Annotated in this window: 47 protein-coding genes and 1 pseudogene; 26 read left to right on the top strand and 22 right to left on the bottom strand. The window is 68.1% G+C overall.

Annotation, left to right across the window (positions count from 1 at the left end; genetic code table 11):
- The coding region (locus tag GQS65_RS16200) for a transcription initiation factor IIB (protein WP_158205676.1) at positions 1–773 on the top strand (773 nt) is incomplete at its 5' end.
- Positions 773–1,024: a hypothetical protein gene (locus GQS65_RS16195; RefSeq protein ID WP_158205675.1), complete on the top strand. Its 252-nt coding sequence runs from the start codon at positions 773–775 to the stop codon at positions 1,022–1,024. The genes GQS65_RS16200 and GQS65_RS16195, both read left to right, overlap by 1 nt.
- A 28-nt stretch (positions 1,025–1,052) precedes the next feature.
- On the opposite strand, the gene GQS65_RS16190 is transcribed toward GQS65_RS16195, so the two are convergent.
- Positions 1,053–1,736 carry a CehA/McbA family metallohydrolase gene (locus GQS65_RS16190; RefSeq protein ID WP_368280284.1) on the bottom strand — a complete coding sequence of 228 codons (684 nt, stop codon included), beginning with the start codon at positions 1,734–1,736 and terminating at the stop codon, positions 1,053–1,055.
- A gap of 242 nt (positions 1,737–1,978) precedes the next feature.
- Here GQS65_RS16190 and purL point away from each other — a divergent pair, with 242 nt between their 5' ends.
- Complete coding sequence (gene purL / locus GQS65_RS16185) at positions 1,979–4,150, top strand: phosphoribosylformylglycinamidine synthase subunit PurL (protein ID WP_158205674.1); 2,172 nt, start codon at positions 1,979–1,981, stop codon at positions 4,148–4,150.
- 60 nt (positions 4,151–4,210) lie between these two features.
- Positions 4,211–4,768 carry a sugar O-acetyltransferase gene (locus GQS65_RS16180; RefSeq protein ID WP_158205673.1) on the top strand — a complete coding sequence of 186 codons (558 nt, stop codon included), beginning with the start codon at positions 4,211–4,213 and terminating at the stop codon, positions 4,766–4,768.
- Between the two features lie 36 nt (positions 4,769–4,804).
- Here GQS65_RS16180 and GQS65_RS16175 read toward each other — a convergent pair whose 3' ends face one another.
- Complete coding sequence (locus GQS65_RS16175; RefSeq protein WP_158205672.1) at positions 4,805–5,002, bottom strand: DUF7550 family protein; 198 nt, start codon at positions 5,000–5,002, stop codon at positions 4,805–4,807.
- Between the two features lie 108 nt (positions 5,003–5,110).
- Here GQS65_RS16175 and GQS65_RS16170 point away from each other — a divergent pair, with 108 nt between their 5' ends.
- From GQS65_RS16170 to hisF, 3 genes are all read left to right on the top strand, one after another.
- Positions 5,111–5,545 carry a DUF5684 domain-containing protein gene (locus GQS65_RS16170; RefSeq protein WP_158205671.1) on the top strand — a complete coding sequence of 145 codons (435 nt, stop codon included), beginning with the start codon at positions 5,111–5,113 and terminating at the stop codon, positions 5,543–5,545.
- A gap of 102 nt (positions 5,546–5,647) precedes the next feature.
- Positions 5,648–5,833: a hypothetical protein gene (locus tag GQS65_RS16165; RefSeq protein WP_158205670.1), complete on the top strand. Its 186-nt coding sequence runs from the start codon at positions 5,648–5,650 to the stop codon at positions 5,831–5,833.
- A gap of 26 nt (positions 5,834–5,859) precedes the next feature.
- A complete protein-coding gene (hisF, locus tag GQS65_RS16160) occupies positions 5,860–6,669 on the top strand; it encodes an imidazole glycerol phosphate synthase subunit HisF (RefSeq protein WP_368280283.1) in 810 nt (269 codons plus the stop codon).
- 403 nt (positions 6,670–7,072) lie between these two features.
- Here the strand turns inward: hisF and GQS65_RS16155 are convergent, their stop codons facing one another.
- Positions 7,073–8,872, bottom strand: coding sequence for a tail fiber domain-containing protein (locus GQS65_RS16155; protein ID WP_158205669.1), 1,800 nt, complete (start codon positions 8,870–8,872; stop codon positions 7,073–7,075).
- 444 nt (positions 8,873–9,316) lie between these two features.
- Here GQS65_RS16155 and GQS65_RS16150 point away from each other — a divergent pair, with 444 nt between their 5' ends.
- The gene (locus GQS65_RS16150; protein ID WP_158205668.1) at positions 9,317–9,544 is read left to right on the top strand and encodes a hypothetical protein; all 228 of its coding nucleotides are present in this window, start codon (positions 9,317–9,319) and stop codon (positions 9,542–9,544) included.
- Positions 9,541–9,723 (top strand): hypothetical protein, encoded by a 183-nt coding sequence (locus GQS65_RS16145; RefSeq protein WP_158205667.1) that lies wholly within the window; start codon positions 9,541–9,543, stop codon positions 9,721–9,723. The genes GQS65_RS16150 and GQS65_RS16145 overlap by 4 nt, the downstream gene beginning before the upstream one ends.
- 31 nt (positions 9,724–9,754) lie before the next feature.
- Here the strand turns inward: GQS65_RS16145 and GQS65_RS16140 are convergent, their stop codons facing one another.
- Together GQS65_RS16140 and GQS65_RS16135 are read right to left on the bottom strand one after the other, a co-directional pair.
- A complete protein-coding gene (locus GQS65_RS16140; protein WP_158205666.1) occupies positions 9,755–11,380 on the bottom strand; it encodes a hypothetical protein in 1,626 nt (541 codons plus the stop codon).
- Between the two features lie 111 nt (positions 11,381–11,491).
- The gene (locus GQS65_RS16135; protein ID WP_158205665.1) at positions 11,492–11,776 is read right to left on the bottom strand and encodes a DNA-directed RNA polymerase subunit L; all 285 of its coding nucleotides are present in this window, start codon (positions 11,774–11,776) and stop codon (positions 11,492–11,494) included.
- Between the two features lie 101 nt (positions 11,777–11,877).
- On the opposite strand from GQS65_RS16135, the gene GQS65_RS16130 reads away from it, so the two are divergent.
- Positions 11,878–13,449: a long-chain-fatty-acid--CoA ligase gene (locus tag GQS65_RS16130; RefSeq protein WP_158205664.1), complete on the top strand. Its 1,572-nt coding sequence runs from the start codon at positions 11,878–11,880 to the stop codon at positions 13,447–13,449.
- Between the two features lie 203 nt (positions 13,450–13,652).
- On the opposite strand, the gene GQS65_RS16125 is transcribed toward GQS65_RS16130, so the two are convergent.
- Positions 13,653–14,378 carry a class I SAM-dependent methyltransferase gene (locus GQS65_RS16125; RefSeq protein ID WP_158205663.1) on the bottom strand — a complete coding sequence of 242 codons (726 nt, stop codon included), beginning with the start codon at positions 14,376–14,378 and terminating at the stop codon, positions 13,653–13,655.
- 274 nt (positions 14,379–14,652) lie between these two features.
- Between GQS65_RS16125 and GQS65_RS16120 the strand changes: the two genes are divergently transcribed.
- A complete protein-coding gene (locus GQS65_RS16120) occupies positions 14,653–15,444 on the top strand; it encodes an enoyl-CoA hydratase-related protein (RefSeq protein ID WP_158205662.1) in 792 nt (263 codons plus the stop codon).
- Positions 15,445–15,536: 92 nt separating this feature from the next.
- On the top strand, positions 15,537–16,172 hold the full coding sequence (locus GQS65_RS16115) for a DsbA family oxidoreductase (protein ID WP_158205661.1): 636 nt from the start codon (positions 15,537–15,539) through the stop codon (positions 16,170–16,172).
- Between the two features lie 31 nt (positions 16,173–16,203).
- On the opposite strand, the gene GQS65_RS16110 is transcribed toward GQS65_RS16115, so the two are convergent.
- The gene (locus tag GQS65_RS16110; protein WP_158205660.1) at positions 16,204–17,424 is read right to left on the bottom strand and encodes a hypothetical protein; all 1,221 of its coding nucleotides are present in this window, start codon (positions 17,422–17,424) and stop codon (positions 16,204–16,206) included.
- A 66-nt stretch (positions 17,425–17,490) separates the two neighbouring features.
- Complete coding sequence (locus GQS65_RS16105) at positions 17,491–18,156, bottom strand: 2'-5' RNA ligase family protein (RefSeq protein WP_158205659.1); 666 nt, start codon at positions 18,154–18,156, stop codon at positions 17,491–17,493.
- A gap of 77 nt (positions 18,157–18,233) precedes the next feature.
- Between GQS65_RS16105 and GQS65_RS16100 the strand changes: the two genes are divergently transcribed.
- The 7 genes from GQS65_RS16100 to GQS65_RS16070 all read left to right on the top strand — a co-directional run bounded on the left by GQS65_RS16100 (position 18,234) and on the right by GQS65_RS16070 (position 23,939).
- On the top strand, positions 18,234–19,136 hold the full coding sequence (locus tag GQS65_RS16100; protein ID WP_158205658.1) for a ribonucleotide-diphosphate reductase subunit beta: 903 nt from the start codon (positions 18,234–18,236) through the stop codon (positions 19,134–19,136).
- 83 nt (positions 19,137–19,219) lie between these two features.
- On the top strand, positions 19,220–20,365 hold the full coding sequence (locus GQS65_RS16095; RefSeq protein WP_158205657.1) for an acyl-CoA dehydrogenase family protein: 1,146 nt from the start codon (positions 19,220–19,222) through the stop codon (positions 20,363–20,365).
- A 69-nt stretch (positions 20,366–20,434) separates the two neighbouring features.
- Positions 20,435–20,956, top strand: coding sequence for an Lrp/AsnC family transcriptional regulator (locus GQS65_RS16090; protein ID WP_158205656.1), 522 nt, complete (start codon positions 20,435–20,437; stop codon positions 20,954–20,956).
- Positions 20,957–21,034: 78 nt separating this feature from the next.
- On the top strand, positions 21,035–21,859 hold the full coding sequence (locus tag GQS65_RS16085; RefSeq protein ID WP_158205655.1) for a CPBP family intramembrane glutamic endopeptidase: 825 nt from the start codon (positions 21,035–21,037) through the stop codon (positions 21,857–21,859).
- Positions 21,860–21,914: 55 nt separating this feature from the next.
- Positions 21,915–22,505 carry an NAD(P)/FAD-dependent oxidoreductase gene (locus GQS65_RS16080; RefSeq protein WP_158205654.1) on the top strand — a complete coding sequence of 197 codons (591 nt, stop codon included), beginning with the start codon at positions 21,915–21,917 and terminating at the stop codon, positions 22,503–22,505.
- A gap of 54 nt (positions 22,506–22,559) precedes the next feature.
- Complete coding sequence (locus GQS65_RS16075; protein ID WP_158205653.1) at positions 22,560–23,393, top strand: alpha/beta fold hydrolase; 834 nt, start codon at positions 22,560–22,562, stop codon at positions 23,391–23,393.
- Positions 23,394–23,420: 27 nt separating this feature from the next.
- Complete coding sequence (locus GQS65_RS16070; RefSeq protein WP_158205652.1) at positions 23,421–23,939, top strand: hypothetical protein; 519 nt, start codon at positions 23,421–23,423, stop codon at positions 23,937–23,939.
- Here the strand turns inward: GQS65_RS16070 and GQS65_RS16065 are convergent.
- From GQS65_RS16065 to GQS65_RS16055, 3 genes are read right to left on the bottom strand one after another with little or no spacing between them, the layout of a single operon-like run.
- A complete protein-coding gene (locus GQS65_RS16065; protein WP_368280282.1) occupies positions 23,888–24,361 on the bottom strand; it encodes a MaoC/PaaZ C-terminal domain-containing protein in 474 nt (157 codons plus the stop codon). The genes GQS65_RS16070 and GQS65_RS16065 overlap by 52 nt on opposite strands.
- Entirely contained in the window at positions 24,358–24,834 is a 477-nt protein-coding gene (locus GQS65_RS16060) for a PaaI family thioesterase (RefSeq protein ID WP_158205651.1), read from the bottom strand. The genes GQS65_RS16065 and GQS65_RS16060 overlap by 4 nt, the downstream gene beginning before the upstream one ends.
- Positions 24,835–26,790, bottom strand: coding sequence for a 3-hydroxyacyl-CoA dehydrogenase/enoyl-CoA hydratase family protein (locus GQS65_RS16055; protein ID WP_158205650.1), 1,956 nt, complete (start codon positions 26,788–26,790; stop codon positions 24,835–24,837).
- A 146-nt stretch (positions 26,791–26,936) separates the two neighbouring features.
- Between GQS65_RS16055 and GQS65_RS16050 the strand changes: the two genes are divergently transcribed.
- Positions 26,937–27,278 carry a hypothetical protein gene (locus GQS65_RS16050; RefSeq protein ID WP_158205649.1) on the top strand — a complete coding sequence of 114 codons (342 nt, stop codon included), beginning with the start codon at positions 26,937–26,939 and terminating at the stop codon, positions 27,276–27,278.
- A gap of 114 nt (positions 27,279–27,392) precedes the next feature.
- Here GQS65_RS16050 and GQS65_RS16045 read toward each other — a convergent pair whose 3' ends face one another.
- The 6 genes from GQS65_RS16045 to GQS65_RS16020 form a co-directional block, all read right to left on the bottom strand.
- Positions 27,393–28,967, bottom strand: coding sequence for a long-chain-fatty-acid--CoA ligase (locus tag GQS65_RS16045; protein ID WP_158205648.1), 1,575 nt, complete (start codon positions 28,965–28,967; stop codon positions 27,393–27,395).
- Between the two features lie 251 nt (positions 28,968–29,218).
- Entirely contained in the window at positions 29,219–30,025 is an 807-nt protein-coding gene (locus GQS65_RS16040; protein ID WP_233265162.1) for an ABC transporter ATP-binding protein, read from the bottom strand.
- Positions 30,025–30,825, bottom strand: coding sequence for an ABC transporter ATP-binding protein (locus GQS65_RS16035; protein WP_158205647.1), 801 nt, complete (start codon positions 30,823–30,825; stop codon positions 30,025–30,027). Before GQS65_RS16035 ends, GQS65_RS16040 begins: the two co-directional genes overlap by 1 nt.
- Complete coding sequence (locus tag GQS65_RS16030) at positions 30,818–32,014, bottom strand: branched-chain amino acid ABC transporter permease (RefSeq protein WP_158205646.1); 1,197 nt, start codon at positions 32,012–32,014, stop codon at positions 30,818–30,820. The genes GQS65_RS16035 and GQS65_RS16030 overlap by 8 nt, the downstream gene beginning before the upstream one ends.
- Positions 32,015–32,048: 34 nt before the next feature.
- Entirely contained in the window at positions 32,049–32,936 is an 888-nt protein-coding gene (locus tag GQS65_RS16025) for a branched-chain amino acid ABC transporter permease (RefSeq protein WP_158205645.1), read from the bottom strand.
- On the bottom strand, positions 32,937–34,286 hold the full coding sequence (locus GQS65_RS16020) for an ABC transporter substrate-binding protein (RefSeq protein WP_158205644.1): 1,350 nt from the start codon (positions 34,284–34,286) through the stop codon (positions 32,937–32,939).
- Positions 34,287–34,412: 126 nt separating this feature from the next.
- On the opposite strand from GQS65_RS16020, the gene GQS65_RS16015 reads away from it, so the two are divergent.
- The 5 genes from GQS65_RS16015 (at position 34,413) to GQS65_RS15995 (ending at position 40,018) form a co-directional block, all read left to right on the top strand.
- Positions 34,413–35,819 carry a cryptochrome/photolyase family protein gene (locus GQS65_RS16015; protein WP_158205643.1) on the top strand — a complete coding sequence of 469 codons (1,407 nt, stop codon included), beginning with the start codon at positions 34,413–34,415 and terminating at the stop codon, positions 35,817–35,819.
- A gap of 225 nt (positions 35,820–36,044) precedes the next feature.
- A complete protein-coding gene (gene sod / locus GQS65_RS16010) occupies positions 36,045–36,656 on the top strand; it encodes a superoxide dismutase (protein WP_158205642.1) in 612 nt (203 codons plus the stop codon).
- A 134-nt stretch (positions 36,657–36,790) separates the two neighbouring features.
- On the top strand, positions 36,791–37,054 hold the full coding sequence (locus tag GQS65_RS16005) for a DUF5827 family protein (RefSeq protein ID WP_158205641.1): 264 nt from the start codon (positions 36,791–36,793) through the stop codon (positions 37,052–37,054).
- Entirely contained in the window at positions 37,055–37,864 is an 810-nt protein-coding gene (locus GQS65_RS16000) for an ATPase (RefSeq protein WP_158205640.1), read from the top strand.
- Positions 37,865–37,906: 42 nt separating this feature from the next.
- A complete protein-coding gene (locus GQS65_RS15995) occupies positions 37,907–40,018 on the top strand; it encodes a S9 family peptidase (protein ID WP_158205639.1) in 2,112 nt (703 codons plus the stop codon).
- A 197-nt stretch (positions 40,019–40,215) separates the two neighbouring features.
- On the opposite strand, the gene GQS65_RS15990 is transcribed toward GQS65_RS15995, so the two are convergent.
- From GQS65_RS15990 to GQS65_RS15970, 5 genes are all read right to left on the bottom strand, one after another.
- Positions 40,216–40,791 (bottom strand): MBL fold metallo-hydrolase, encoded by a 576-nt coding sequence (locus GQS65_RS15990; protein WP_158205638.1) that lies wholly within the window; start codon positions 40,789–40,791, stop codon positions 40,216–40,218.
- Positions 40,792–40,896: 105 nt separating this feature from the next.
- Positions 40,897–41,562 (bottom strand): helix-turn-helix domain-containing protein, encoded by a 666-nt coding sequence (locus tag GQS65_RS15985; protein ID WP_158205637.1) that lies wholly within the window; start codon positions 41,560–41,562, stop codon positions 40,897–40,899.
- Between the two features lie 119 nt (positions 41,563–41,681).
- Complete coding sequence (locus GQS65_RS15980) at positions 41,682–42,458, bottom strand: creatininase family protein (protein ID WP_158205636.1); 777 nt, start codon at positions 42,456–42,458, stop codon at positions 41,682–41,684.
- Between the two features lie 43 nt (positions 42,459–42,501).
- Positions 42,502–43,821, bottom strand: a complete 1,320-nt coding sequence (locus tag GQS65_RS15975) for a hypothetical protein (RefSeq protein ID WP_158205635.1) — start codon at positions 43,819–43,821, stop codon at positions 42,502–42,504.
- A gap of 55 nt (positions 43,822–43,876) precedes the next feature.
- A complete protein-coding gene (locus tag GQS65_RS15970) occupies positions 43,877–44,227 on the bottom strand; it encodes a cupin domain-containing protein (RefSeq protein WP_158205634.1) in 351 nt (116 codons plus the stop codon).
- Positions 44,228–44,349: 122 nt separating this feature from the next.
- Here GQS65_RS15970 and thyA point away from each other — a divergent pair.
- A pseudogene (gene thyA / locus GQS65_RS15965) lies at positions 44,350–45,035 on the top strand (thymidylate synthase); the annotation flags it as partial.

Below are 45,035 nucleotides of genomic sequence, written 5' to 3'. Positions count from 1 at the left end.
TCGACTCCGCGGAGAAAGACCAGAAGTCCCGCGTCGGTGCGCCGACGACGAACATGATGCACGACAAGGGGCTCTCGACGAACATCGGCTGGCAGGACAAGGACGCCTACGGCAACTCCCTGTCCAGCCGCCAGCGCGAGAAGATGCAACGGCTCCGCACGTGGAACGAGCGCTTCCGCACGCGTGATTCCAAGGAACGTAACCTCAAACAGGCGCTCGGGGAGATCGACCGCATGGCGAGCGCACTCGGCCTGCCCGAGAACGTTCGGGAGACCGCGAGCGTCATCTACCGCCGGGCGCTCGACGAGGACCTCCTCCCCGGCCGGTCCATCGAGGGCGTCGCCACCTCCGCGCTCTACGCCGCCGCGCGACAGGCCGGCACGCCACGGAGCCTCGACGAAATCACCGACGTGAGCCGCGTCGAGAAGGACGAGATCGCCCGTACCTACCGCTACGTGGTGCGCGAACTCAACCTGGAGATTCAGCCGGCGGACCCCGAGAGCTACGTGCCGCGGTTCGCCAGCGACCTCGACCTCTCCGACGAGTCCGAGCGTCGCGCCCGTGAACTGCTCCGGAACGCCAAGGATGCCGGCATCCACTCCGGGAAGTCCCCCGTGGGACTCGCCGCGGCCGCCGTCTACGCCGCCTCGTTGCTCACCAACGAGAAGGTGACGCAGTCGCAGGTCAGCGACGTGGCAAATATCTCGGAGGTCACCATCCGCAACCGCTACCACGAACTCCTCGAAGCCGAGAGCGGCACCCCGTCGCTCTGATGGGGCGAACCCACGAGTACGTCTGTCCGACCTGTGGTGCGGTGGTCGAACGACCCTTCCGCGCGCCCTCCGTCGTTCGCCAGTGTGACAACGGCTGTTCGTTCGGTCACTTCCTCAGAGCCGACATCCTCGCCCGTGTCGAGGAGGTTCCGGAGGAGGCACGCCCCGACGACTGGAACGAGATGGAAGTCGAGAACCGGTTGCTCGTCGCGATGCGCGAGGGCGTCGTCTCGATGCCCGACCTCCGCTGAGCGGGCGGTCGTCGCTCACGACTCGCAGTCAGAACAGCGAGAGCGCCGCCATCCGCGCCCGTCGCTTCACACCGCCCCCGAACTGCCGGACACTGACCCGCCACGGCGTTCGACTGCCGACGACGGTGGTTCGTCCCTCCGTGACGGCGTCGAGGATGCCCTCCGCGGAGCGGTCGTCGGTAGCGACCTGTGTGACCGCCTGCCCGACCATCTCGGCGATGTGTGCGTCGCTACCCGCGGTCATCGGGAGGCCGCGACGCTCGGCGAACCGTTTGGCGCGTCGGTTCGACCGGCCGGTGAACAGCCGGGAGTTGTACACCTCGATGGCGTCGGCGGCCGCGAGTTGTTCGTTCGAGATGTGTGGGGCGACGCCGTGACGGGAGCGCTGGAACGGGTGGGGGACGACGGCGATGCCGTCTTGCTCCCGGATACGGTCGAGCGTCTCGTCGAACGGCAGACCCGCGGGGACACGCTCCTCGAGGCCGAACCCGAGGACGTGCCCTGCGGCGCTGGTTATCTCCATGCCCGTGATACCGACGAGGCCGTACTCCGGAGCGAGGTCGGCCATCCGGAGTGAGGCGTCTATCTCGTCGTGGTCGGTGACGGCGAGGGCGTCGAGGCCGACGGCCGCCGCCTGCTCCAGGAGGAGTTCGACGGGGTCACGACCGTCGTACGAGAGGTCGGAGTGGCTGTGAAGCTCGACGCTGAGCACGGTTCGAGTAGACCCGGCGAGAGCAAAAACAGTCCGGTCGGAGGCATGAATGCGTCGTGACAACACGAATCAGCCCACCAAGCGTGGTCCGAAGGGTGGCTGCCGCACTACTGTAAAATACACTTAGTTGGTCAGAACTGCGGTGCTCTCCGCCCCGACACCACACGTTCATGGATACAATTGGGGCTCCGACCACCCTCCGATGGAAACCCCTATTGTCCCCCTTCGCGCACCACCTGCCAATGAGCCTCGTCCCGTCCGACCGTGACCTCGTCGTCGCGGAACTGGGCCGTGACCCGACCCCGACCGAGGAGGCGCTCTTCGAGAACCTCTGGAGCGAACACTGTGCCTACCGCTCTTCACGACCGCTGCTGTCGGCGTTCGAGAGCGACGGCGACCAGGTCGTCGTCGGGCCGGGCGACGACGCGGCCGTCGTCGCACTCCCCGACGCGTCGGGGGAGGGCTACTCCGAGGAGTGGTACGTCACGCTCGGTATCGAGAGCCACAACCACCCCTCCTACGTCGACCCGTTCGACGGCGCGGCGACGGGCGTCGGCGGCATCGTCCGCGACACGCTCTCGATGGGCGCGTACCCCATCGCCCTCGCGGACTCGCTGTACTTCGGCCCGTTCGAGCGCGAACACTCCCAGTATCTCATGGACGGCGTCGTCGAGGGCATCGGCCACTACGGTAACTGCATCGGCGTTCCGACGGTGACGGGCAGCGTCGCGTTCCACGAGGACTACGTCGGGAACCCGCTCGTCAACGTCGCCTGCGTCGGCCTGCTGCACGACGACCGCCTCGTCACCGCCGTCGCCGAGGAACCGGGGAACGCCCTCGTCCTCGTCGGCAACGCGACGGGGCGTGACGGCCTCGGCGGGGCCTCCTTCGCCAGCGAGGACCTGGCGGAGGACGCCGAGACGGAGGACCGTCCCGCGGTGCAGGTCGGCGACCCCTACGCCGAGAAGCGCCTCGTGGAGTGCAACGAGGCGCTCGTCGACGATGACCTGCTTCGGTCGGCCCGTGACCTCGGAGCGGCGGGTCTCGGTGGAGCCTCCTCCGAACTCGTCGCCAAGGGTGGTCTCGGTGCGGACATCGCGCTCGAACGCGTCCACCAGCGCGAACCGGAGATGCACCCCCTCGAAATCCTCCTCGCCGAATCGCAAGAACGGATGGTCTACGAGGTCCGCCCCGAGGACGTCGACCGGGTACGGGAACTCGCCGACCGCTTCCACCTCGGCTGTTCGGTCATCGGCGAGGTCACCGACGGCGACTACACCTGCACGTTCACCGACGGCGGCGAGACGGAGACGGTCGTCGACGTCCCCGCCGAGTTCCTCGCCGACGGCGCGCCGATGAACGACCTCGACCACGTCGACCCGGACCCGCAGTCCCGCGACCTGCCCGACGTCGACCTCTCGGATGCGTTCGAGGCCGTCGTCGGTGCCCCCTCGACGGCGAGCAAGTCGTGGGTCTACCGCCAGTACGACCACGAGGTCGGCACCCGGACGGCGGTCGGACCCGGCGGTGACGCCGCGCTGGTCGCCGTCCGCGAGGCCGACACCGGACTCGCGTTCTCCTCGGGTGCTGACCCGAACTGGACGACCGCGAATCCCTACGAGGGCGCACGTGCGGTGGCACTGGAGAACGCGACGAACCTCGCCGTGACCGGTGCACGACCGCTCGCCGCCGTCGACTGTCTGAACGGCGGCAATCCCGAGAACCCCGACGTCTACGGCGGGTTCCGGGCCATCGTCGACGGTCTCGCCGAGATGTGTGCGGCCCTCTCGGTGCCCGTCGTCGGCGGGAACGTCTCGCTGTACAACGACTCGGTCTCGGGGCCGATTCCGCCGACGCCGACGCTGGCGATGGTCGGGACGAAGACCGGGTACGATGCACCGTCGAGTGCGTTCGTGGGCGAGGGGACGCTGCTCGTCGTCGGCGACGACGTGCTGGCGGGTGGCGAGGCCGGCCTCGGTGGGTCGGAACTCCTCGCGCAGTTCGGTGGGAGCGACCGCTTCCCGACGCTGCCCGAGACTCCGGCGAGCGTGGTCGACGCGCTGGCGGCCGTGGCGAACGACGAGTCCACCCTCGCGGTCCACGACGCCAGCCACGGCGGCCTCGCAGTGACGCTCGCCGAGATGGTGACCGACGACGCGGGCGCGACGGTGACGCTCGACGCCGACGCGCCCGCGGTCGAGTGTCTCTTCCACGAGCAGGTCGGCCGCGCCGTCGTCGAGACGACCGACCCCGACGCCGTCCGTGGGGCGTTCGACGGCGTCGCCTCCGTGACCGAGGTCGGTCGGGCCGACGGTTCCGGGACGCTCTCGGTGACCGTGGACGGGGAGACGCTCGACGACGACGCGGCGGCGATCCGTGACCTTCGGTCGGTCGTCGAACGCGAACTGGAGTGACCGTCGCCCGGAGGGAGTGACGGACGGGGCTTTTTGTCGCCGACGTGCCTCCAGCGACCGATGGACTCCGAGAGAGAGAAGATGCTCGCTGGCGAACCGTACGACCCGAGCGACGCCGAACTCGTCGCCGACCGACGTCGGGCGGAGTCGACGGCGGCCGAATACAACCGGACCGACCCGGACGAGAGCGACGAACGCCAGCGCCTGCTCGACGGTCTGTTCGGGTCGGTCGGCGAGCACGTCAGCGTCGAGCCACCGGTTCGCTGTGACTACGGCTCCAACGTCCACGTCGGCGACCGCTTTTTCGCCAACGTCGACTGTGTCTTCCTCGATGTCTGCCGAATCGAGTTCGGCGACGACTGCATGCTCGGGCCGGGGGTCCACGTCTACACCGCGACCCACCCGCTGAACCCCGAGGAGCGCGCGGCGGGACTGGAGTACGGCAAACCGGTCACGGTCGGCGACGACGTCTGGGTCGGCGGGCGAGCGGTGCTCAACCCCGGCGTGACGGTCGGTGACGGGGCGATGGTCGCATCTGGGGCCGTCGTCACCGAGGACGTGCCGCCGCGGGTCGTGGTGCAGGGGAACCCGGCGGACGTGGTCCGAGAAATCGAGTGAGCGGTCGGTGGGTGCTTCGACTGGGTGGCCGACGGCTCAGAGCGTGAGGAGGATGGGGACGCCGAACACGACGAGGAGGCCGACCAGCGCGACGAGTGCACCGATGCCGACCATGCGGTTCGTGTACGGTCCCTGCGGTGCGGTCTGGCGATGGTCGGGTCGTGGCTCGGGGTGGTCGTTCCCCTCGACGGCGTGGTCCTCGTGGTGGTCCGGGTCGTCGGCGTGGTCGCTCATACCCTGTGCTCCCGCCGGTGACTACTTTGACCTGTCGGACTCACCCGCGGGGTCGGTGGTGAGGTCGAACGGGAACGTTCATGTAGCACGACCCGAACAGTGTTAAAGATGTTACAGTCAGCAATACAGACAGTACTGCCGCTTCAGGGAGAGGCCGCGGGGATGGTGGTCGTCTTCGTCGTCCTGGCACTGTTCCTCGCCGCCATCGTCGGTATCGTCGCCGGTCGGTGGTACGCCTTCGAGAAGGCGGACCGGCCGGGGTGGACGTCGCTGATTCCCATCTACCGAGTCTACGTCAAACTTCAGGTCGCCGATAAGTCAGGGTGGTGGGTTCTTCCCGCGATGGTTCCCCTGGTCAACGTCGTCGTCCTGCCGAAGATCAACTACGACTTCGCCAAGACGTTCGGGATGGACGGCGCGACGGCGGCGATCTACGGTCTGGGACTGTTCTTCCTGCCGTTCGTCTTCTGGCCGCTGTTGGCGTTCGGCGACTACTCGTACGAGCCACCGGCACAGAACACCGTCCACGAGGACTGGGCCTGAGCGGGAGGCGGGTCACACGACGAACCGGCGCGTCGTGGGAGTCGAACCGGTCGGAATCCCGACGCGAGAAACGACTATTGCTGTCACGCGTCAAGGTCGACCATGTCGATTCCCGGCTACGACCCGGCGGACCTGGACCGGATGTTGCTCGCACGTCTCGACGAGGAGGACCTGGGGACGGTGCTGGACACCGAACAGCTCCGACGCTACGAGGCGGGCGCTGACCTCGTGGACGTGTTGAGCGAGGCGGAGATACGCGAGGTTCTCGGGGACGGGTCGAAATCGTGAACAGAGCGGGCCGCGAAGGCCCGCACGTGCTGACCAAACGCATCATCCCGTGTATCGACGTGGACGTGGACGACGACGGCGAACCGGCGGTCTACACCGGCGTCCACTTCGAGAACCTCCAGTACACGGGTGACCCGGTCGAACTCGCCCGCGAGTACAACGCGGCCGGGGCCGACGAGTTCGTCTTCCTCGACATCACCGCGAGCGCCGACGGCCGCGAGACGATGCTCGGGGTCGTCTCGGCGGTGGCCGACGAGTGTTTCATCCCGCTGACCGTCGGCGGCGGCATCCGGACCCGCGAGGACATCAAGGAGACGCTGCGGGCCGGTGCGGACAAGGTCTCCATCACGACGGGGGCGCTCGAACGCCCCGAACTCATCACCGAGGGCGCACGAGCGTTCGGCAACCAGTGTATCGTCATCAGCGTCGACGCCCGGCGGCGCTACGACGAGGCCGGCGAGCACTACGAGCAGGTCGACGGCGAGTCCTGCTGGTTCGAGTGTACGAAGAAGGGCGGCCGCGAGGGGACGGGCATCGACGTCGTCTCGTGGGCGGCCGAGGCCGAAGAACGCGGCGCGGGCGAACTGTTCGTCAACTCCATCGACGCCGACGGGACGAAAGACGGCTACGACCTGCCGCTCACGGGCGCGGTCTGTGACGCCGTCTCGACGCCGGTCATCGCCTCCTCCGGTGCGGGCAGTCCAGAGCACATGCGCGAGGCGTTCGACGCTGGCGCGGACGCCGCGCTCGCCGCCTCCATCTTCCACTTCGGCGAGTACACCATCGACGAGACGAAGGCGTACCTCGCGGACCACGGCGTTCCCGTCCGGCGCTGAGTCCACGAACCACCCGCCGTAACCCCGCTCTGAGTTCGCCAGGCGCTCGCGGGAAGTTCACCGGGCGGTCGCCGGTGTGCGAACGCTCGAACGCGACCAACGGGCGAGAGGTCGGGCCGTACACCGCGTTTGCGGCCACGTCCGTCGGGGCCGTCCCGAACGGCGCGACAGCGAGGGACACGCCGGCCACCGGGAGGTACTCTCCGAGGCCGTGTGCGAGTTCGGCGACGGCGACGAACACGAGGTCGAAGGGCGATTCGCGCCACGTCCCGTGTCGTTCTGACTCCGGTTCCGTGTCGTGGAGGTTCGGCGGGACGGCCGTGGCAGCGACCGGGTGAGGTGTCGCCGGCACGTCGTGAGGCGTCGCGTGGGAGAGCGCGCCCCCGACTGGCGTGCCGGCGTCTCAGGCCCCGCCGTCGTCCGGCGTGGCGTCCTCGACGGCCCGGAGTCGTTCGCGCAGTCGGTCGTTCTCGGCGGCCAGTGTCTCCACGTGCTCGTCACGGGCGGCCAGTTCCGAGCGGAGTTCCTCGGCCGTCTCGTCGAGTCGGGCGGCCAGACCCTGAATCGCGGCGAGTGCGACCCCGTCGGCGTCGACACTGTTGATGTGAGCGTCGCTGTCGCCGACGTCGACGATGCGGTGGAACGTCTCGGCCATCGGCCCGATGTGCCGGACTCCTCGGCCCTCGCCGTTCTCGTCGACGTACTCCCAGGTGGAGACCGGTGCGTCGAGGACGCCGTCGAGGACCGCCCGCGGGTCGACGGGGGTGACGTCGGTCTTCGCCGCGACGGTCGACGTCGTCGACCACCCCGTCGACCCGCCGGGGACGTACGTGACGCTGTTCGGCCCGGTGACGAACCGGACGCCGCCGCTCGCGCTCACGTTGAACGTCTCCTCGCCGGTGACCCCCGACCCCGCGACGTCCTGAGCCGAGGAGAACCCGTCCGGCGTACCGTCGCCGTCGACGTCGTGGTACTGTGACCCGTCGTTCCAGACGAAGGCGTTGTCGTCGGCCGCGTTCGCGGTGAGTCCCGCCGCGAACGAGTAGTTCCCGGCGGCGGTGTTGCGCTCGCCGCCGGGAATCGTCGCGTGGTCGCCGGTGGCGCTGTGGAGGACACCGCCGCCGACGGCCGCCCCCGACCCGCCAGCGGTGTTGCTGTTCCCGCCGGCCACCGTCGCGTTCCCACCCGACGCCTCGTTGTTCTGCCCGCCGGCGACGGTGTCGTGGCCGGACTCGGCGCGGTTGCTCTGCCCGCCGCCCACCGTCGCGTGCTGGTCGGTGGCGGTGTTGTTCTCGCCACCCGCGACGGTCGGCCCCCTGGCGGACGAGGAGGCGGTGTTCCCGCTCCCACCGCCGACGGTGGCGAACCGAGCGGTGGCGACGTTTCCCCGTCCACCACCGACCGTCCCGAACGGTCCGGCCCGGTTCGGGTCGAACTGGGTGCCGCCGCCACCGACGGTGCTTCCGCCGTCGTCGAACGCCGTGTTGCTCGCGGAGCCCGCGACCACGTTCGGACTGTCTTCGTCCCGCCCGCGTTCGACGAGCAGGACCCGTTCGTCCTCGACGACCACCTCGAACGGTGTGGCCGTCCGCGTCCCGACCAGCGGCGTCTCGACGGCGTCCGCGACGACGGTGTCGACGTCGACACCGTCGAACGCGGCGAGTTCGAGGAGCGTGTCGCCGTCGGCGTCCGTCCACGGCGACGCACCGACGGCGTCGACACGGACCTGCCCGTTCCCGTTGTCCGTCACCGAGAGGTTCGTGCCGAAGGTGACGTCACTCGCCTCCACGTCGTCCGGCGACCCGTCGCTGTCCGAGACGAGCGTCCGCGTGTCGGCCACGGTCACCGAGAGAACCCCCCGAGAGTCGATACGCAACCCCGGTCCCTCGAAGTCCGTAATCCTCGCCGGGTTGCGCGCCATCGCCAGACAGCCGAGGTTCAGGAGACAGTTCCCGCGAGCGTCCACGTCCCCGTTCCAGGGTCGGCCGGTCGGCCTGGACTGCCGAGCGCCCGTCCTGCCGATGCCGAGGGCTCCGACCCCGCCTACGCCGAGCACGGCGAGCGCCGCACGGCGTGACAGCGGGCGCACGCCGCGTCGCTCCCTGGCGGCGGCCCCCCCGCTTTCACCCTCCTCTCCCCGTTCCCTACTCGACTCGATTCCGTCTCCACTCGACTCCCGGTCGTTGGTGTCCATGAGTTCCATCCTGCCGTGGTCTCCCGACACCGACACGGTCACGCCGCCGACGGGTAGGACCACGAGCGGTTCCTCTGGGCGTCCCCTGACGATAGTTAACATTCACCTATGTAGGCGGGTCCGGGCTGCTCGCCCACCGTCGGCGCCGAGAGCGACACCGGTCGCCGGGCGGACTCCCGTAGCGGTGCGGTCGGGGAAGCCGAGTGAAACTGTTCAGCGAGCCGCCCAGTACCGCGAGAACGCCCTCCAGTACGTTCACGACGGTTCACTTTCACCGAGCTAGCCGCCCCCTTTTGCGCGTCGGTCCCCTGTCTCCAGTCGTCTCCCACCAGTCAGCAGGACCCCACGCTCCGGGCAGTCCTGCCGGGGGACACCGGCGACAGTGCATCGGCGACGCGCGCGACCCGCGCCGGGTGTTCCAGCACCCGACCGCCGAGTCCACGGAGAGTACGCATGGCAGGTAACCAGACCCACCGACAGCCTCGAATCCCGACGGGCCACGACGACCACGGCACCAGCGACCGGTCACCGTCGGTGGTGACCGGCCCGCACGCCGGCTACGACCGGTACGGTCACCTCGACCACTACTACTACCGGTGTGAGCGGTGCGGCCTCGAATCGACCGACGCGACGCTCGTCGAGGGCTGTCCCCGGTGTCGAGAGACGGAGGCCCGGCGATGACCGACGACCGACGGTCGCCGAGTGGCGGGTGGCGCGAGGTGTACGCCGAGATGGGCGTCTCGGCCGACCACGAACCGGACTCGCTGGACTGTCCGACCTGCGGTGACGACTGCCCGCGACTCCACACCGCGACGTACTGGTGTCCGACCCACGGGACGTGGCGCGTCGCGGTCGGGTAGTCTCGACGTGGTCGGCCGACGAGCGTACCGCTCAGGCCGGCGTGCGCTGACTTCCGGTCGCGTTCGTCGCCGTCGTGTCGCCCGTCCCGTTCGTGCCGTTCTGTGGCCGGATGACGACGGTGTCGTTCGGCCCGACGGTGAGGCGTTCCGTCGACCCGTCGCCCCGTTCCACGACGATGACGAGGCCGTTCGACCCGCTGGCATCGCCCCCGCCGGACTCGTTCTCGCCCGGTCGGACCGCCGCTCCGCGCAGGAACGCCTTCGCCTCTCGGCCGGTGCCGACGGTGTAGACGTCACCCGTGCGGGCGTCGACGAACGCGACGTACGAGACGCCGGCCGAGGAGTTCGGCACGATGTGGACCTGCCAGTAGAGTCGCTCGTCGCGGACCACGGGGAGGGGTTCGGCGGCCGAGACGTCGTTCAGTCGGGCGACGTCGGGTGTCTGACGGGCGTAGTTCGTCGCCTTCGACGGCCCGATGAGGGCTTCCGACTGCGAGAACGTCAGTCGCTCGGGCGCGCCGCTCCGCCCGTCGACGGTCCACAACTGGTAGATGCCCGCCGCGTCACCCCACGGTTCGGCCGCGAGGACGTACTCCGGCCCGTCCTCGGAGAAGACGGTGAACGGCTGGTCGTTCTCGCCCGGGACCGGCGCGAGTTCGAGCTGGTCCTCGTGGGTGACCCACGTGTTGACGATACCGTTCTGGTAGGCACGCGAGGCCACCTCGTAACGTGCGAGTTCGTACGGGTAGAAGTTCTGCCCCTCCAGAACCGCGCTCTCACGAGCCGCCTCGGGGGAGAGGTCCGTTATCGAGCCGTCGGGAGCGACGAGCGAGACGCCGCCGAACGTCGGCGTCGAGTGGAGCTGTGGCAGCGGTGACGCCCGGAACTCCCAGTCGTGGGTGACGTACGGGACGGCGATGTACATCGTGCCGTCGTGCGGGACGACGAACGGGTCGCGGTAGTCCCGCCAGAAGGCGTGTTTCGACAGCCGCCACTCCAGACCGTCGGTGACGGCCATCCCCTGACCGACCGCGAACGACTGGTCGCGCACCTCGACGCTCGACTGCGTGGTGGTCATGTCGACGAACACCGCACCGCGCTGCTGGAGGCGAAGCGAGTTCAGACCGCCGTCGGGCGCGAGGGCGTACGACCATCGTGGCGTCCCGTCCACGACCGAGATGTCACCGCCGACGAGACGGTACTGTGGCGACTGGAGGGAGTTCTGCGCGTACTCGCGGGCGACCGTCTGGGGGAGGACGCGGGCGTTCCGGGCGTCCGTCTCCGGGAGCGTGTCGGTCTCGGTGACGGCCGCGCCGACACGGTCGGAGGTGGCCGTCGCCGAGTAGAGGCCGCCGACGAACGACCCCACGAACACCGCGAGGACGACGAGTGCGACGAACGCCACGACCACCACCGGGACCTGCCCGGCGTCGGTCCGAACGTGCGTGTCGGTGCCGACCCACCCCACGCGAAACCCGTAGCCGACGTAGCCGACGACCAGGAGTCCCACGACGGCGAGCCACTGGAGGACGCCGGGTGACTGGACGACGAGACGGTACGCCAGCGGCTGAATCCACGGGCGGACGAACCAAGCGACGGCGAGCACGACCAGCGACAGGAGGACTGTCACGAGGAGCCGACGGGAGACCGAGACCATATCTCCGGAGTCCGAACGGACCCTGATAAATCCCGGTGACGCGGTCGGACGCCGAGCGTCGTCACCGGGCGGAGAAGGGAAACGGAGAGGAGAGAACGCGACCGAGCGAGTTCAGTGAGCGGCTTCGAACGTCTCGCGGAACGAGGTCGACTTGGCCTTGACGTTACCGGCGGCGTCGGCGAGCGCGTCGAGCGGGTCGGTGCCCTCCTCGGTCTTGACGGTGAGGACGGGGTCGGTCTGTCCCCCGGACTGCTCGGGGTTCACGTCGTACGTCGCCGCCGCGACGCCCTCGGTCTCCAGCAGCGCCCCCTTCAGCACGTTCATGAACGTGTGGTCCTCGCCGGCGATCTCTATCGACAGCTCCGTCGGCTCGTTCTCGATGACCCGGAGTTCCATGTCCCCACGGAGGCCCAACGGCCGTTTCAACGTTTCGAAGGTACGAGCAGACGCCGTCGAGACGGCGATAGAACTACGGTACGCCTTGTCGTGTCACGACCATGCATCCCACGATAGCCGACACGCTGGAGTTGAGCGCCGGAAAGTACCCCGAACGCGACGCGCTGGTCTACCCCCGGAAGGACCAGCGCTGGACCTACGGCGAGTTCGACGAGCGAGCGAACCGACTGGCGAACGCGCTCGCCGACCGCGGCGTCGAGCACGGCGACCGCGTCTCGACGCTGCTGTTCAACGGGACCGAAATCGTCCTGACCGTCTACGCCTGCGCGAAACTGGGTGCGGTGTTCAACCCGCTGAACTACCGGCTGAAAGCCGGCGAGGTGGCGTTCATCCTGAACGACGCCGAGTCCTCGCTGGTCGTCTTCGAGGACGCCACCCGCGAGGCCCTCGAAGGCGCACGCGAGTCGCTGGACACCGTCGAGACGTCCCTCACCGTCGACGGCCCCGCCTCGGGTGGCGACGTCTCGGGTGACCTCCCCGAGTACGCCGAGGACTTCTACGCCGTGCTGGACGAGGCGGACGCGGGCCGACCGGAGACGGACGTGGCGGAAGACGACGTCTACGCGTTCATCTACACCTCGGGGACGACGGGTCGCCCGAAAGGCGTCGTCCACGAACACCGAAGCATGGTCGAACACAGCGTCATCTGCGTCGCCGAGAGCGGCCTCACGAAGAGCGACGTCGGTCTCTCCTGTCTCCCGTTGTATCACTGTGCGGAACTGCACGCCAACCTCTTCCCGCGGGTCCACGTCGGTGCGACGAGCGTCGTCCACCACGACTTCGACCCCGTGGCCGTCCTCGGCGCTATCGAGGACCACGGCGTGACCCAACTGTTCGCCGCACCGACCGCCTGGAACGCGCTGGCCCAGACCGCTCCCGAGGTGGACGCGGACGTCTCGACGCTCGACATCGGCTTCTACGGTGCGGCCCCGATGCCCGAACGCGTCCTCGACGCCTGCCGCGAGCAGTTCACGGAGAACTACCTGCAGGCGTACGGGATGACCGAAATCGGTCCGTGTGGCACCTTCCAGCACCCCGACGAACAGGTTCCCAAGCAGGGGTCGGCGGGCCTGCCCGCACTCAACCACGACCTGCGTGTCGTCACGCCGGACGGCCACCCCAGCGAGACGGTCGAACGGGGCGACGTCGGCGAGGTGCTGTTCGCCGGGCCGTGTACGATGCGCGAGTACTGGAACCGTCCCGAGGCGACCGAGCGCTCGCTCCGCGAGGCCGACGGCAAGACGTGGTACTACTCCGGCGATTTGGGCTACCGCGACGAGGACGGCTACCTCTACGTCGTCGACCGGAAGGACGACATGATCGTCTCCGGCGGCGAGAACATCTACCCGACGGAGGTCGAGGACGTGCTGTTCGGCCACGACGAGGTGGTCGAGGCGGCCGTCGTCGGCCAACCCGACGAGGAGTGGGGCGAACTCGTCACCGCCTACGTCGTCGCCGACGGCGACGTGACCGCCGAAGAGTTGGACGCGTTCTGCAAGACCAGCGACGACCTGGCGGAGTTCAAGCGACCGCGAGCGTACGAGTTCGTCGAGGAACTGCCCAAGAACCCGAGTGGGAAGGTGCAGAAGTTCAAGCTGCGCGACTCGGAGTGACCGAAGGGAACGAGAGTCGCGGGGAGACGAGCGGGGAGCGCTAGCGACCCGCGAGTTGCGAGACGGCGAGTGAGAACCACGTTCTGACGAACGGCGACCGCGCGGGACCTCCGGTTCCGCTGGCAATCAGCGGCTTCGCCGCCGATGACGCAGGGAGCCGTGAGGTGCGAAACTCGGAGGGAGGGCGCAGGTCGCTCCGACGACTACTTCGGCACGAACACGAACGGGTTGTGTCGCCACGCGCGGTAGCGGTGGTCCGCACCGACGACCGACCAGACGCTCCGCGGTCGGGTTCCCAGCACCTCCTCGATGCGGTCGTGTGAGAGCACGTTCTCACCCTCGATGAGCAACTGGAACCGTTCGGCGAACGTCTCGGGGTCGAACGGCGAGTCCTCCCCGAGGTGCTCGTGGGGGTCCTCGGCGACCCCCCGGTAGTGGGCCCGTCCCATCCGGTTGTGGTAGGTGAACACGAGGTGACCGCCGGGTTCGACGGCGGCGTAGAGGGTCCGGAGCGCCCGTTCCACGTCCGCGACGTAGACGAGCGTGTAGAACGCGGAGACCACCTCAAACTGCCGGTCGGGGTCGAATCGGGGGAGTTCGGCGTGCTCGAACGCGACGTTCCCGTCGCCCTCCTCGTGGGCGTGTTCGCGGTTCGATTCGAGTAGCGGGTCGGCGACGTCGTAGCCCACCACCTCGGTCGCGGGGTGGCGCTCGGCCACGTCGAAGACGGTCGTCCCGGTGCCACAGCCGACGTCGGCGTAGGTGTCGGGAGCGCCCCACTCGTCGAGGAGTTCGCGGAACGGTTCGAGGAGGAGGTGAGCGCTCGGACTCGCCGCCGCGCGGTCGGCCTCGCTCGGGTCGGTCCAGTAGTCGTCCCAGTCGATAGTGTCGCGGTACTGCGTCGTCGGGTCGTCGTTGGTGCCTGGCATAGCGGAGTCGTCACTGTTCGGTGAGCGGTTCGTGACTCGGGCGCGTCGACCGAGAGCGTCTCTCGCTCCCGACCTCTGGAGAGAGCAGGCGCTACCGACTTAATTCTGACGTTATAAAAGACTGTTTTTCCTGCTGACTACTTCTCGTGTCCGGCACTTAGTCGTTTCGACGGTCGGCGAGCGGTCGAACCCCGGCGAGCGGCCCCGAGTATTCCGACGACGAGCGGTCGTGTGGTGTGCGAACTTATTTGCCATCCCGCTCGGTGGGTGGGCCATGAGCGAGGACGCGGTACGACTCGACATCGAGGAGTCGGTTGCGACGTTGACGCTGAACCGACCGGACATGCGCAACGCCATCACCCACGAGGTGTCGAACGCGATGCTCGAGAAGTTGGAGGAGGTGGAGGCGTCGGACGCCCGTGCGCTGGTCGTCACTGGCTCCGGTGGCAGTTTCTCCGCGGGGGGCGACGTCAACGCGATGGCCGCTCGACTGTCCGGGCAGGCGACGCTCGCCGAGTCCGTCCGACGCATCCACCAGGACACGAGTCGCGCCATCGAGCGTGTGGCGAAGTTCCACCTGCCGACCGTCGCCAAGATAGACGGCGTCGCGTTCGGAGCGGGGGCGAACCTCGCGCTGGCGTGTGATATCCAGCTCGCCAGCGCCGAGGCCCGGATGAGCTTCGGGTTCCGGCAGGTCGGCCTCGCCGTCGACACCGGCACGTCGTACTTCCTGCCGCGCATCGTGGGGCTGAACAAGGCGAAGGAGCTGGTGTTCACGGGCGAACTCCTCGACGCCGAGGCCGCCCACGACCTGGGCCTGTTCAACCACGTCTACACCGACGACTTCGAGAGCGAAGTCGAGTCGTTCGTCGACCAGATTGCACAGGGACCGACCGTCGCGCTCGAAACCTCGAAGCGGGCGCTCAACCAGGGGCTCGAACAGTCGCTCGACCAGGCGATGACCCGCGAGGCGGCCCACCAGGCGGCCGTCTTCGAGACCCACGACCACGAGGAGGGCGCGGAGGCGTTCATGGGCAAGCGCGACCCCGAGTTCAGGGGCGAGTAGGCCGACGTAGCCACCGGGGGAGTCGAACGGTCGTGTACGGCCACCTCACAGCCACGAGCGTATTTTTCACGGGCGAGACCGAACCGTGGACGATGAGTCAGCAATCCGCAGCCGGGAGTATCACCGTCTACTCCGACTACGTCTGTCCGTTCTGTTACCTCGGTCGTGCGTCCCTCTCCGAGTACCAGGAGACGCGCGACGAGGCCCTCGAAATCGACTGGCACCCGTTCGACCTGCGCTCCCAGAAGCGCAACCCGGACGGAACCATCGACCACTCGGTGGACGACGGGAAGGACGACGAGTACTTCGAGCAGGCGAAACAGAACGTCCGGCGGCTCGCCGAGGAGTACGACGTGGAGATGGACCTCGACATCGCCCGCGACGTCGACTCGCTGCCCGCACAGGTCGTCTCGTACTACCTGAAGGGACACGCCGACTACGAGACGTGGCTCGCGTTCGACGAGGCCGTCTTCGAGGCGCTCTGGACCGAAGGGAAGGACATCGGTGACGAGGAGTTGCTCGTCGAACTGGCGACCGCCGCAGGTGTCGACGAGGGTGAGGTCCGGTCGGCACTCGACGACGACGCCCTGCACGAGGAGGTCCGCGAGCAGTTCAACGACGCCCAGCGTGACGGCGTGACGGGCGTGCCGACGTTCGCCTACGACGGCTACGCTGCCCGTGGGGCCGTCCCCCCCGAACAACTGGAGCGACTCGTCGAAGGCACGTAATCGAGCGACGGTCGACCGACGAGTCCTCTCCTCAGGAGTGTAGCGGCGTCTCGCCGTTCAGCGGTCCCTGTAGCAGGTCGAGCACGTGGAGTCGGAACGGCCGAATCGGCGTGTCGGGTCGCTCGACGGTCGTCTCGCCGTAGCGTTCGAAGCTGATACGCTCGACAGCCACTCGCCCGTCCGGTTCGACACGGACCGTCTCGATGGCGACGAGTCGCCCAGTTTCGCGGTCGATGGTCACCGTCCGGTTACCGGGGTACGGGTGCGGTTCGCCGGTCCTGCTCGCGGGGGTCGGATACCGAACCGTGACGTTCGACGCGGTTCGGTCGACGACTCGTGCCGGCGCGTCCGTCACCGCCACGACACCGAACCGTTCGCTCGGCAACAGTGTCCGTCGGTCGACACGCAACTCGTTCGGGTCGGGCGTCGTGTCGTTTCCTCGCCAGTGCCAGATGCCGTCCTCGGTCCAGAGCGACGAGGAGGACCCGAACGCACCGCTCGTGACCACGCGGACGCGGTCGTTTTGCCGGTCGTGTTCGAAGACGAACGACTGGGGAGTTCCTTCTCGACTCCCGTTCGGCCCGTAGGCGGCCTGCGTCACCGTCGCGGTGTACGAGACGCTCCGGGTCCGTGCTTGGGCCTGTGCGACCTGCTCGGCGGCCGGTGCGTCGGCCCCCGCGTCGGTCGGCGCGTCGCCCACGGTCGGTGTCGTCACGTCGGCGTACTGGACGACACCACACCCGAGACACGCCAGCGTGAGGACACAGACGACCGCCCCGAGTTGTCGGTACGTCGTCGCCGGTGGTGAGAGCCGAACCACCCACCGGACCGGTCGAGTCGACCGCGGGAGGCCGAGACTGGGTCGGGTCGCGACGACCACACCGAGCACAGCCGCAAACGGGGCCGTCGCCAGCCCCGCGAGCCCCGTCGCCATGGTCACCAGTGCGAGGGCTTCGAGGACCGCCCCCGGAGCGGCAGCCCCGTCGGTCACGACGACGGGGACGGCGAGCACGGGACCGGCGAGCAGGCCTCCCGTGAGCGTGGCGAGCGCACCGACGAGCGCCCCACGCTGTCGTGTGGGCGTTGGGCCTGCTGCTCCCGCCCAGACGGCCGTCCCACAGAGCGCGGCGAGACACGACGTCGACACGACACCGAGGACGAACAGGTACCGGTCGAACGCGAGCAGTACGAGGGCGGGGACCACGCCGAGCAGTCCGAAACCGACGGGGAGGGTGAACTGGCGGAGCCGCATCGTCCACGGTTACGAGAACGTCGTTTTCAACCTACCGGTCGGAGGTGGAGCGAACCACCGGTTCGGTCAGTCGTCGAGGGCGTACCGACGAACGCACTCGAACCGTGGATAGCGCTCGCGGTGGTCGACGCTGACCAGAGTGAGTTCGTCGACGGTGACCGACGACACGTCGAGCGTCCGGTCGCGTTCGAGGTCGGTGACGACGGCCCCGACGTCCTCGTCCCGGAACGTCCCCAGTGCGGCGTGTGGGACGAACTGTCGGTCCCGGTCGTGTGTGGGGACGGCGTCGAGCGAACAGACCCGGTCGTTGAGTTCGGCGAACCGGCCTTCGTCGGCCAGTTCGCTGTAGACGACGGTCGGAAAGAGGTTGAGTCGGGGGAACTCGACCGTGAAGGGGTCGACCCCTCGCAACGCGGTGCCGACGTCGTCGGCGAGCGTCTGGAGGGCACCGGGAGCGACGTCGCCCGGACCGTCGGGGCCGTCGACGACGGTTCCGACCGCCGTGACCGTCACGTGGAGATAGCGTGGTGGCGCGACGGCGAGACAGTCGAACGAGGAGAGACGGTCGAGCGTCGGGATGAACTGCTCGCTGACGCGTCGGGGGACGTCGAACAGCAAGACGAGATGACCGGCATCGCTCCGTCGGGCGACGTCCTCGTCCGTCGTCGGGTCCACCGAGAGGTCGTGTCGTCGCTCCCAGAACGCCGCCGGGTCGCTGGCGAGGTCCGTCATCGAGCGGTCGCTCCGTGCATACGACCGGCGACGGTCCGCGCAACCTTCATACTCACTGACGGCTGAGCTTCGATATCATGTACCGCGACACCAGCAAGCGTCTCCAGTTCGACCGTGGGCAGCGAGCGTTTCGCTACTACCGCAACGCCGTCGAACGGCACTGGGACCCGTCTGCGGTCGACCTCTCGGCCGACGTCGACGGACTGGTGGCGATGGTCGAAACGGACCCGGAGTACTTCGACCAGTTCAGGGCGGCCGTCGCCAAGTTCGGCGCAGGTGAGCAGGCCGTCACCGAGGACCTCGCACCGCTCGCCGTCGTCCTCGAAGAGTCCGAGGCCCAGATGTTCGTCACGACGCAACTGTACGAGGAGGCGAAACACGCCGACTTCTTCGACCGATACTGGCGGGAGGTGGTCCACGCCGTCGAGGACGACCGGGGCATCGAGCGCTCCTCGCCGATGGAGCCGCGCTGGTTCAACGACGGCTACGACGAACTGTTCGAGCGCAACGACGCGGCGATGGACCGACTGCTCACCGAAGACACCCCCGAGAACCGCGCGAAGGCGTTCTGTCACTACCACCTCACCGTCGAGGGCATCCTCGCACAGACGGGATACTACGGCCTCCAGCGGGCGTACGGCCCGGACAACGAGGAGCTTCCGACGCTGCCCGGTCTGGTCGAGGGACTGGACTACATCCGCCGAGACGAGGGTCGCCACGTCGGGTTCGGGATGACGATGCTGAAAGACCTCGTGGCCGGGGGCGTCGACCCACAACTGCTCCACGACACCGTCGGCGAACTGTTGCCGTTGGTCGACAGCATCACGACGGACGGACTGGAAGCGGACGGCCCCGCGGCGAGCCCCGACGAACTTCGAACCTACGCCGCTGGCAAGCACACCCAGCGGATGAAACAGATAACGGTCGCTTCGGAGGCGATTCCCGACGTCGACCAGTTGACGAGTCTGGAGAGCGACTGAGCCGTCGGCCGTCGCGTGGTTCGACCGGCCACCGCGCGTGACTCGGTGAAAGGCTACTTGGTGGTTCCACCCCTGGGTGTGCTATGGCATCGCAGTTCCGGCTGAGCGCCGAACAGGAAGCGATTCGAGACGCCGTCCGCGAGTTCGGGGAGAACGAGATCGCCCCCGTCGCACGGGAGCACGACGAGAACAAGGAGTACCCCGAAGAGCTCCGCAGGGAGGCGGCGAACTACGACCTCGTGGCCCCGGGCATCCCCGAGGAGTACGGCGGTGCGGGCATGGACCTCCTCGAGACGTGTGTCGTGACCGAAGAGCTGTGGCGCGCGGACCCCGGCATCGGGTCGGCCGTCGGGTCCGCGGGTTTCGGCTCGTCGATGATTCGGAAGTTCGGCGACGAGTGGATGAAAGAGGAGTGGCTCCCGGCTATCGCGGCCGGTGACGCCGTCTCCTGTTCGTGTATCTCCGAACCCGCCCACGGGTCGAACGTCGCGGGCATCGAGACGACCGCCGAGAAGGACGGCGACGACTACGTCATCAACGGCAACAAGATGTGGATCACGAACGGCACCGTCGCCGACATCGCCGTCGTGATGACGAAGACCACCCCAGACGCGGGGCGGAAGGGCATCTCCGCGATTCTGGTGCCGACCGACACCGAGGGGTTCGAGCCCTCGAAGATCGACAACAAACTGGGCATCCGCGCGTCGGACCTCGCCGAAATCGTCTTCGACGACGTGCGCGTCCCACAGGAGAACCTCATCGGCGCGGAGGACGAGGGGTTCTACCAGTTGATGAACTTCTTCGCCGGCGGGCGGGCGAGCGTCGCCTCACAGGCAGTGGGGGCCGCACAGGGTGCGCTCGACGCGGCCATCGACTACGCCGGCGAGCGCGAGCAGTTCGACCAGAAGATCGGCGAGTTCCAGGCGATTCGGCACAAACTCGCGGAGATGGCGACCACGGTGGAGGCCGCTCGCTCGCTCACCTACCGCGCCGCGGGCTACGCCGAGGCGGGTGACCGCGAACTCGGCATGAAGTACGCCAGCATGGCGAAGCTGTTCGCCTCCGAGAAGTCCGTCGAGGTGGCCGACGAGGCGCTCCAGGTGTTCGGTGGCGCGGGCTACGTCACCGACCACCCGGCCGAGCGCTACTACCGTGACGCCCGTATCACCAAGATATACGAGGGGACGAGTGAGATTCAGAAGAACATCATCGCCGACCGTATCCTCTGAACGTTCGGTCACCCCTCCGGCGTTGCGCTAACCGAAACATCAAGGTGACGCCGCAATGCAGGAGAGAGTATGAGCAGTCAGGACGCCCCCGACTGGGACTTCAAAGAGCGCGACACGTACATCCTCCGCGAACTGTCCGAGGACCCACAGCTCTCCTCGCGGGAGTTGGCACGCATCCTCGAAGCCGACTACGACATCGACGTGAGTCACGTCACCGTCAGCGAGTCCATCCGCGGGATGCGCGAGGCGGGCGTCTTCCGCGAGGCCATCGTCCCCCACGAGGAGTACTTCATCTTCGGCATGTTCGAGTTCAAACTCAACCCCGAACACTTCGCCGACCACTACCGCGAGGCCATCGACACCATCCGTCACTCGCCGAACACGCTGTTCATGTTCGTCTCCGACGGCGAGTACCAGTGGAAGTCCATCATGATGTTCCCCGACCGGTTCTCGGAGTCGAAGTGGATCCACGACTTCTACAAGGACCACGGTCAGGCAGTCCACAACATCCGCAACAGCGTCGTCCACAACATGCTGAAGTTCCGCACCGACCCGGAGATGTTCGAGACGCTCCGGAAAGGACAGGACTGAGTCGGCCGGTCGACGGCCGAGCGCCCCGACCGGTCGAACCAGTCGGTCTTTTTACGCTCGCCCGCCGAACCGTCGGGTATGGAAGCAGTCTCCCGCGACCCGAGACCCATCGACCAGGCGATCGCCGTCGGCACGGCGATACTGCTCGGTGCGCTCGGAATCCTCGTCGGAATCGTCGCCGTCGCCGTCTTCGCGTTCGCCCTCGCGGCGGCCGGCATCGACGTCACTGACCGTCCCCTCCTCGGCATCGTCGTCTCGCTGATATCGGTACAGGGCGTCGGTCTCTCCGTCGTCGGCCTCGCCTACCTCACGATAACGGGCCGTGGACTGGGGTTCGTCCGTGCCCGCCTCCCCACGGTCCGTGACGGCATCTGGGCGCTCGGTGGACTCATCGCCATCTTCGTCCTCCTGTTCGCCGCCGGCCTCGCCATCCAAGCCATCACGGCCGCGACAGACGTCGAAACCGCCCAGAACAGCGTTACAGAGGTCGCTCAACAGGACCCGACGGTGCTCCTGCTGTTGATTCCGGCGGCGTTCCTCATCATCGGCCCGGCCGAGGAACTGCTGTTCCGGGGCATCATCCAGGGCCGACTCCGCCAGGTGTTCGGGCCGTGGTTCGCCATCGGCATCGCCAGCCTCGTCTTCGGGTTCGCCCACGCCTCCGCGCTCACCGGCGGGTCGGGCGGTATCGGCGCACTGCTCATCCCGCTGGTCACGCTGTCGCTGCTCTCGGTGGTGTTCGGCGTCACCTACGAGTTGACCGAGAACCTCGTCGTCCCCATCTTCATCCACGGCGCGTACGACGCGGTGCTGTTCGGTCTCATCTACGTCGTGTTCGCGTACGGACCCGGACTGGAGACGGCCGCGAACAACTCCTCGGGCGTCCTCGCGGTCCTGTTCTGACCGAGTTGACCACCTGGTCAACGACCTTATGGTCCCGCCACACCTCGGGGGAGACATGACGAGTGTCATCGTCGTCGGCGGGGGTCCCGCCGGTCTGAGCGCCGCACTGTTCGCCGCGAAGAACGGACTGGACGCCCACGTCTTCGACACCGACGAGACGTGGATGCACAAGGCCCACCTGTTCAACTACCTCGGCATCGGGTCGGTCGACGGGAGCGCGTTCATGTCGACCGCTCGCCAGCAGGTCGACGACTTCGGGGCCGAGCGACACCAGGGCGAGGAGGTGACGGGCGTCGAAGCGACCGACGACGGGTTCTCGGTCAGCACCGACGACGGCGAGTACGACGGCGAGTACCTGATTCTCGCCACCGGCGCGAACCGTGCCCTCGCCGAGGAACTCGGCTGTGAGACGACCGACGACGGCATCGTCGACGTGGACGTGACGATGGAGACGAGCGTCGAGAACTGCTACGCCACGGGCGGGATGGTCCGCGCCGAGGAGTGGCAGGCGGTCATCTCGGCGGGCGACGGCGCGGCCGCCGCGCTCAACGTCCTCACGAAGGTCAAGGGCGACCACTATCACGACTTCGACGTCCCCGATACGGCCGACCAGATGTTCGGCGAGTTGCGAGACGAGAGCGCGTAGAGCCCGGGCACGCGTTTTCACAATTGACTTACAGACGTTCGAACACGACCGAGCATGAACGTCCCCGACGAGTGGACACTCGGCACCGTCCACGCCAACGGTATCGACCTCCAGTACTACCGGACCGGCGAGGGGCCACCGCTGGTGCTGGCTCACGGCTTCTACGACAACGGCCGCTGCTGGGAACCGCTCGTGACCGACCTCGCCGACGACTACGACGTCGTCGCCTACGACGCGCGAGGTCACGGCCGCTCGGACGCTCCCGAGACGGGCTACGGTATCGACGACCGAGTGGCAGACCTCGTGGGACTGGTCGACGCGCTCGGCCTCGACGACCCGATTCTGCTCGGCCACTCCATGGGCGGGGCGACGGTGGGGTGGGCGGCCGCCGAACACCCCGACCTCCCCCAGGCAGTGGTCCTCGAAGACCCGGCGGCCCTCTCGGGCCAGCCACCGATGGGTCCCGACGAGCGTGCCGACCACGTCCGCGAGGCGCTCACGGAGGACGCCGAACTGACCGTCGAGGAGCGAATCGAAGAACAGTACGACGGGTTCGACCCCGAGCAAGCACGCCGTCACGCCGTCGCCGACACCGAACTGGATCCGAACATCGCCGAAATCGCCCGCGAGGGCTATCCCGAGAACCTGAGCGACCGACTCGGTGACGTCACCGTGCCGACGCTCCTGTTGCGACGCGACGCCGACGTAGCGCAGCGCGTCGAAGACCTACAGCTGACCAGCGAGTTGCAGAACGGCCGGGTCGTCCACGTTCCGAACGCCGGCCACTGTGTCTTCCACACGCAGTACGAGGCGGCGTTCGCCGAACTGGAGGCGTTCCTCGCGTGGGTCGCGGCCGACGCCCCGAGCGAACCGGAGTCACGAAACTGAGTTCTCGACAGTCACGTCACTACAGCTGTGTGTCCCCACTCACGCCGGTCGGTTCTGAAGGCGAGTGGCCTCGTCGCCTCCGTCCCGCTCGCTGGCTGTAGCGTCCTCGACGACGACCCGAGAGGTGTCGTCCTGAGCAACCTCGTGGTCCGGAACGCGACCCCCGAGCCACGAACCGTTCGTCTCGAACTCGTACGGGACGGCGAACTCGTCCACGAAGGGACACACACCGTCGATGGGATGGACGACAGGGTCGGAACTGTGGGGGTAGTCGAAGCGACGTGGTCCATCGACCCTGCGGTGTACGAACTGACGTACGCCGTCCGAGAGCACGAACCACTGGACGTTCGGACCGCACGAATCGACGAGGAGAGCCTCGGTCCGGACCACGAGTGTGCGGTCCCGACGATAACGCTCGGGTTCCCCGAGTACATCGACGTTCGGTTCGCCGTCCTCGGAAGCGACTCGGGGACGAGGCAGTACTGCCCCGCCGCTCAGACCACGAGCGAGCGCAGTTCGCAGGACAACACGACGTCGCCGTCCTGATTCAGGACCTCGGCGTCGTACTCCAGCACGCCGTTGCCGACGGGGTGGTCCTTCGGCTCTTTTCCGGTGACTTCGAGTTCGACGTGGATTGTGTCGCCGACGAACGTCGGTGCGCGGAATCGCAGGCGGTCGACGCCGTAGAACGCGACGACCGCCTCGCGTTCGGCGGGCGTCCGGGACTGCCAGAGCAGGCCCGTCATCGCCGAGAAGACGAGCGCACCGTGAGCGATACGCTCGCCGAAGCCCGAGTCGGCCATCCGCTCGGCGTCGGTGTGGAGGTGGTTGAAGTCGCCGCTGACGCCCGCGAAGTTCACCACGTCCGCGCCGGTGATGGTCCGGCCCTGGGTGACGCTCGTCGTGCCGACTTCCGCCTCCTCGAAGACGCTCGCCGGTTCGACGTCCTCCGGAGGGTCCTCCGTCACGCGCCCTCACCCCGGAACAGTCGGTAGGAGGTACCGCCGGTGGCGACCACCTTCCGTTCACCCTCGTGTTCGTTCGTGACCTGCGCTTCGGTGACGCCCATCGAGCGCCCGGCGCGGACCACCTCGGCTTCGACGCGCAGGTCGTTCGTCGCCGGACGGAGGTACCGGACGTTCAGGTCCGTCGTCGTGAGGCGGGCGTCGGGGCCGAGCACCGAGCGCAGGGCGAACCCGCTGGCGGTGTCGACGAGCGTCGCCGTCAGGCCGCCGTGCATCGAGACGTTCGCCAGGTTCGTGAACCGCTCGTCGAACGGGAGCGTGAGGACCGCACGACCCTCGCGGGCACTGACGAGTTCGACGCCGAGCAGGCTGAACAGGCCGTGTGTCTCGGCCTCCCCCTGGAGTTCGCGCTCGACGGCGTCGGCCTCCCCCGTCGAGAGGTCGCCAGTCTCGTCCGCCCCGTCACCGCTCCCCATCTACCTGCCCTCGAACTCGGCCTCGCGGTCCTCCATGAACGCGGCCGCCCCCTCCTGCATGTCCTCGGTGCCGAGCAGGAGGCCGAACGCCTGCGCTTCGAGTTCGAGACCTGCCGAGAGGTCCTGGTCGCGTCCGGCGTTCATCACCCGCTTGGCCTTCTCCAGGGCGATGGGTGGCCCCGTCACGAGGTCGTCGACGTACTCCGCGACCACGTCGTCGAACTCGTCGTCGTCGACGGCGCGGTTGATGAGGCCCCACTCCTCGGCGAGTTCGGCGTCGATGCGGTGACCGCGGAACACCAGTTCCTTCGCGCGGGCGTCGCTCAGCATCCGAATCGCACGCTGGGTGCCGCCACCGCCGGGGATGAGGCCGAGGTTGATCTCGGGGAACCCGAACTCCGAGTCCTCGGTGGCGATACGCAGGTCACACGCGAGGGCGAGTTCGTTGCCGCCGCCGAGACAGTAGCCGTCGATCTTGGCGAGCGTCGGTTTCGGGTAGTTGGCGACGGTCTCGAAGAACTCCGTGACGCCCTTCTCGTGGGGTTCGATGCCCGCGAAGCCGGTGATGTCCGCGCCTGCGGAGAACGCCCGGCCGCCGGTCCCCTCGAAGGTGACAGCTCGTACGTCGTCGGTGGGGGTGGTGTCGAGCAGGTGCATCACCTCCTCCATCAGGTCGCCGTTGAGCGCGTTCAGGCGCTCGGGGCGGTCCAGCGTGATTTCGAGCAATCCGTCCTCGGAGAGGGAGTGCTGGATGGTGTGGTACTCTCGCTCGCCGTCGCTGCCGCCGTAGGAGTAGAACCCCTCGCCGGCGTCCTGACCGGTCTTCCCCGACTCGACGAGGTCGACGAGGTAGTCGGCGGGTTCGTAGCGGTCCGCGCCGGTCTCCTCGTGGAGCGTCCGGAGCTTGTCGAGGACGGAGTCCAGTCCCTCCTTGTCGGCGCGTCGGCACGGCCCCTCGGGGAAGCCCGCACCGAGGCGCATCCCGGTGTCGATGGCCTCGGCGGTGGCGACGTCGTTCCCGACGAGCTTCGCCGCCTCGTTGACCATCCGCGCCTCGATACGGAGCGTGTCGAACCCCTCGCCGTCGCCCGGTTCGTACGTCGTTCCCTCCCCGTCTTCGTAGTCGTAGTAGCCCGTGCCGGTCTTCTGACCGAGTTCCTCGGCGTCGACCTTCTCCTGGACGATGGGCGGGATGGGCTTGCCCGCCTCCTTGCGGACGTGATAGCCGATATCGATACCCGTCAGGTCCGAGAGTTCGAACGGCCCCATCGGGTAGCCGCGCTGGTGAACCATCGCGGCGTCGGCCTGCTCGACGGTCGCCTCGCCGTCCGAGACCATCCACGCCGCCTCGTCGCCGAACGGTCCGAGCACGCTGTTGACGACGAAGCCGTTGACGTCCTTACGGACGAAGATGGGCGTCTTCTCGCAGGACTCGACGAACGCGTAAGCGGCTTCGGCCGTCTCGTCTGCCGTCTCCGTGCCGTAGATGACCTCGACGAGGTCCATCTTCACCGGCGGGTTGAAGTAGTGCATCCCGACGACACGCGAGGGGTCGTCGGTCGCGCTGGCGATCTCCGTGATGGAGAGCGAGGAGGTGTTCGACGCGAGGATGGCGTCCGCGGGAGCGTACTCCGCGAGGTCGCCGAAGACGTCCTTCTTGATGCTCATCTGTTCGGGCGCGGCCTCGATGACGAGGTCCGCGTCCGCGACGGCCTCCTCCAGGTCGACGGCCGTCGTGATGCGACCCATCACGTCGTCGGGGGCCTGCTCGACGAGGCCCTTCTCGGCGAGTTTGTCCAGACTCCAGCGGATGCTCTCGTACCCGTCGTCGACGATCTCCTGCTCGATGTCGCGCATCACGACGTCGTAGCCGGCGAGCGCGGTCACTTCGGTGATACCGTGGCCCATGCTGCCGGCACCCAGCACGGTCACGTGCTGAATGTCATCGATGTCCATGAACGCTGAGGATTCGGAAGCGGCTTAGTTCCACCGCAGCGGGCCAGCCTTGCTCGTGGGGACCGTAGAGAACGGTCTCGATAGCCGACCGGTGTCAGACACCTGCCTGACGGAGGCTTATGTACGGGGACGTGGTTCGTGTGTCCATGGACGACGGTTCACCGAGGGGAGAGCCCACGTCGACCGGCTCGACCGGCGCACAGCGCGTCGACATCGAGGTCATGGTCGCCGACGGCGAGGACCGTCCGACCGTGGAGGACGCCACGCGCATCGACGTCGCCGTCGGTGAACAGCTGTACCCGACCGCCAAACTGCAGGACGGCCGATACGTCGCGTGGTGGTTCGACGCCCACGCACCGGCGGCCGACTCACAGACGACCACCGAGTGGGTCGTCGGCCCGACCCGCTTTCTCGCCGCCGCCACGCTCGGCGAACTGTGGGAGGACCCACGCTCGTTCGAGACGCTGACCGCGAAGAGCGGGAACTGACACCCCTCGCTGGACACGCGCTTCGGCTCTCCCCCAACGTCGCAGTTCTCCCCACACGACTCCACCCGCCCGAGCGCTCGCCGTTCGTCCTCCGAAATTCTCGTTCGCTGACGCTCACTCCGAATCCCGCAGCTCGAACTTCTGGACCTTCCCCGTCGTCGTCCGCGGGAGTTCCTCGACGAACGCCACCTCGCGGGGGTGTTTGTACTCCGCGAGGTTCGTCAGGCAGTACTCCCGAATCTCCTCGGGGGTCACGTCGGCGTCGGGCGTCGGCACCACGAACGCCTTGACCGTCTCGCCGCGTCGGTCGTCGGGAATGCCGACGACGGCGGCGTCCGCGATGGCCTCGTGTTCGAACAGCAACTCCTCGACCTCGCGGGGGTAGACGTTGTACCCCCCGGTGACGATCATGTGTTTCTCGCGGTCGACGACGTAGTAGAAGTCGTCCTCGTCGCGGTAGGCGACGTCGCCGGTGTGGAACCAGCGCGTGCCCTCGTGGTCGGTGAACGCTCCCTCGTTGGCCTCGGGGAGGCCGTAGTAGCCCGTCATCACGTTCGGCCCGCTGACGACGAGTTCGCCCGTCACGTCGTCGAGATCGGTGCCCTCCTCGACGGGGCCGCGTTCGACCGGCGGCACTTCCTCGAAGTTGCCGTCGACGACCATCGACTGCACCCCCGGAATCGGCTTGCCGATGGAGCCGGGTCGGCGCTCGCCGGGGCGGTTGGCGTGGGTGACGGGACTCGTCTCGGTCAGCCCGTAGCCCTCGAACAGGTCCACGTCGTAGAGGTCCTCGAACCGGCGCATCACCTCGATGGGGAGGCTGGAGCCACCGGAGTTGGCGAATCGCACGGAAGAGAGGTCGAACTCGTCGGCGTTCGGCTGGTTGACGAGGTCGTTGTACATCGCGGGGACGCCGTGGACGATGGTCAGCGACTCGTGCTCGATGAGGTCCGCGGCGGCCTGGGCGTCCCACTCGGCCATCGGGTAGTACGCCGCGCCTGCGAACAGCGTCCCGAGCATCGTCACGGTCATGCCGTAGATGTGGAACAGCGGGAGGACGCCGAGCATCCTGTCGTCGGCCGCGAACCCACCGGGCATCAGGTCGCCGGTCGCTCGGGCGTTCCACGCGAGGTTGTGGTGGGTCAGCAACACCCCCTTCGGCGTCCCGGTCGTTCCGGAGGTGTAGGGCTGACACGCCACGTCGTCGTCCTCGCGGGCGACCGTGTCGAGTTCTCCGTCCGCACTGCCGAGGAACTCGCGGTAGGTGACGGCGACGTCGGGCAGTTCCTCGGGGTCGTCGGCTCCGACCGCGACGACGTGCTCGACGTCCGTCTCCTCTCGCACCTCTGCGACCATCGGCGCGAGGGCGGCCAGCGTGACGACGACCGTTGCCCCGCTGTCGTCCAGCAGGTGGCCGATTTCGCGGGCCTTGTACTGTGGGTTCATCGGGACGACGACGCCGCCCGCCCGGAGCGTCGCGTGGAACCCGGTCACGTACTGCGGCAGGTTCGGGAGGTAGAGCGCGACCCGACCCCCGGCCTCGACGCCGTGGTCGGCGAGCGCCTGCGCGAACTGCCCGGTCTCGCTCCAGAACTCCTCGTAGCTCCACGTCCGTCCCCGGAACCCGACGGCGGTGCTGTCGGGGGACTCGGTGACGGTCGCGGCGACGTCGTCGACGAGATTTGCCATGTGTGTCTCCTCCACCCACGGACCGATGTTAACGGTTCCCCATTTCGACCCGCCGCTCGACCGACAGGTACGCCGTGAACACCGCCGGAACGACTGTCTCCCCGCTCCACGGGAGACACGCACGTGACGGACGACGTGTCCGAGGGTCCCTTCGTCGTCACCGGACGGGCAGTCGAGAACGCGGGACGCCGCCGCTGGTCGGTCGATACCGAAATCGGCCCCGAGCGGGCGGACGGAAGGGTGAGACCCGGTCAGCCGCCGAGGTACGACTCGCGGATGTAGTCGTCCTCGCGGAGTTCCTCGGGCGAGCCACGGCGGACGACTTCACCGTTCTCCAGCAACACGATACGGTCGGCGTGCCGGAGCGCGAACGTCACGTTCTGCTCGGCGAGCAGGATGGTGACGCCCTCCTCTCGAATCTGCTCGATGCCCTCGCTGATGTCGTCTAAGATGACCGGCGCGAGGCCGAGCGTCGGTTCGTCGAGCACGAGCAGGTCGGGGTCACCCATCAGCGCCCGCCCGATGGCGAGCATCTGCTGTTCGCCGCCGCTCATCGTCCGGGCGAGTTGGCTCGTCCGGTCTTCGAGCGCCGGGAACAGGTCGTAGACGAACCGGAGGCGCTCTTTGGTGTTCGTGTTCGCCCGGTACGCGCCGAGCGTCAGGTTGTCCTCGACGGACATGTAGCCGAACAGGTCGCGGGACTCGGTACAGTGGACGAGTCCCCGCTGGACGAGGTCACGCGGCGACTGGCCGCCGACCTCCGTGCCGTGGTACTGCACACTGCCGGTGTAGTCCCGGAACCCCGAGACGGTGTTACAGAGCGTCGACTTGCCGGCTCCGTTCGGGCCGATGACGGCGACGAACTCCCCCTCGCCGACGGTCAGGTCGATACCGCGGAGCGCGGTCACCTTCCCGTAGGAGACCGCACAGTCCTCGACGGTGAGGATGCCGTCGCCGGTCGTCGTCGTCGCGTCCGCGCTCGACGCCTCGGTCTCGTCGGCGGCAGCCTCGTCGGCCGTACCGGCCATGGCGATCATGCCGGGAATCGACCAGTCCATCAGAGGTCACCTCCGAGGTACGCCCGCTGGACCTCCTCGTCGTTCCGTATCTCCTCGGGCGTCCCCTCGGCGAGTTTCGAGCCGAAGTTGATGACCACCGCCCGGTCGATGAGCGAGAGCAGGCCGCGCATGTTGTGGTCGACGACCACGAGCGTCAGGCCCTCCTCGCGGAGTTCGCGGAGCAGGTTCGAGATGGACTCCACCTCGCTGCCGGCCAGCCCCGCGAACGGTTCGTCGACGAGCAACAGCGTCGGGTCCGTCGCCAGCGCCCGCGCCAGTTCGAGGCGCAACAGCCCCGCGTGGGGCAGTTCGTCGGGCGTTCGGTGCAGGTCGTCGCCGAGGCCGACGCGCTCACAGAGTCGCGCCGCCCGGTCTCTCGTCCCGCCGCGCAGGCCGCCGAACGAGAACAGTTTGTCCGGCACGAGCGCCAGCGCGACGTTGTCGACGACGCTCCGGTCGTGGAGCGGTCGGAAGTGCTGGAACGTCCGCGCGAGACCGGCGTTGACCATCTCGTGGGACGGCCGGCCGGTGACGTCCTCGCCCTGATACCAGACCGTCCCCGCGGTGGGTTCGTAGAAGCCGGTGACGCAGTTGAACGTCGTCGACTTCCCGGCCCCGTTCGGGCCGATGAACCCGAGTATCTCCTGTTCTTCGACCGCGAACGAGAAGTCCTCGACGGCGACGAGGCCGCCGAACTCCTTCCTGAGGTCGTCGACGACGAGGATGCCGTCGTCGGGACCGTACGACTCGCGCTGTGGGGTCGCACCCGTGTCGGCCGACCCCTGCCTCTCGCTACTCATCGTCGTCACCTCGTCGCTTCTCGCGCCAGCCACGGAGCACGCGAGTGAACACCCGCTCTGACTGGCCACCGTCGGTCGCGACTCCGTCGTCGCCGCGGCGACTGTTCCGCACACGCCGCCCGTTGCGGATGACCGCCCGGAGGATACCGCCGGGCAGGACGTAGAGCAGGAACAGCGTGATGACCGCGAAGATGAGGAAGTCGATGTCGGCGACGGGCGTCCCGCCGACGACCGGCAGGAATCCGGGGATGATCCACCCGGAGCTGTCGAGCAACTGGGGCACGATGCCGACGAAGATGCCACCGATGGCGGCTCCGACGATGGTGCCCATGCCGCCGAGGACGGCGGCGATGATGACCTCGACGTTGACCGTCGTCGACATCAGCTCCGTCGGCGTCGGACCGCCGACGGGCGTGTGGACGTACATCGCCCCCGCGAGGCCGCCGATGGCCGCGCTGAGGACGAACGCGAATATCTTGAACTTCGCCGGGTTGATGCCGACGCTCGACACGGCGTCCTCGTCCTCGCGGATGGCGGTGAACACCCGGCCCGCGTCAGAGCGCGTCACGACCAGCAACAGCGCCATGATGGCGACGAACAGTCCGAGCGCGATGTAGTAGACGATGGCCGCGTCGTTGACACCGAACCCGAGGAAGTTCTCGGGGTTCCGAAGCCCCAGCTCTCCGCCGAAGACGTCGCTCCGGAAGATGAACAGCTGGAGCAGGATGAGCGGCGCGACGAGCGTCACCAGCGAGAGGTACGGCCCACGCAGGCGCAGAGCCGGCACGCCGATGACGATGCCCGCGACGGCCGCGAGGACGATACCGGCTGGAATCGACAGTATCGGGTCGATGCCGTAGCCGAGGTTCAACAGCGCCGAGGTGTAGGCCCCGACGGCGAAGAACAGCCCGTGTCCGAACGATATCTGTCCGGTGTACCCCGAGACGGTGTCCCAGCTCATGGCGAACATCCCGAAGTACAGCGCGGTGGTCAGGTGGAGCAAGAACAGGTCGTCGACGACGAACACGAAGACACCCGGGACGCCCAGTCCGAGTTCCATGTTCGCCAGTAGCGGCAACAGCGCGAGCAACAGGAGCCCGACGATGCCGACGACGTACCGGCCAGGTACCGAAGGGAGCGACCGTCCACCCTCCTCGGTGATGCGTCCGGACGCGGTGTCCTCGCTCATGTGCCGGTGCCTCCTGCCGAGTCGACGTTTCGGATCATGCTTCCACCAGTTCCCGACCGAACAGTCCCTCCGGTCTGAGCAACAGCACGGCGACCAGCACCAGCAGCGGCGTCAGCCCCGTGAGGCTCGAGTCGACGTACTGGACGGTCAGGATCTCCAGCGTGCCGACGACGAACGCCCCGAGGACGCTGCCGCGAATCGAGCCGATGCCGCCGAGGACGACGATGCTGAACGAGAGGACGAGCGGTGCCCGACCCATCGCCCACGACGCCCCCTGAATCGACCCGAGGAACACGCCGGCCGCGCCCGCCAGCGCGCCCGCACCGACCCAGACGAGGAGGTTGATGCGGTTGGCCTCGATGCCGACCAGCGCCGCGCCCTTGTGGCTCATACTCGTCGCGAGCAGCGCCTTGCCCTGTCGCGTGTAGTTGACGAACGCGAACATCCCGACGATGAGCAGTGCCGACAGCGCGAACGCGACCAGCTGTGTGAACGTGACCGTCGAGCCACCGATGTTCACCCGACCACTGAGCAGGGTCAACACCTTGGGCTGTGAGCCGTAGACGAACCGTATCACCTCCTCGACGGCGACGGCGGTGACGAGCGTGATGATCATCACCATGATGGGTTCGTCCTGGATACGCTTGATGAGCCCCAGATAGTACGCACCGCTCAGGAGACCCGTGAGGACGAACGCCGCGGCTAACCCGACGAACCCGCCGTACCCCATCTGCGAGGAGACGACGAACGCGACGAACGCGCCGATGGTGATGTTCGCCCCGTGTGCGAGGTTCAACACGCCGCCGACGCCGAAGATGAGCGTGAACCCCAGTGCGACCAGCGCGTAGAGCGAGCTGAGGATGACGATCTGGACGAGGACCGTCGACAGGTTGGCCTGGAGCGGGGCGACCGTCCCCAGCATCTACAGCCACGACGGCTTCTGGTAGTCGGCCGTCGTGAGGTCGTCGGGGTAGATGACTTCCTGGTTCCCGTCTTGCCACTGCTGGAACACCGGGTCGACCTTCCCCTCCTCGTAGACCACGTCGTGAGCGAACTCGTTGTCCGGCGGGTAGTACTCGATGGTGCCGGCGGTCCCGAGGAACGACGACTCCTCCAGCCCCGAGACGACGGCGTCGGCCTCGACGCTGCCGGCCTGCTGGACGACGTCGGCGTACTGCTTGACCGCGTCGAACGTGATGTAGCCCGTGTAGACCGGGTAGCTGTCGTACTGTTCGTTGTACGCCTCCGAGAACGGCACGGTCTTCTCGGTCACCTCGCTCTGTGGCGTCGCGGAGTTCTGTGTCACACCGAAGTTACACGCGCCGCTCGTCGCCTCGTAGTACGACGGCAGTTGCATCGGGACGTGGATGCCGCCGAACTCGAAGGGCCGTTGCTGTTTGGCCCACTGGACCACCGCCGGCGTCCCGGTGTGGGCCATGGCGATGAGCGCGGCGTCCGCATCCGACGACTCGACCTGGTCGTAGATCGGCGTGAAGTTCTCGGTGCCCGACGCGTAGCGCTCCTGCATGGCCACCTCGACGCCCGCCCGGTCGATTTCGTCGTCCAGCGCTTGCGAGACCGGCTTCGTCCACTCGTAGTCCTCGACGAGGACCGCGACCGACTCCCAGCCGAGGTCGGACTGCTTGGCTTCGAGGAAGTCGATCATGTTGACCCCGAGCTGGTAGGCGTTGAGCGGGCCGGTACGGAAGTGGTACTTGTAGCTCTCGTAGTCGTCTCTGACACGGGCGCTGGCCTCCGGCGTCGCCGCCCCCGTCGTCATGTGGACGGTCTGCTGGTTGGCGATGTCGTCGAGGACGGCGAGCAGCACCTCGCTGGTGAAGATACCCGTCGTCATGTCCACCTCCTCGCCGATCGTGAGTTCGCGGTACTTCGAGCGCCCCTCGTCGGGCTGTTCGCGGGTGTCCTTGACGCTCACCTCGAACTCCGGCCCCGACCCCTCCTCGTTGAGCTGTGTCACCGCCAACTCGGCGGCGTTGGCGATGCTGGCTCCGATGGGGTTGCTCGACGGTTCGGGCGCGAGCACGCCGATGCTCACCGTGTCGGGGAGACTGCCGCCGCTCGCCGTCCCCGTCGTCGTCCCTCCGCCGCTGTCGGTGTCGCCCGTACTCCCGCCATCGCCGCCTCCGCCGTCGTCCCCGCCGGTGCTGACACACCCCGCGAGCGTGACGCCCGCGACTCCCGCCCCCGTCGCCTCCAGGAACCGCCGCCGTTTGACCTGCCGTCCCCGCGTCGTTCCCTCGTCTGAATCCATTTCGAGTCGATGTTCCGCTACACTAAGATAAGTGTTAACAATGTCCATTATCGAGCAGTGATCCGTCCCCGTCGTTCGCCTGGCCGCCACCCCGAGGGTTAGGTTCGTACCGCTCGTTCGTGACCTATGCTCGTTCACTGGCACCGCGCTGACCTGCGGGCCACCGACAACCTCGGCCTCTCGAAAGCGACCGGCGAGGACGACGTCCTCCCGGTGTTCGTCTTCGACGACGAAGTGCTCGCCCACGCCTCGCCGAACCGGGTCGCGTACATGCTCGACGCGCTCTCCTCGCTCCGGGAGTGGTATCGTGAGCGCGACGCCGACCTCTGTCTCCTGCGAGGGGACCCGAGCGCCGTGCTCCCGGACTGCTGTGCGGAACACGACGCGAACGGCGTGTTCTGGAACCGGGGTTACTCCGGTCTCGCCAGCGAACGCGACGAGGCCGTCAAGGCCGCCCTCTCCGACGAAGGGGTGGGCTACGCCGACTTCCACGACGCGCTCCATCACGAACCCGGCTCCATCACCACCAACGACGGCGACCCGTACTCGGTCTACACCTACTTCTGGAAGAAGTGGCGCGACAGGGAGAAAGAACCCGCCTACGACGCCCCCGACGCCGACTCGCTGGTCGGTGCCCCCGGCGAGTTCGACGACCTGCCGACGCCCGACGACCTGGGGTTCGAGGAGACCGACGCGAACGTCGAACCGGCGGGCCACGACGCCGCCCGCGACCGACTCGACAGGTTCTGCGAGTCGGCCATCTACGAGTACGACGAGCGTCGTGACTACCCGTGGGAGGCCAAGACCTCGAAGCTCTCGGCACACCTCAAGTGGGGCACCGTCGGCGTCCGCGAGGTGTACGAGGCCACCGAGGACGCGATGGCCGACGCGCCGGACGAGGACGCCCGCGAGTCCGTCGAGGAGTTCCAGGCACAGTTGGCGTGGCGGGAGTTCTACACCCACGTCCTCGAGTTCAACCCCGAGGTGGTCACGCAGAACTACAAGGAGTACCAGGAGGGCATCGACTGGCGCGAGGACGACGACGAGTTACAGGCCTGGAAGGACGGCGAGACGGGCTTCCCCATCGTCGACGCCGGGATGCGCCAACTGCGCGAGGAGGCGTGGATGCACAACCGCGTTCGGATGGTCGTCGCCTCCTTCCTCACGAAGGACCTGATGCTCGACTGGCGACACGGCTACGACCACTTCCGGGAGCACCTCGCCGACCACGACACCGCCAACGACAACGGCGGCTGGCAGTGGGCCGCGTCGACTGGAACGGACGCCCAGCCGTACTTCCGCATCTTCAACCCGTGGAGCCAGCAGGAGCGCTACGACGAGAACGCCGAGTACATCACGGAGTACGTCCCCGAGTTGGCGGGCGTCGACGCCGAGACCATCCACGAGTGGCACGAACTGGGCGTCGACGAACGCGGCCGACTCGCGCCGGACTACCCCGCGCCCATCTGCGACCACGGCGAGCGCCGCGAGGCGGCGCTGGCGATGTTCAAGCGTGCCCGTGGCGAGGAGTAGGGTGGTTCGGAACGAACGAAGCGAGTGAGAACCACCGAGTACGAGCGGGGAGTACGAACGACCCGCGAGGACCCCGAGGCGGAAGACTGAGCGAGGGAGCCAGAACGCCCCGTGACCGGCCGAATTCCTGTCGCTTCGCCAACTTAAATCGAGTAGCGGCGATAGGGTGGCCGTTCTCAATCTTTAACATCGTACCTGCCCATCTCCCACGCGAGGTGTCAAGACATGTCTGAACATTCCAATCCCGAACTGCCGTCTCTGCCGTACGACTACGACGCGCTCGAACCGTCCCTGTCCGAGCAGGTGCTGACGTGGCATCACGACACGCACCACCAGGGCTACGTCAACGGCCTCGAGAGCGCCGAGGAGACGCTCGCGGACAACCGCGAGTCCGGCGACTTCGGCTCCTCGGGTGGAGCCATCCGCAACGTGACCCACAACGGCAGTGGGCACTATCTCCACACGATGTTCTGGGAGAACATGTCTCCCAACGGCGGTGGCGAACCGGAGGGTGACCTCCTGGACGCCATCGAGGAGGACTTCGGCTCCTACGAGGGCTGGAAGGGCGAGTTCGAGGCCGCAGCGTCGGCCGCCGGTGGCTGGGCGCTCCTCGTCTACGACCCGGTGGCGGACCAGCTCCGCAACCTCGTCGTCGACAAGCACGACCAGGGCGCGCTCTGGGGCAGTCACCCCATCCTCGCGCTGGACGTCTGGGAGCACTCGTACTACTACGACTACGGCCCGGCCCGTGGCGACTTCATCAGCGCGTTCTTCGACGTCGTCGACTGGGACGACGTCGCCGAGAACTACGAGAAGACCACGTCGAACCACGCCTGAGTCGTACGAATCTCCACCGTTTTTTCGACGCACGACCGACGCGAGCGACGGCCACTGCGCTGCGGTCCAGTTCGACGCCGACAGCACCGCGACCGTTCCGCGGGACTTACGACCGGAGCGACGAACCACGAGACATGCCCCGACCGAAATCTGACTTCGAGACGCTGCGCGCACTGGACTTCCGCGACCCCGACGAAGTGCTGGACGACGACACGATGTACACCATCTACGAGGTCGCCCGCATGCTCCAGGGTCTCGACCCCGACCGCGAACTCGACGCCGAGACCGAGACCGTCCTGCTCGACTGGGCCATCCCGTGGATGATGGTCAACGCCGACGCGTTCGTCTTCGCAGAACCCGACGCGGACGACGAACCGGGCCACTACGGCCTCGCGTAGATGCACCTGCTCGTCGCCGGCGGGTCGCAGGTCGACGCCGGGAAGACCACCTTCGCGGCCGGCCTCGCCGTCCACGCCGCCACCCCCGCCTACAAGCCGCGAGCGGGCAACGACTACTGGTTCGACCACGACGACGTTCGCCACAGCGTCGCCGACGGCCGACTCTACGGCAAGGACGTCCGAACGCTCGCCACGCTGGACGACGCACCCCCAGAACTGCGCAACCCGGTCCACCGTCTGTGGACCCCCGCACCGGGAACCGGGACGGGGGTGCTCGGCCGGACCGACCGGGCGTTCCTCTGTGACCGCGTCACCGTCGACGGGGAGAGCGAGTTCGTCGTCAACGGGACCGTCGACCTGCCACCGATGCTCCGAGAGTTCCTCCCGCTCGAGGACGCGACACGGGTCTCGTCGCTCGACGAGTTCAACGACGTGATGGCCGACCGTCACCGGGCCGCGTTCGACGGCGTCGCCGAACGCGTCGCCGCCGAGGGCGACGTCGTGGTCGAATCCTACGCCGACATCGCCCGGCCGCTCGACGGGTTCGCTCCCGACGCCGTCGCCGTCGTCGAACCCGCCCGACTGCGGGTGTTCGACGGGGCGCGGTACGCGAAAGCCTGCGAGGTCGCCTCCGGAAGCGCCCACGAGGGCCGCCTCGAAGAGCGCGTGGAGAACGTGCTGGAGTATCTCGACCCTCTCGAACGCCGGGCGCTCGAACCGCTGGCCGACGAGGTCCGGAGCGACCCGGCGGCCGTCGCTACCGCCTACGCGGACCACTACGACGCCCTGCTCGCGGTCACCGACGCCTGACGTCGGGGCAACAGCCTTGTACGGCGGCCCGTAGCCCCATGCATGGAACCCCTACCGACCGAGGTCTACTACGACCAGCGGCGGGTCGGGTCGCCGACGCTCTCCCCGGACGGCGAACGGGTCGCGTTCGTCCTCGACGAGTTCGACCAGGCCGAGGACGAACGCCGCTCGTCGGTGTTCGTCGTCCCGGTCGACGGCGCTCGCCCGCCCCACCGGCTCACCCGGGTCTCGGACGCGTCCTCCCCGCAGTTCTCCCCGGACGGCTCGACGCTGGGCGTCCTGATGACGCGAGAACGCGACGTGACGCTCAGAGTCGGTCGTGACGACGAGGACGAAGCGGACGAGACGGACGCCACCGACGGCGACGAGGGCAGTGAGGACGACGAGCAGTCGTCCGGGCACGGTGACGGCGAGACGCAGGTCTGGACGTTCGACCTGGAGTGGGGCGGCGACGCTCGGCAGGTGACCGACCGCGAACACGGCGTGAGCGCGTTCGACTGGTCACCCGACGGCGAGCGCATCGTCGTCGCGGGCCGCGACCCGACCGACGACCAGCGGGAGTCCCTCGACGACCGGCGGGACGGTGGCCCCATCGAGACCGAACGGCTCCAGCACAAGTACGACGGGACGGGATGGCTCGACACGGTCCGGACGTACCTGTTCGTCGTCAACGTGGCGAGTCGGGACGTCGAGCGTCTCGACGGGACCGGCCTCTCACCGAGCGTCGCCGACACCGCCGGTCGACAGCCCTCGTGGGGTGACCGGGGCGTCGCCTTCGTCGGCTACGACGGTGCCGACCCCGACGACACCGCCGTCCGTGATCTGTTCCTCGTCGACCCCGACGACGGTGCGGTCGAGCGACTCACCGACGGGACGACGACGTGCGAACGGCCGACGTGGAGTCCGGACGGTCGCCGCCTCGCGTACCGCGCTCGGGACCCCGAGAACTGGTACCGGCCGACCGAACTCGCGGTCCTCGACCTCGAAACTGGGGAGTCGACGACCCTCTCGGCGAACCTCGACCGGACCCTCGGTACCGGCAGTCCCCGCTGGTCGGACGACGAGCGACTGGTCTGTACGCTGGCGGACGAGGGGTGGACGCGGTTCGCCCGGTTCCACCTCGACGGCCCACCCGAGCGTGTCTACGCCGCGCAGTCGCGCGACGAGACGGTGAAGGGGTTCGACCTCGCCGGTGGGACCGTCGCGTTCACCTGCTCCGCGCCCGACGCCGGGACGGAGCTGTACGCGATGGCCGAGTCGGCACTCGACGGCGACGGCGAGCGGGGACGACTCACCGAGAGCTGTGACGAGTTCCTCGCCGAACACGGGGCACTCGCCGTCCGGCGAGTCACGTTCGACTCCGAGGAGCAGACCGTCGAAGGCATCGCGTACTACCCGAGCGACTTCGACCCCACTGGACCCGACCCGCGACCGTTCCTGCTCGACGTCCACGGCGGACCGATGAGCTACGACGCGCCGGGGTGGGACTTCGACGCCGCCTTCTGGACGAGTCGAGGCTACGTCGTCTTCCGGGTCAACTACCGCGGGTCGACCTCCTACGGTCGGTCGTTCTCCGAACAGTTGAAGGGTCGCTGGAACTCCCTGGAGGTCCAGGACCTCCAGGCCGGCGTCGACTGGATGGTCGAGCGGGGGTGGGCGGACCCCGAGCGACTGTTCTGTACGGGGTTCTCACAGGGCGGAGTCAACACCGCCTACCTCGTGACCCGCACCGACCGCTTCGCCGCGGCCGCCACAGAGCACGGTGTCTACGACCTCTCCTCCTCGTTCGGGACCGACGATAGCCAGAACTGGCTGGAGGCGGATTTCGGCCTCCCGTGGGAGAACCCGGAGGCCTACCGCGCCGCCTCGTCCATCGACGACGTGGGGAACGTCGAGACGCCGCTGCTGGTCACCGCCGGCGAGAACGACTGGCGCTGCCCGCCGACACAGGCCGAGCAACTGTACGTCAGCGTCCGCAAGCGGGGCGTCGACGCGAAACTCGTCGTCTACCAGAACGAGCACCACGCCATCTCCAGGCCCGAGCGAGCCATCCACCGGCTGGAGACCTTAGAGGAGTGGTTCGGTCGCTACGGTGGGCCGACGGCCGACGACGGTGAGGAGGACGACGACGGGAACGGCGACGTCGAGGAGTGACGGCGGCAGCGCTCACCGGAGCCTCGGTGGCGTTCGACTCCGACCCACGAGCAGGCGACACGGGACGTGCACGCGGTGTCGTGTCGCGCGCCGTGGGGTCGGACCACGGTCGGGAGTCACCCTCGGCACACCGCGTGGTCGAACTCAGACCACGTCGGTGCTGGCCACCTCATCCGGCTTGAACCCTCGGACGCGAGTCAGCCCATCCGGGCGGCCTGTGCCGCGAGTTCGACGTGGGCGCGGGCCTCGCCGTCGACGCTCGGGCCGTGGCCGACGTGGAGGTCGTCGCCCTCCTGCACGTGGTCGAGGACGTAGTCGATGCTCTCGACGAGTCGTCGCCGGTCGCCTTCGGCGAGGTCGGTCCGGCCGAACCCGCCGCCGGCGAACACGAGGTCACCACCGACGAGGACGCCCGCTTCGGGGGAGTGAAGGCAGAGGTGGTCGTTCTTGTGCCCCGGCGTGTGCAGTGCGACGTACTCGTGGTCGCCCAGCCGGACGGACTCCCCGTCGGCGATGGCGTGGTCCACGCCCGGTTGGTCGGGGTCGAACCCCCACGCCTCGACACCGAACGCCTCCTTCACCGCGTCGAGGTTCCCCACGTGGTCCGGGTGGGTGTGTGTCAGGACGACGGCGTCGAGACCGTCGGTCCGGTCTCGGACCCGCGCGACGACGTCGAACTCGTTACCGGGGTCAACGAGGACGGTCCGCTCGCCGGTGACGAGAAACGCGTTGCTGGTGAAACCCGGCACGCCTTGCGCGAGGTTGGAGATCATGCCCACCCGTTCGTTCGGGGACGGGTAGTGCGTGTCGCTCGACGGTGGCCGTCACCGCCGAGACGCTCTCGACCCTCGCCCGACCGGACCGTCGACGAGTCGTCGTCAGCCGTCGTACGTGTCGAGTTCGTCGGTGAGGAGCGCTCTCTCGACGAGGTTCCCGTGGCCTCGCCGGAGTCGGTCGGCGGCCGCCTGTGCCGAGATGTCGAACTCGTCGCCCAACTCCGCCGTCGTCACCGCGTGCGGGAACTCGTAGTAGCCCCGTTCGTGAGCGACGACGAGCGTCTCGTGTTGCCGGTCCGTCAACCCGTAGCGGTCGAAACTCGGGTCGCTCGTCTCGTAGACGCTGTCGACGGTCAGCGACCACCCCTCCCGTTCGGCGTACTCGTTCGTCCGGCGGAGCGCGTCCCGTGCGGGGAAGAACAGTCGAAGTCGCCACTCGTCGCCCGACCCTCTCGCCGAGAGAACCGTCCCGTCCTGTTCGACCAGCGCGTGAGCGACGAGTTCGACGTCCGAGACCCACGACATCCGGTAGAGTCGCTCGCCGTCGACCGTCGAGAGTGTCGAGAGGTCGTCGACGGAGCGGTCACGTTCGAACGAGCGGTGAACCGTCTCGAAGTCGTCGGTGGTCACCCAGAGGTGTGGCACGAGTCGACGCGATTCGTCAGCGACGACACGCTGAACCTCGATACCCGTCGAGGGAACCGACCGAAGCGTCTCGTGGAGGGCGAACTCGGGCGCTGGAATCCTGACCTCGGTCATCGTGCCCATAGAACTCTGAGTGACACTGCTCGTCCACGACGGTTATCCGTTCGGCTTGAAACGACCAGCGCCGCACTCGGTGGCTTCGAGACCGAAGGAGTACGGGCCTCCCGACTGGACTGCTCGTCTCAGACGTGGTCGGGCGGGAGGACGACGTCCGAATCGCGGGCCGCGAGCCACTCACAGAGCTCGACGAGCTGGTCGGTCGCCGCCTCGAACAGCCGTTCGCCCTTCTCGGCGGTGGCGTCGGTCTGGTCGCCGAACACGCCGTTCGGGGAGTTCTCGACACAGTCGTAGAACGTCCGCGCGCCGTTCTGGGAGACCTGCTCCATCTCGTCGTGGAAGCGCGTCCAGCCGCCGTCACGCGCCTCGGCGAGTTTCTCCTCGCGGACCAACTCGGGGTGGAGGTGCTGGATCATCGCCGTCTCCTTCGGGCCGCCGTGGGGGCCGTTGTGCTCGAACGCCTCGTCGACGAGGTCCGGGATGGACTCGTTCCACATCCACTCGATAGCGTAGGCGTCGCCCGCGTCGCGCAGACGGCGGCCCACTTCGCGCAGGTGCTGGACGTTGCCGCCGTGGGCGTTGACGAAGACGACGCGGTCGATGCCGTGGTAGGTGAGGTTGCGGACCATCGACGTGACGTAGTCCCGGAAGACGGGCGCGTCGACCCACATCGTCCCGTGGAACTGCCGGTGGTGGGGGCTGACGGCGACCTTGACGGTGGGCGTACAGAGATAGCCGGTCCGTTCTGCGGCCGCGCGGGCGTACCCTTCGGCGATGAGGTGGTCGGTGCCCTCCGGGAGGTGGGGGCCGTGCTGTTCGGTGCTGCCGACGGGGACGAGCGCCAGCGACTCGCGCTCGAAGTAGTCGCCCAACTCCTCCCACGTGTGGTCCGCGAGGTACATACCGAGCGTTCCGAGGCCTGCGGCAAGAAGCTACGCGAGGCGGCTATCGGTTCTGGCGCTCGCGTTCGAGGACGGTCCCGTCGGTACCGACGGCGACCGCTCCCTCCGGGCCGATGGCGACGGCCGTCAGGTCGGCGTCGGCCGCGACGAGTCGGCGCTCCCACCTCCCGTCGACACGGTCGGCGAGCGTCCCAGCGGGGCCACAGGCGGCCCCCGACTCGCCGTCGACGGTCAGCGCGACGTCGGCGAGCGACCCGTCGACGACCCGCCGGGGTGTCCAGACGGAGCCGTCGTACTCGAAGAGACGGCCGTCGCTCGCCACGACCACGAGGCGGTCACCGTCCAGCGGGGCGAGCGCCGTGAACGTGCCGGCGTCGTCGACGCCGAGTCGTGACCACGTCGCGCCGCCGTCCCGAGTGGCGAACACCGAACCGCTTGAATCACAGCAGTAGCCGGACTCCGCGCCGACGGCGAGCGCCGTGATGCTCGACCCGCTACCGGGTTTCTGCGGGTCGGCCCACCCGAGGCGTCGACCGTCGTAGCGGCCTCGCAGGACCTCCCCCGAACCGTTGGCGACGAGTACCGTCTCGGCTCCAGCCTCCCCTGTGACCGCGACAGCCGAGAGGTTGTCCGTCCGGTCTGCCGGCGCGGAGTGGTCGGTGAACCGGCCCCTCTCGGCGTCGTACCGGCCGAGCGCACCGCCATCGCCGGCGACCCAGAACGCGCGGCCGTCGTCGGTGGCGGCGACTCCGGTCAGCGACGCGCCGCTGGCGGCCGGACCGTCGTCGAGCAGTCGCGTCCACTCCCCCTCCCGCCGGGCGACGACGACGCCACCGTCACCGACCGCGTAGGTCGCGCTCGGCGTCGTCGTCACGTCCCGCAACGCCGCGTCGGTGGGAACGACCACGGTCTGCCAGTGGTGCCCCGCGTCGTCGTCCGTGTCGCCGTCGTCCGTGTCGCCGTCGTCCGAATCCGAGTCGGTGTCCGTATCACCGTCGTCCGAGTCGCTATCGGAGCCGTCGCCGTCAGAGTCGGTGTCCGTGTCGTCGTCTCCCGACTCGTCGTCCGGAGCGGGATTCTCGCTCGGTGTGCCGACCGCCCCACGGTCCGACTGCCGTTCGGAGTCCTCGCGCTCGTGGGACGTCGGTGGCGTAGGGGCCGCAGACGAGGACGGCCCGGTGCCCGAGAAGTAGAGGTAGAGCGGTGGGAGGACGTACACCGTGATCGCGGCGATAGCGAACCCCCAGTGGACGAACGTGAGCAGGCCGAGTGCGGTGAGTCCGACCGTCGTCGCGGTGTGGAGCGCGGTGCGCACGTAGTCGCGGTAGAAGGAGACGAAGCCACGGTCGCTAGTGGGAGCCATCTGGTTCTCTCTCACGACGCGGGCGACCGAGAAGAGCGTTCGGCCCGCGAACCGGTCAGACCGTGCTCGCCACGACGACCCGGACGTGCTCGTCGCTCCGGTTGACGAGTTGGCGGGACTGTTCGGGCGGCAACGACACCGCCTCGAACTCGTCGAGCGTGACCGTCTCGACCGTCCCCGACGCCTGGAGACAGTCGATGTCGACGGACCCCTGTACCGCGAGGAACACCTCCTCGCAGTCACAGCCCGTGTGGTCGTGCTCGGTTCCCCTGCCGCCCGGCGCGAGGTCGACGACGCTGAGGCTCAACCGCTCGGTCCCGAGCAGTTCGTGGAGGGGCCACAGCTCCCCGTCGTCGTCCTCGATAACCGACCGCGTCTCCCCGATGCCTGCGGTCCTGTACGCCATGTGAGAGGATGCGCAGAGTTGAAGCATGAAGATGTCGCCGGCCGCTGCCACGTCCACGGGGCGACGCTCGACGGCCCTGTAAACCGTTATGTGAACCGCCTCCCGACCACCAACAACGACCGATGCACGCCTACCTCGACCTCGTCCGTCGCGTCCTCGCCACCGGCGGGTACAAGCCCAACCGGACGGGCGTGGACACCGTCTCCGCGTTCGGCCAGCACTACCGCGTCGACCTGCAGGAGGGGTTTCCGCTCCTGACGACGAAGGACCTCTCGGGCTTTCGCTGGGACTCGCTCGTCCACGAACTGCTGTGGTATCTCTCGGGAGCAGAGCACATCCGGAGCCTGCGCGAGGAGACCGGTATCTGGGACGCCTGGGCCGACGACGACGGCCGACTCGACACCGCGTACGGTCGCTTCTGGCGGCGCTATCCGGTCCCGGACTCCGGGCTGGAGGGCGAGTCGTGGCCCGAGGACGCCCACCGCTGGACCCAGGCAGACGAGGGCGGCCGCAGCTTCGACCAGTTGCAGTACGTCCTCGACACGCTCCGAGAGCACCCCAACTCCCGACGTATCGTGGTCAACGCGTGGCACCCCGCCAACGCCGCCGTCTCGACCCTCCCACCGTGTCACTACACGTTCGTCTTCAACGTGCAGGGCGACCGGCTGAACCTGCCACCGTCACCCAGCGCTCGGCGACGTCGCGCTGGCGTCCGTTCAACGTCGCCTGCTACGCCATCCTCACTCACGCCGATCGCCTAGCGCACCGGGTTCGAGGTGGGCGAGTTCAGTCACAGCGTCGTCGACGC

The sequence above is a fragment of the Halomarina oriensis genome (genome assembly GCF_009791395.1).
In the GTDB taxonomy this organism is placed as follows: domain Archaea; phylum Halobacteriota; class Halobacteria; order Halobacteriales; family Haloarculaceae; genus Halomarina; species Halomarina oriensis.
The sequence above is the reverse complement of the archived record's forward strand: the minus strand, read 5'-3'. Positions and strand labels throughout refer to the sequence as shown.

Bases quoted from the DNA above. Each gene is read 5' to 3' on its own strand.
- GQS65_RS16130 (WP_158205664.1), top strand. From the start codon at position 11,878: ATGCATCCCACGATAGCCGACACGCTGGAGTTGAGCGCCGGAAAGTAC.
- GQS65_RS16105 (WP_158205659.1), bottom strand. From the start codon at position 18,156: ATGACGGACCTCGCCAGCGACCCGGCGGCGTTCTGGGAGCGACGACAC.
- GQS65_RS16045 (WP_158205648.1), bottom strand. From the start codon at position 28,967: ATGGCAAATCTCGTCGACGACGTCGCCGCGACCGTCACCGAGTCCCCC.
- GQS65_RS16125 (WP_158205663.1), bottom strand. From the start codon at position 14,378: ATGCCAGGCACCAACGACGACCCGACGACGCAGTACCGCGACACTATC.
- GQS65_RS16035 (WP_158205647.1), bottom strand. From the start codon at position 30,825: ATGAGTAGCGAGAGGCAGGGGTCGGCCGACACGGGTGCGACCCCACAG.
- GQS65_RS16165 (WP_158205670.1), top strand. From the start codon at position 5,648: ATGTCGATTCCCGGCTACGACCCGGCGGACCTGGACCGGATGTTGCTC.
- GQS65_RS16180 (WP_158205673.1), top strand. From the start codon at position 4,211: ATGGACTCCGAGAGAGAGAAGATGCTCGCTGGCGAACCGTACGACCCG.
- GQS65_RS16030 (WP_158205646.1), bottom strand. From the start codon at position 32,014: ATGAGCGAGGACACCGCGTCCGGACGCATCACCGAGGAGGGTGGACGG.
- GQS65_RS16150 (WP_158205668.1), top strand. From the start codon at position 9,317: ATGGCAGGTAACCAGACCCACCGACAGCCTCGAATCCCGACGGGCCAC.
- GQS65_RS16040 (WP_233265162.1), bottom strand. From the start codon at position 30,025: ATGGACTGGTCGATTCCCGGCATGATCGCCATGGCCGGTACGGCCGAC.
- GQS65_RS16015 (WP_158205643.1), top strand. From the start codon at position 34,413: ATGCTCGTTCACTGGCACCGCGCTGACCTGCGGGCCACCGACAACCTC.
- GQS65_RS16020 (WP_158205644.1), bottom strand. From the start codon at position 34,286: ATGGATTCAGACGAGGGAACGACGCGGGGACGGCAGGTCAAACGGCGG.
- GQS65_RS16120 (WP_158205662.1), top strand. From the start codon at position 14,653: ATGAGCGAGGACGCGGTACGACTCGACATCGAGGAGTCGGTTGCGACG.
- GQS65_RS16095 (WP_158205657.1), top strand. From the start codon at position 19,220: ATGGCATCGCAGTTCCGGCTGAGCGCCGAACAGGAAGCGATTCGAGAC.
- sod (WP_158205642.1), top strand. From the start codon at position 36,045: ATGTCTGAACATTCCAATCCCGAACTGCCGTCTCTGCCGTACGACTAC.
- GQS65_RS16090 (WP_158205656.1), top strand. From the start codon at position 20,435: ATGAGCAGTCAGGACGCCCCCGACTGGGACTTCAAAGAGCGCGACACG.
- GQS65_RS15990 (WP_158205638.1), bottom strand. From the start codon at position 40,791: ATGATCTCCAACCTCGCGCAAGGCGTGCCGGGTTTCACCAGCAACGCG.
- GQS65_RS15970 (WP_158205634.1), bottom strand. From the start codon at position 44,227: ATGGCGTACAGGACCGCAGGCATCGGGGAGACGCGGTCGGTTATCGAG.
- GQS65_RS16055 (WP_158205650.1), bottom strand. From the start codon at position 26,790: ATGGACATCGATGACATTCAGCACGTGACCGTGCTGGGTGCCGGCAGC.
- GQS65_RS16115 (WP_158205661.1), top strand. From the start codon at position 15,537: ATGAGTCAGCAATCCGCAGCCGGGAGTATCACCGTCTACTCCGACTAC.
- GQS65_RS16195 (WP_158205675.1), top strand. From the start codon at position 773: ATGGGGCGAACCCACGAGTACGTCTGTCCGACCTGTGGTGCGGTGGTC.
- GQS65_RS16075 (WP_158205653.1), top strand. From the start codon at position 22,560: ATGAACGTCCCCGACGAGTGGACACTCGGCACCGTCCACGCCAACGGT.
- GQS65_RS16140 (WP_158205666.1), bottom strand. From the start codon at position 11,380: ATGGTCTCGGTCTCCCGTCGGCTCCTCGTGACAGTCCTCCTGTCGCTG.
- GQS65_RS16100 (WP_158205658.1), top strand. From the start codon at position 18,234: ATGTACCGCGACACCAGCAAGCGTCTCCAGTTCGACCGTGGGCAGCGA.
- GQS65_RS15980 (WP_158205636.1), bottom strand. From the start codon at position 42,458: ATGTACCTCGCGGACCACACGTGGGAGGAGTTGGGCGACTACTTCGAG.
- GQS65_RS16025 (WP_158205645.1), bottom strand. From the start codon at position 32,936: ATGCTGGGGACGGTCGCCCCGCTCCAGGCCAACCTGTCGACGGTCCTC.
- GQS65_RS16060 (WP_158205651.1), bottom strand. From the start codon at position 24,834: ATGGGGAGCGGTGACGGGGCGGACGAGACTGGCGACCTCTCGACGGGG.
- GQS65_RS16170 (WP_158205671.1), top strand. From the start codon at position 5,111: ATGTTACAGTCAGCAATACAGACAGTACTGCCGCTTCAGGGAGAGGCC.
- GQS65_RS15975 (WP_158205635.1), bottom strand. From the start codon at position 43,821: ATGGCTCCCACTAGCGACCGTGGCTTCGTCTCCTTCTACCGCGACTAC.
- GQS65_RS16000 (WP_158205640.1), top strand. From the start codon at position 37,055: ATGCACCTGCTCGTCGCCGGCGGGTCGCAGGTCGACGCCGGGAAGACC.
- GQS65_RS15995 (WP_158205639.1), top strand. From the start codon at position 37,907: ATGGAACCCCTACCGACCGAGGTCTACTACGACCAGCGGCGGGTCGGG.
- GQS65_RS16145 (WP_158205667.1), top strand. From the start codon at position 9,541: ATGACCGACGACCGACGGTCGCCGAGTGGCGGGTGGCGCGAGGTGTAC.
- GQS65_RS16175 (WP_158205672.1), bottom strand. From the start codon at position 5,002: ATGAGCGACCACGCCGACGACCCGGACCACCACGAGGACCACGCCGTC.
- GQS65_RS16085 (WP_158205655.1), top strand. From the start codon at position 21,035: ATGGAAGCAGTCTCCCGCGACCCGAGACCCATCGACCAGGCGATCGCC.
- GQS65_RS16135 (WP_158205665.1), bottom strand. From the start codon at position 11,776: ATGGAACTCCGGGTCATCGAGAACGAGCCGACGGAGCTGTCGATAGAG.
- GQS65_RS16050 (WP_158205649.1), top strand. From the start codon at position 26,937: ATGGACGACGGTTCACCGAGGGGAGAGCCCACGTCGACCGGCTCGACC.
- purL (WP_158205674.1), top strand. From the start codon at position 1,979: ATGAGCCTCGTCCCGTCCGACCGTGACCTCGTCGTCGCGGAACTGGGC.
- GQS65_RS16110 (WP_158205660.1), bottom strand. From the start codon at position 17,424: ATGCGGCTCCGCCAGTTCACCCTCCCCGTCGGTTTCGGACTGCTCGGC.
- GQS65_RS16080 (WP_158205654.1), top strand. From the start codon at position 21,915: ATGACGAGTGTCATCGTCGTCGGCGGGGGTCCCGCCGGTCTGAGCGCC.
- GQS65_RS16155 (WP_158205669.1), bottom strand. From the start codon at position 8,872: ATGGAACTCATGGACACCAACGACCGGGAGTCGAGTGGAGACGGAATC.
- GQS65_RS15985 (WP_158205637.1), bottom strand. From the start codon at position 41,562: ATGGGCACGATGACCGAGGTCAGGATTCCAGCGCCCGAGTTCGCCCTC.
- GQS65_RS16005 (WP_158205641.1), top strand. From the start codon at position 36,791: ATGCCCCGACCGAAATCTGACTTCGAGACGCTGCGCGCACTGGACTTC.